The organism is Centipeda artemidis DSM 19719, from assembly GCF_000426665.1.
Taxonomy (GTDB): domain Bacteria; phylum Bacillota; class Negativicutes; order Selenomonadales; family Selenomonadaceae; genus Centipeda; species Centipeda artemidis.
In genome coordinates this window covers 1-57,671 of sequence record NZ_AUFU01000002.1, presented here as the reverse complement: position 1 = coordinate 57,671, position 57,671 = coordinate 1, and the positions used below count along the sequence as shown (strand labels likewise).

Below are 57,671 nucleotides of genomic sequence, written 5' to 3'. Positions count from 1 at the left end.
CTTGCGAAAATCATGATCGCCGGAGACGATGACATGTTCTGCGGGAATCCAGTGTGCAAGATTCAACGATTTGATTTTTTCACGCTGATGTACGGAGTTGCCATTCGTGATAACACCCATTTTTACATTCTTTTCCCGTAATGTATCAAGAATATGCTTCATCGTATCGGTGAGACGAATCCGGTATTGAAATTCCACATAACGGCGCTGAAACTCCAACACCTCCTCATCAGTGACGGAGACCCCGTATTCCTGCATAGTCATGCGAAGACGATAGGCATAAAGTGCCTCCATCGACATCTTCCCGGTTTGCGTATCGTCAAAGCGTTCGTCACTGTAGCGACGAAATAAGAGGAACAGATCGTTCGTTGGAAACCGATACCGCGTGCCATAGAGGGATTGGTAGGCACCCAAAAAGGGAATAGACATATCGTATAACGTATCGTCAACATCAAAAACTACGCCATAGTTTTTCATCATATCCTCGCTTTGTATTGAAGAGTCTATCGCTATTATAAATAAAATTATGCCCCCGCGCAATGCGTTAGTGCAGGATTTTGTGCGCCGTATAGGTTTCCACCTTAAGACGGCTGCCGTCGGTGCGAAATACGATTGCCCCGTCATAATCCGTTCGCAGCGTTTTTATGCCTTGTTTTTCGTATCGATCCGCCACCTCCTGTTTCGGATGCCCAAATGTATTATCTCTCCCCACCGAGTATACGGCGTATACGGGATGTACGGCGGCGATAAATTCCTCTGAACTCGATGTATTTGAACCGTGATGCGGAACTTCTAGGACTGTGCTCTGTATGTCCTTATGAAGTGCAAGCAGCTTCGCCTCGTGTTCTTTGACCAAATCGCCGGTAAACAAAAAGCTCGCGCTGCCATAGTGCACACGATAGACATTCGACACCTCGTTGCCGGTTGCGCTGTCCGACGGATCATAGGGCGGCGCGTAGACGGTATCGATAGTGACGCCGTCCACTGTGATTCGCCTTCCCTCTTCCGACTTGCTAAATTTTAACAGCAGTGGATCGCTGTCTCCCATATGCATACTTCTCGCATATTCTGTAACCCCCTCATCCGCAATGAACACGTGCTTGACCGGCATTTTTGCAAGAATCGCATGTGCGCCCGCGGCATGATCCGCATGTGCGTGTGAGAGAAATATATAGTCGAGCTCGCGCACGCCATAGTGCAGCAGATACGGAACATCTACCCGTGCGCCAATGTCAAACGCATCGTCTCTCGTTCCGCCGGTATCAAACATCATCGCATGACCATGCGGCGTAATTAGAAGAACCGAGTCCCCCTGCCCTACATCAATAAAGTGAACCGATAGTTCGGCAGGCTGTGCAATATAGCGAAAGATGAAAAAAATAAGCAGTACGCCGAGGGAGACACCAATAGCCTTTTGCTTTCCCTTGATAAATTCTATCAAGTGGTCACGCAGTTCTTGCGGTGCAAATATGAGCAGCAGCAAGGTGTAATAGGCACATCCGACACCAATCTCCGGCGTCGGAACAAAAATTTTAGAAGCCGGCAGCGCCGCCATAAAGCGTGTCAATTCAAACGATATGCCAAGCAATATGCTGTCAAACGCAAATACAACTTTCCCCGCTAGAGGGATGATCCACGCCGTAATCCCGCCCAAAAGCCCGACGATAATGATGATGTCCACAATCGGAACGACAATAAAATTCGATAATAAAGACGACAGCGACACCTGATTGAAATACCATGCGAGCATGGGGAGCGTCGCGAGTTGCGCTGACATTGTTATGGATAAACTGCCTGCGGCAAATACGGATATCCCTTTCATACGTTGAAACAGTATGGGCGCAATAAAAAGTAGCCCCGCCGTTGCAAGAAAGGACAATTGAAAGCTGATATGGAAAAACAGCAGCGGAGAGACGAGGAGCATCAAGATCCCCGTCACAATCAAGATACGCTGCGCGTCCCGTTCCTGCCCTAGAACAAGTCCGACAAAAGCAATTCCGCCCATAATGCCAGAACGTACGGCAGGCGGCACGAATCCTGCCAATACGACATAGGCTGAAATGACAAAAATCACAGAGATTGCCCGCGCCCATTTGGGAAATTTCAGAATTATAGAGAACCATGCCGTCACGGCGGCAATCAAGCTGATATGGGAGCCGGAAACAGATAAAATATGTATAATTCCCGTTGTGGTAAAGGCTTCTAATAGTTCCGGTCGTATGCCTTCGTATCCTCCAAACAGCATTGCAAAAATCGCCGCTGCATCGCTGTGCGGCATCACCTCCGACATGCGATTGATATAGTGTGTACGCACATCTGCCGCAAATTGGATGATATTCTGAAATAACGAATATTTTTCTGCACGCTGAAAAGAAAGAGAATCTTGGCTTGTGTGAAGCCGCGCTGTAATTCCTTGGCTGCGCAAAAGGAACGCCGTATCTATCTGCCCTGGGTTTTGATAACTGTGCGGTCGGCGCACTGTTCCTTCGGCAGAAATATGATCCCCGATATGCACTTCAGGCAGGTCGTCTCCGGCACGCGCGCGGGAATAAATAAGTATATTCCCTTCTCCGACATGTTCTTCTCCTTTGGAAAATATAGATGTTACCTGTGCCGTATAACGCAGATGAACACCCCCATCCGGATCTGCGGTAATACGAGGCGGTTCTGTAACGACACCTTCGACCTTGGCATCTTGTCCCGCGTAATTCGAAATATCGGAAGCCGGAAGATCATAGACCGCCGCGAATCGAAGCATCCCCAATACGAAAAAAAGCCCGACGAAGACAATCCATGTCTTTGGGCTTTGCCGATATATCAGGAATATCGCCGCGCCGCTTCCAATCAGCAGTACGGATAAAAAATACGGCAGCGCGGCAGAAAAAGAAATATCAAAATATGCGCTGCAGAAAATACCGAGACAAAGGGAAAATAACAGGGCGATAAGAAACGTGAGCTGATACTGCCCTGTTTTCATATGGTCACCTTGTCCTTTAGTTTTTCAAATTTTGCGTTGCCGATTCCGCGTATCTTTTTTATATCTTCAATCTTCTTGAAGTTCCCGTTTGCTTCACGATACTCCACAATACGTGCCGACATCGCGGGACCGATGCCGGGAAGCTCCTGCAGTTCCTTCTCGTTTGCTGTGTTGATGTTGATCCGCCCGTCTGTATCGTTCCCCGCGGGCACGGCGGTCTTACTGCCGAATTTTTGATTTTCCGGTACGCGTATATGCATTCCGTCTTCAAGCAGCGCCGCCATATTCACGCGGTCAATGTCTGCCGTTTCTATCACGCCGCCGACTTCGTTCACGGCATCGCCGACACGTTTTCCTTCGGGGAGTATAACGAGTCCCGGTTTTTTCACCTCTCCCGAAACATATACGGTCACGGAACGCGGCGGTTCCGGCGGCATGTTCGTCCCCGCGTCAAGCGCCAATGTTTCCTGTTCCGAATAGTAGCCGTACATTGTGCCGCCTATAGCGGCGGCAACGAGAATGAGCAATACGGCAAGGGACTTTTTGAACATGGGCATACGAACATCTCCTAATAGACGTTGCGTCCGCTGAAGATCTCTATCATCTCGCGCCGAAGACTGGTACTGATCAGCAGTCGTGTCTTTGGCGGGATTTCATCGACATCCGTATTAAAGAGATAATTTTGTAATTGCGGCTCCTTGATGAGCATACGCGTATGAAAAAGGCTGGCCTGATAGAGATTGATGTCCACCGCATCGTATTCGTCCAGGGTTTCTTGCTTGATAAACTCTTGGATCGAGGTCATTTTCGAATCCATGAACAGCTTGCGCCCCTGCAGATCTCTCGTAAATCCGCGCACACGATAGTCCATCGTAATGATATCCGAATCAAACTGGCTAATGAGGTAATCGAGTGTTTGCAGCGGCGTGATCTCTCCGCAAGTCGCAACATCGATATCGACGCGGAACGTCGCGATGCTCGTATCCGGATGGAACTCCGGATATGTGTGAACGGTCACATGGCTCTTGTCAAGATGCGCCAGTATCGTTTCGGGCGCTGAGGCGGCTCTGTTGACGGGTTTCTTACTACCGGATATGACGGCGGCTTCTTCCGCAACCAGCATCGTCACGCTCGCCCCCTGCGGCTCATAGTCCTGCTTTGCAATATTGAGAATACGCGCCCCAATCATATCCGTCACTTGAGAAAGTATCTTGGTAAGTCGGTCGGAATTATACTGTTCGTCAATATATTTGATATAGTCCCGCTGTTCTCGCGCAGATTTTGCATAGCAAATATCATAAATATTGAAACTCAGCGCTTTCGTGAGATTGTTAAATCCATATAGTTTCAGCTTTCCATCCAACGCCGGGATTCCTGCCTTTCCTGTTCAAAAAATAATACACATCGACTGTAACAATATATTTTGATATAGTGGCATACGTCTGCATCATCTAGTTTTTACGATGCGGCGCATGGTCTGCTCTCCATTTCTTAATCGCGTCCAGACGCTCGCGGAATCGTCCTTCGACGCCTTGATCCGTCGGGTGGTAATATGTTCGATCCGCAAGTGCATCGGGCATACACTGCATATTTGTGATATGTTCCGCCGCCTCATGCGCATATTGATAGCCTTTGCCGTAGTCTAGCTCCTTCATGAGTTTGGTCGGGGCATTTCGAATGACAAGCGGTACCGGTTCGGCAAGCATCGTGCGTGCATCCGCTGCAGCAGATAAGTAGGCAACTTCCATCGCATTCGATTTCGGGGCAAGCGAGAGGTAGATCACTGCCTCGGTGAGATGTACGTTGCACTCGGGAACACCGATATACCGGCATGCCTGATATGCCGCGACGGCGATCTCAAGCGCACGCGGGTCGGCAAGACCGACATCCTCCGCCGCAAAACGCGTAACCCGCCGCGCAACATAAAGGGGATCTTCCCCTGCTTCGAGCATGCGCGCGAGCCAGTACACGGCGGCATCGGGATCGGAATTGCGCATCGACTTATGGAGCGCCGAGATCAGATTATAATGTTCCTCCCCCGTCTTATCATAGAGGAGTGACTTGCGGGAAATGCATTGTGCGAGATTTTCTTCCGTCACCGTAACAATGCCGTCTTTTTCCTCCGCATTGAGGATCAGCATCTCAAATGTGGAGAGTGCGCTGCGTGCATCTCCGTTGGCAAAGCGTGCAACCGCGAGTACGGCGTCCTCCGATATGTCTATCTTTTGACCGCCGAGCCCGCTCGGAAGTGCCGCCGCGCGCAATAGGAGCTTTCGAATGTCCTCCGTTTTCAATCCTTGCAGTACGAATACGCGGCAGCGAGACAAAAGCGCGCCGTTGATTTCAAACGACGGATTTTCCGTCGTCGCGCCGATGAGGACGATACTCCCTTTTTCCACAAAGGGCAAAAAGGCATCCTGCTGTGCTTTGTTAAAACGATGAATCTCATCGACGAAAATGATGACACGCTGACCGTAGGCACGCTTTCGTTCGGCTTCCTGCATGACGGTTCGAATGTCCTTGATGCCGCCGGATACTGCGGAAAACGTAATAAACTCCGCCTTTGTCCGCGCCGCAATGATCTGCGCCAGCGTGGTTTTTCCAACGCCCGGAGGTCCCCAAAAGATCATTGAAGTAATTTGATCGCTTTCGATGAGGCGACGCAGAATTTTTCCTTTCCCCAGAAGGTGCTCCTGTCCGACAAAATCCTCCAGCGTATGTGGACGAACACGTTCCGCAAGCGGTCGGTGCAGAGCTTGTTCAAAAAGCCCCTGCTGTTCATCCATTTGCCTCATCCTCCAAGCACAGTATATCTCATGTTGAATTATCGCATAAAATTAAGTCTTAGGCAATAGAAAAAACGATTCGGAAAAAATTCTCCGAATCGTTTTTATCGTTTCGCAGGCGTTACAGAATAAACCGCGACATGTCATGATCTCGCGCGATGTCGGCAAGGTAACGATCCACATACGCCGTATCGATGACGATGTCTTTTTCGGTCAGATCGGGTGCATCGAACGACAGATCCTCAAGGAGTTTTTCAAGGAGCGTATAGAGACGGCGTGCGCCAATATCCTCCGTCTGTTCGTTAACCGTCTCGGCAAGCTCTGCCAAACGCCCGATCGCATCGTCTCCAAAGGTCAGCGTAACGCCCTCTGCCCCGAGGAGCGCAGCATACTGCTTGATGAGCGCGTTCTTTGGCTCTGTGAGAATGCGCTCAAAATCCTCTTTGACAAGTGATTTCAGCTCGACGCGAATCGGAAAACGCCCCTGCAGCTCAGGAATGAGATCGGACGGCTTTGCAATATGGAACGCTCCCGCGGCGATAAAGAGGATATGATCCGTCTTGACAGGACCGTACTTCGTAACAACGGTCGATCCCTCCACGATCGGAAGAATATCCCGCTGCACACCCTCGCGCGATACGTCCGCACCCGAACTGTGTCCGTTGCCGACGGCGATCTTATCGATCTCATCAAGAAACACGATACCGCTGTATTCCGCGGCATATACCGCCTCGTCTGCAACGACATCCATATCGACAAGTTTATCCGCCTCTTCGGCGGTAAATAATTTACGCGCCTGACGGATGGAAACCTTTCTCCTGCGGCGGCGCTTTGGAACAAGAGAACCGATCATCGACTGTAAATTATCGCCGACTCCCTCGAGCGATGATCCGGCGAACATTCCTGCCATGGGACGGGAGGATTCCTCCACATCGATCTCAATCATCTCGTCTTCGAGTTCTCCCGCGTGCAGACGCTTGCGCACCCAGTCGCGTCCGGCTTGATACTTCGGCGGTTCCTGCTTCTCTTCGGCGGGTTCTTCCTCTGCGCCAAAGAGTTTGCCGAGCGGGTTCACCGATTTCTTTGGCGTGGGAACAAAGACGTCGATCAGGCGTTCCTCTGCGTTTTCCGCCGCCTTTTCCTTGACCTCTTCCAGTTTCTCCCGGCGCACCATACGCACGGCTGTCTCTACGAGATCCCGCACGATGGATTCAACGTCGCGTCCGACATATCCGACCTCTGTGAACTTCGTCGCCTCGACCTTGAGAAAGGGCGCACGGACGAGACGGGCAAGGCGGCGGGCGATCTCCGTTTTGCCGACACCCGTAGAGCCGATCATGAGGATGTTCTTCGGAATGATGTCCTCGCGCATATCGGTATCGAGCTGCCGGCTGCGCCAGCGGTTGCGCAGGGCGATGGCGACGGCGCGCTTCGCTTCCTGCTGGCCGACAATATATTTATCCAGTTCTGTAACAATCTCGCGCGGTGTCTGTTCGTTCACGCCGATAGAACTCATGATTCCAGCACCTCCACCGTAATGTTATGATTCGTATAGACACATATGTCCGCCGCGATGGAGAGTGATTCCTTCGCGACGGCAGGAGCGTCCATGTCGCTGTGCAGTGTGAGGGCACGCGCTGCGGCAAGAGCGAAGAAGCCGCCCGATCCGATGGCAGTGCAGTCGCCGTCCGGCTCGATCACTTCGCCGTTGCCCGAGATCATGAGGATGCCGTCCTTGTCCGCGACGAGCAGGAGCGCCTCAAGTTTGCGCAGCACCTTGTCCGTACGCCAATCCTTTGCCAATTCTACAGCCGCCCGCTGGAGGTTTCCGCTGTAGGATTCGAGCTTTGCCTCAAATTTTTCAAACAGGGTAAATGCGTCCGCCACCGATCCCGCGAATCCCGCAAGGATCTTTCCGTGATAGAGCCGACGTACTTTGCGTGCGGTCGCCTTCATAATGGCGCGCTCTCCAAAGGTCACCTGTCCGTCTCCGGCAATCGCGACCTTATTCCCCTTCTTTACGGCGACGATTGTGGTCGCATGAAATGTCATGGCGATTCCTTTCCGTTTTCTTGCAGGAAATCATCTAATGCGGCAAGCGCGCGGCGCGCGGTCAGCAGCTTTTTTTCCGGTTTCCGCGTACGGCGCGGCAGATCTTCGAGCGGTGGCAAGAGTCCGAAATTGATATTCATCGGTTGGAAATGTGCCGGGTCACAGGTCGTAATATAATGCGCGAGCGCGCCGTGACACGTTGTCTGCGGAAATACGACAGGTGTCCGATCCGCCGCGATGCGTGCGGCGTTGATCCCCGCCGTAAGGCCGGAAGCCGCCGACTCGACATACCCCTCGACGCCCGTCATCTGTCCGGCGAAGAATAGTGTATTCTCCGAGCGCAGCTGAAAAGTCGGGCGCAGATGCCGCGGTGCGTTGATAAAGGTGTTTCGATGCATTACGCCGTAACGCAGGAATTCCGCATGAGAGAGTCCCGATATCATCCGGAATACGCGGCGCTGTTCCGCCCATTTAAGGCGCGTTTGGAATCCGACGATATTGTAAATCGTCCCCTCCGCATTGTCTTGTCGGAGCTGAACGACGGCATACGGACGCTCTCCCGTCTCCGGATGCTCCAGCCCCATCGGTTTGAGAGGTCCAAAGAGGAGCGTGTCTTTGCCGCGCGATGCCATAACTTCAACGGGCATACATCCCTCAAAGAAAATCTCTTTTTCAAAATCATGCACATCCGCTTTTTCAGCTGCTGTGAGTGCCTGCCAAAACGCTTCGTATTCCCTATCGTTCATGGGACAGTTCAGATAGGAGGGTTCGCCTTTCCCGTAGCGGGATGCTCGATATGCCTGTGTCATATCGATGCTCGCAGCATCCACAAGCGGCGCCGCCGCGTCGTAAAAGTACAGTGCGTCGTCGCCGAGCAAGGCATGAATTTCATCGGCAAGCGCACCGGACGTGAGCGGTCCCGAGGCGATAATAACAACGGCGTCTTCGTCACGCGGAACGGTCTTGATCTCTTCTCGCCGGATGCTGATGTTGGGATGCGCGGTGATTTGCTCCGTAATATATCGGCTGAACCCCCTGCGGTCTACGGCAAGAGCGCCGCCGGCAGGAACTGCGGTTGCGTCCGCCGCTCGGATGATCAGTGAATCCATCCGGCGCATTTCTTCTTTCAGTACGCCGACGGCATTTTCAAGTCCCGCGCCGCGCAGAGAGTTGCTGCATACCAGTTCCGCAAAATCATCCGTCTTGTGTGCGGGAGAGGTACGTCCGGGGCGCATCTCGAAGAGCGTCACCTCTGCGCCCCGACGTGCTGCCTGCCACGCGGCTTCACTGCCTGCAAGCCCTGCGCCGACAACGATGACCTTCTTCATGTATTTGATCCTTTTTTACGGGAGGCGGTACGCTTTGCACGCGTCTTTGTATTCGTGTCCGCACTTACATCGGCATCTTTGTTTGTCTTGGCGTTGGCACGCTCTTTCTGGCGCGCGAGTTCTTTTTCAATCGGGCTGCCGATGCGGGATTCACATTGTTCGTTGCTACAATAGAGAATGGTACGCCCCGTGCGGTAGCGATGCTTTTGCATGAACGAACCGCAGACCTTGCAGGTCTCCTGCTGCGGCTCGTCCCATGTCGTATAGTCGCAGTCAGGATAGCGGCCGCAGCCGTAGAATGCACGTCCGCGGCGACTCTTGCGTTCGACGATTTTACCGCCGCATTTGGGGCACTGTACGCCCGTATCGCGCAGCAGGGGCTTCGCATTGCGGCATTCGGGGAAGCCGGGGCATGCCAAAAATTTACCGAACCGTCCCTGTTTAACAACCATCATTCTCCCGCATTTATCGCAGGGAATGTCGGTGATTTCCTCGGGCAGATCGACGGTGCCGATGATCTCTTCCGCCTTTTTGAGAGTTTCGTCAAAGGGTGTATAAAATTTTTGTAGCAGTTCGTTCTTGTTAAGCGAACCGTCGGCAACCTCGTCCAGTTCGCCCTCGAGGTTCGCGGTGAACTTCGCATCGACAATATCCTTAAAATATTCGCCCAGCATATCCGTAACGATGAAGCCGAGCTCTGTCGGGCGAAACTGCTTTTCACGGCGTTCCACATATCCTCGTTTTTGTATTGTCTCGATGATGGGCGCATAGGTGCTCGGACGTCCGATCTCCATATCCTCGAGCGCTTTTACCAAGGACGCGTCGTTATAGCGCGGCGGCGGTTCCGTAAAATGCTGCTCCGGGTCGAGCGCGGTGAGGGAGAGCATATCCCCTGCGGACAGCTCCGGAAGGATCGTATCCTTTTCCTTTTTAGAGCTCTCTGCACCCGCATAGACAACGGTATATCCTTTGAATTTAATCTTCGATCCATGTGCGCGCAGCTGGTAGTCGCCCGCCTCGATTTGAGCGGATACGGTATCGTAGACTGCCGCCGTCATTTGACATGCGGCAAAACGCTGCCAGATAAGCGTATAGAGTCGCTGCTGATCCCGGTTGAGATACGGCTCCACCTCGGACGGCAGGCGCAGGATGCTCGTCGGTCGGATCGCCTCATGGGCGTCCTGTGCTTTTTTCCCGCCGGCGTAGATGTTGGGCTTTGCCGGCACATAGTCCTGCCCGTACTCCTCGCCAATATAGCCGCGCGCCTCCTCGATCGCAAGATTTGAGAGACGCGTCGAATCGGTACGCATATAGGTGATGAGACCGGTCGCACCTTGACGTCCCAGCACAACGCCCTCATAGAGCTGCTGTGCAATCATCATTGTGCGCCCGGACGTAAAGCCGAGCTTTCGTGCGGCATCCTGTTGGAGGGAACTCGTCGTAAACGGCGCCGCCGGTTTCTTGCGGCGTTCGCTCTGCTTGACTTCCTTGATCTTAAATTCCTGCGCGGCGAGATCGTCCGTGACCTTTGTGGTCTCCTCTTCGCTGTGCAGAGACGCCTTTTCTCCACGGATGTGCGTTAGTTCGGCAATGAATGAGCTCTTATCTTTTTTGACCTTTGCCTTGACCGTCCAATATTCTTCGGAGTGAAAGGCTTCAATCTCTTTCTCTCGGTCGCATATGAGGCGTACCGTCACGGACTGCACGCGCCCTGCCGACAACCCCTTGCGGACTTTGCGCCAGAGCAGAGGAGAGAGTTTATATCCGACGATGCGGTCGAGCATACGGCGTGCCTGCTGTGCGTCCACCTGCTCCATGTTGATGGGGCGCGGATGATGGATCGCTTCGGCAATGGCGGGCTTTGTGATCTCATGGAAAACGATGCGGCAGTTCTCCTTTGGATCGACGCCTAGGATAAATGAAAGATGCCAAGCGATCGCTTCGCCTTCGCGGTCGGGATCGCTTGCCAGATAGATCTTATCCGCTTCTTTTGCCTCTTTTTTGAGCGCACGAATGAGATCTCCTTTTCCGCGCACATTGATGTACTTCGGCGTGAACGCATCCTCCACGTCGATGCCGAATTGACTCTTCGGGAGATCGCGCAAATGCCCCATCGAAGCCCTGACGATATAGTTCTTTCCTAAATATCGCTCAATGGTCTTTGCCTTCGCGGGCGACTCCACAATAACAAGCGTTTTTCCCGCCGACTTTTTTTTGTTCGTCTTTTCATTGACTGCTTTTGTCTTGCGTACAGATGATGTCGTAGCCAATCTGTCAGTTCCTTTCGAGGCGCCGATAGGCGTGCATTTCATTTTCTGTAATAATTCCCTTGAGCTGCATCTGAAGGAGGAGCAGCGGAATATTTGCCGTTACGGCATCGGGCAGGCTCTCCAGTATCTCGTCCATTGTCAGCGGATGATCGCAGGAGAGCACCTTATAAATACGAGCTTCTTCCGGAGTCAGGCGGTCTTTCACAGGGCGTTTGGGCAAAGGGACGATATTCATATCTTCGAGGATCTCATGAGGAGATTCTACGAGACGCGCTCCGGCGCGGATGAGATTGTGACAGCCGCCGCTCTGCGGAGAGTATATGCTGCCGGGAATCGCATATACGTCGCGCCCTTCGCTGAGCGCCATTTCCGCCGTGATGAGGGAACCGCTGCGCCGCGCGGCTTCAACGACCAAAACGCCCTCAGAGAGTCCGCTGATAATGCGGTTTCGCGCGGGGAAAAATGCGGGGAGCGGCTGCGTTCCCGGTGCATACTCCGAAAGGACGGCGCCGCCTGCGTCGATGATTTGTGCAATCAACCGCCGATTTTCCGGCGGATATGCAATATCCACGCCGCAGCCGAGTACCGCCGCCGTCCTGCCCGCACGCAGCGCCCCGCGGTGCGCACAACTGTCGATCCCGCGCGCGGCGCCGCTGACTACCGTCACCCCCGCCGCAGCGAGCTTATCTCCAAACTCCATTGCGGCGGCTTCTCCATACGGCGTAAACTTCCGTGCGCCGACGATGCCGACGCGTCGCGCATCGGCAAGCAGCATACCGCGATAATACAGCACGATCGGCGGATCGAAGATTTCCTTGAGGATGATCGGATAAAGTTCCTCGTCTATCGTCACCAGACAAATGCCGCGCTTTTCGCACTGCTCCTCGAGCTGCTGCGGAAGATCGGGGTGCTCGTGTGTGTGATGCGCAAGTTTTTCAGCTAATAGAGAGGAAAGTCCTCCGATGTTTTGCAGGGCCGCCGCATTCATCGACCAAATCTCCTCCGATGAGGAGACTCTCGTACGCAGGCGGCACATGCGCACGCTCCCGATATTATGACACTGCATCAGCGCCGCTAGGTACCACCGTTCTTCCATGCGATTTACACGCTCCTCATATTACCGAAAAACATACGGGAATGCAACCGAAAGCATTGATTTTATAGGAATAATATTTTATCGCGGGAACAGTTCGTCTCCAAAAACGTAATAGACCATTAGGAAAATCAGCAGGATGAGAAAGAGATCTGCCATCGTATTTCTCCTATGAAAAAAGAGGGGCTATGCCCCTCCCAAGATTTTGCATCATCACATAATGCGGCGTGCGCCGATATAACATGCGCCCCAGTAGCCGCCGCGCAGATTGTCAATCGCAACCCCGCGACTCGACGAAGCGTTGATGAAGTTGCCGTCGCCGAGATAGATGCCCACATGTGAAGGTCCGTATTCATAAGTCGAGAAGAACACGAGATCACCGGGAACCATCTCCGCGGAGGAAACCGGATAGCCGACGTCATACTGTGCATCCGCCGTACGCGGCAGGTAGATGCCCGCGTTTGCAAAGACGTAGCGGACAAAACCGGAGCAGTCAAATCCGGAGGGCGTTGTTCCACCGAAGGAATATGGAACGCCCAAATACTGCATCGAATCCGAAATTACGCGGCGAACGATATAGTTTGATCCGCGGCTGACCTGCGGCATCGTTTTTCCAAGAAGAGCCTCATAGGTCGAAGGACCGACCATGCCGTCTACGGTAAGACCGTGTGCTGCTTGGAACTCCTTGACCGCCTCTGCCGTCGCGGGGCCAAAATCACCGTCGGCGACAACATCATATCCTACGCTCGAAAGCTGCCCCTGAATCTCGGCAACGTCCGTTCCTTGATCTCCAATTTGGAATGACTCTGCACTCGCAATGGATGCGGAGCAGAGAAGCATTGCGGATAATGCAAGAATCTTAATTTTCTTTTGCAAGCAAACACTTCCTTCCACTAGATGCATTATGATATTGGCTACGAGAAACCAATAAGCCGAGTTCTGTTCCGCCTTGCGGCGGCGACAATCATTTATCTAGGCCGACGGTTGCCCGCAGGCTCAAGCGACTCTACCCGGAAGGTCGACGGGCCGCCTTTATCCTTCCCTATTTGGTCTTGCTCCATGTGGGGTTTACCAAGGCCGACCGGTTACCCGATCGCCGGTGCGCTCTTACCGCACCTTTCCACCCTTACCGGCAAAGCCGGCGGTTTAAATTTCTATGGCACTGTCCCTAAGGTCACCCTCGCCGGATGTTATCCGGCACACTGCCCTGTGGAGCTCGGACTTTCCTCATGCATCGCAAAAACGATACAGGCGATTGTCTCGGTTTCTCATACCAACGCAGAGATTATACCACATATGGCTGTCAGGTGTCAAAAGTTCCCCTAGCCCTTGTATAATATAGAGAATTCAGAAATCACCGAACATGTTGTCCATATTTCTAAAAAATATTTTAGAAAATTATTTTCCCATATGACATGAGACCTTCATCTGAGCAGCTTACTCCATATGTGCCACGCCGACAATCTCGTTGATGTGAGAAATGTCATGCTCTTCCATATAATGGAGAAGTCCGTCGCAGATCTTCATCATGATTGCAGGATCGGTGAAATTCGCGGTTCCAACGGCAACGGCGGAAGCCCCCGCGAGGAAAAACTCCACGGCATCCTCCCATGAAGCGATGCCGCCCATTCCGATGATCGGCACGCGTACGGCACGCGCCACGTCATAGACCATCCGCACGGCAACGGGTTTCACGGCGGGACCCGAGAGCCCCCCTGTGCGGTTGCCGAGCACCGGCTTTCCTGTTTCTATGTCGATGCGCATACCGATGAGCGTGTTGATGAGAGAAATCATATCGGCACCCGCCGCCTCGACCGCGCGCGCCATCTCCGTAATGCTCGTGACATTCGGGGACAGTTTCGCAATGACGGGCTTTCGCGTAGCGCGCCGCACTGCCCGGACGACAGACGCCGCGGCATGGGGATCCGTGCCGAACACAATCCCCCCCTCCTTCACATTGGGACAGGAGATATTGATCTCGAGCGCGGCGACATCCGGCACATTCAGCCGTTCTGCAACCGCCGCATAATCCTCGACGGAACCGCCTGATATATTGACGATCACGTTCATGCCGTAGTGGCGAATGCGCGGCAGGATTTCCTGCAGGAACACATCGACGCCCGGATTTTCAAGACCGATGCAGTTCAGCATTCCCTGCGGCGTCTCCGCGATACGGACGCCGTCGTTCCCACGCCGCGGGTGCAGTGTCGTCCCCTTGACCATCACGCCGCCGAGACGCGAAAGGTCAACAAAATCCGCGAACTCCTCGCCGAACCCGAAGGTGCCGGATGCCGCGAGCACCGGTGTGCACATATCAATGCCCGCAAGCGTCGTATGCAGGCGTTTATCCCGTTCATGATGCGTCATAGTATACCTCGTCGGCGGAAAATACGGGGCCGTCCTTGCAGACCTTGCGCCGTCCGTATTTCGTATCAACGGCACAGGACAGGCATGCACCGAGTCCGCACGCCATATGCCGCTCCAGTGAGACCTCGCAGGGGACATCGTACGATGCCGCAAGCGCGGCGACGCGCTGCATCATGACGGGCGGCCCGCAGACGGCGATGCCGTCATAACTCTCCTTTGCGAGCAGCTCCGGCAGGAGTGTTGTCACGAATCCTTTCGTGCCATAGGAGCCGTCGTCCGTCGTTATAAACACCTCATGAACATAGGGGGCGTAAATATGCTCCCAAAAGAGTTCGTCTTTCGTACGCCCGCCCATCAGCACACTTGCCGTTCCCCGGCTCTCCGCTGCAAAAAAGAGGAGTGGTGACAATCCCATACCGCCGCCGACGAGCAGGGGGCGGCGCAGCTGCGTTCGAAAACCCTTCCCGAGAGGTCCCAGCACGGAGACCCGTGCGCCGGGACGCGCTGCGGCAAGCGCCTGGGTTCCCTGCCCCACTACGCGGTAAATGAGCCGAATCCATCCCTCCGCGCGCGACACCTCGGCAATACCGAGCGGACGGCGCAGAATGCTCGTGCCAAGAGGAACGGATACATCGACGAACTGCCCCGGAAGCGCCTCTGCCGCAACGGCGGGCGACGTCAGCGTCATGATATATACCCCCGCACCGGGACTCTCATGCGCCGCAATGCGGGCTTCCTCGACGAACTTAGGCAAGGTCATCCCCTCCGCCTACATAGTCTTGAAGCGCAAGCGCATAGACGAGACGCCGCTTGCGCATAAATTCCAGCACCCGCAGAACCTCCCACGCCGTATCGAGCGAAGTCAGACAGGCGATGCCGTGTTCGACCGTCGCACGGCGGATCTTAAACCCGTCGCGCGCAGAATGCTTGCCCTGCGTGAGTGTATTGATGACCATGTTGATCCGTCCGCTCTTGATCATCTCGATGATGTCCGAACTGCGCTCATGTACTTTGCCGACCACATCGACGTCGATGCCGAGCGCGGCGATCGCCTTTGCCGTCCCCTCGGTCGCAACGATTTCAAAATCAAATTCGGAGAACGCCTTCGCGAGCTGTTTCATCTCCTCCTTGTCCTTATCCGCGACGGTAAAGAGCAGTCGCCCCTTCGTCGGGATATTGAGTCCCGAGCCGACGATCGCCTTGTACAGCGCGCGGGCATAGTGATAATCGATGCCCATGACTTCGCCCGTGGACTTCATCTCGGGTCCGAGAGAAATATCGACGTCCGTCATCTTTGCAAACGAGAATACGGGAGCCTTTACCGCAACGTAGGGACGCGGCGGAATCAGCCCGGAATGGAAACCGAGTTCTTTCAGTGAAGCGCCCATCGCAACCTGCGTCGCCACACTGACCATATTGACGTTTGTAATTTTCGAAAGGAACGGCACGGTGCGGCTCGATCGCGGATTCACCTCGATGATGAACACCTCGTCGTGCGCGACGACGAATTGGATGTTCAGCAGCCCCTTGACATGGAGCGCGACGGCAAGCCGCTTTGTATAGTCGATGATGGTATAGATGACACGGGCGGGAAGCGTCTGCGGCGGATAGACGGCGATGCTGTCGCCCGAGTGAACCCCCGCGCGCTCGATGTGTTCCATGATGCCGGGAATAACGACGTCGACGCCGTCGGAGATCGCATCGACCTCCACCTCCGTCCCCTGCATATAGCGATCCACGAGGACGGGGTGATCCGGCGTGACCTTTACAGCGCGCTGCATGTAGTCGCGCAGCTCGTCCTCATTGTAGACAATCTCCATCGCACGGCCGCCGAGCACATAGGAGGGGCGCACCATCACCGGATAGCCGATGCGCTTTGCCCCTGCAACGGCATCCTCGAGGTTTGTGACGCTGATTCCCTCGGGGCGGGAAATCCCAGTCTGCGTCAGCACCTCGTCGAACCGCTCGCGATCCTCGGAGCGGTCGATGTCGTCGACCGACGTTCCATAGACACGAAGCCCCGCGCGCTCCAAAGCGGCGGCGAGGTTGATCGCCGTCTGCCCGCCGAACTGTACGATAACGCCGTCCGGCTTTTCCTTATCGACGATGTTCAGCACATCCTCGACCGTCAGCGGCTCAAAGTAGAGCCGGTCGGAGATGTCAAAGTCCGTACTGACTGTCTCCGGATTGTTGTTGATGATGATGGCTTCGATGCCCATACTGCGGAGCGCCCAAACGGAATGTACCGAGCAGTAATCGAACTCCACGCCCTGCCCGATGCGGATCGGCCCCGAGCCGAGCACAATGACCTTCTTTTGATGCGATACGGCGACCTCGTCCTCGGTACCGCGAAAGGTAGAATAGTAGTACGGGGTCGCGGCTTCAAACTCGGCGGCACATGTGTCGACCATTTTGTAGCACGGCACAATGTTGTTCGAACGGCGCATACTGCGAATCTCATCGACCGTCTTGTGCGTGAGTTCCGCAATCGAAACGTCGGCAAGTCCGGTCCATTTTGCCGCGGCAAGCAGCTTCGGCGTTAGCGGAGACGAGGCAAGCTCATTCTCCATATCGGCGATATGCTTCAGCTTATGGACGAACCATTGATCGATCTTCGTGATCGACGAAATGTCCTCAACCGATAATTTGCCGCGGCGCAGTGCTTCGGCAATGAGAAAAATCCGCTCGTCATTGACGAACGAGAGGTGTTTTTTTATGAGCTCGTCGTCCCATGCGTCAAACCGCTCCATGTGCAGCCGATGGACGCCGATCTCGAGCGATCGTACCGCCTTCAGGATTGCCCCCTCAAAGCTGCGGTCAATCGACATGACCTCGCCGGTCGCCTTCATCTGCGTCCCAAGCGTATGATCGGCGTAGATGAATTTATCGAACGGCCAGCGCGGGAACTTGACCACGCAATAGTCGATCGTCGGCTCAAAGCAAGCCTTTGTCTTTTGTGTGACGGAGTTCACGATCTCGTCGAGCGTATAGCCGATGGCAATCTTCGAGGATACTTTCGCGATGGGATATCCGGTCGCCTTCGAAGCGAGCGCGGACGATCTGCTGACGCGCGGATTGACCTCGATGACATAGTAGCGATCGCTCTGCGTATCGAGCGCATACTGTGCGTTGCAGCCTCCCTCGATGCCGAGCTCCCTGATGATGCGCAGACTGGAGCTCCGCAGCATCTGATACTCGTGATCCGTCAGCGTCTGTGCGGGAGCTACGACAATGCTGTCTCCTGTATGGACACCGACGGGATCAAAATTCTCCATACTGCATACGGTGATGCAGTTGTCACGCCCGTCGCGGATCACCTCGAACTCGATTTCCTTCCATCCCGCAACGCTGCGCTCGATGAGCACCTGCCCGATCATGGAGTAGTTAAGTCCCTTGATAACGATAGCAATGAGCTCTTCTTCGTTTTCCGCGATACCACCGCCGGTGCCGCCCATCGTGTAGGCGGGGCGGACGATAACGGGATAGCCGATCTTATTGGCAAACTCGACGGCGGAATGCACATCCTCCACGATGGTGCTTTCCGGGATCGGCTCACCGAGCTTTTCCATCGTCTCCTTGAACCGCTCCCGATCCTCCGCCTTTTCGATGGCGTCGAGCGAGGTGCCGAGGAGTTCCACACCGTGTTGCTCCAATATCCCCCTCTCGGCAAGCTGAACGGCGAGGTTCAGCCCCGCCTGCCCGCCGAGGGTCGCAAGGAGACCCTCGGGCTTTTCCTTTGCGATAATCTCCGCCAAAAAATCGACGGTGAGCGGTTCGATATAGACGCGATCCGCAATATTCGTATCCGTCATGATGGTCGCGGGATTGCTGTTGACGAGCACGACCTCAAGACCGTCCTCCTTGAGAGAACGGCAGGCTTGGGAGCCGGCGTAGTCGAACTCTGCCGCCTGTCCGATGATGATCGGCCCCGAGCCGATGACCATAACCTTCTTCAAATTTTCCTTGCGCGGCATCGTTTACACTCCCTTCATCAAATCCCAAAACGTATCAAAGAGGTACATATTGTCGTCGGGACCCGGCGCCGCCTCCGGATGGTACTGTACGGAAAATATCGGGAGCGACGTATGCCGCAGTCCCTCAATCGTCTCGTCGTTGACGTTGATATGGGTTACCTCGAGAGGCGTTCCGGCAAGAGAGGCGGGGTCGACCGCATAGCCGTGGTTCTGCGCGGAGATATGTACCTGTCCCGTTGTTAGCGTCTTTACGGGTTGATTGCCGCCGCGATGACCGAATTTCATCTTGTATGTCTTTGCACCGAACGTCAGCGCGAGCAGTTGATGCCCAAGGCAAATACCGAAGATGGGCTTCTTGCCGACAAGTTTTTGAATCTCCGCCACGATCTCCGGAACATCCTGCGGATCTCCCGGGCCGTTGGAGAGAAACACGCCGTCCGGATCTAGCGCGAGGACTTCCTCGGCAGTGGTATGAGCGGGAACGACAGTCACCTTTGCGCCGATACGATTGATATTTTGCAAAATACTGCGCTTAACGCCAAAATCCATAGCGACAATATGCGGAGCATTTGAAACGTCGGTCTCAAGCACATAGACTTCGCGCGTCGTTACCGTATCCACATGATCGTCCGGCAGCTCGATGGCTAGGAGCCGACGAACCTCTTCATCGGAAGTATCGGACGGAACAAGAACGCCCTTCATCGCGCCTGCAGAACGAATATGCCGTGCAACAGCTCTTGTATCTACATCATATAGACATGGAATGTGGTATTTGTGTAAAAAATCTACAAGTGTCCCCTCGGACTGCCAATTATTCGGAAGATCGCAGAGTTCGCCAATGACAAAACCGCGCACAAAGGGCTGCGGAGCCTGCATGAATTTCTCCGCGACACCGTAATTCCCGATGAGCGGATAGGTCATCGTCAGGATTTGCCCGCAAAAAGACGGGTCGGTAAGGCACTCCTGATAGCCCGTCATACAAGTGGTAAAGACGACTTCTCCCACCGATGCCGCACTGCCTTGGAGCAATGTCCCGGGAAAAATTGCGCCGTCTTCTAGGATCAGGTTTCCTTTCATTTAACGACCACACCGTCCTTCATAACGATCTCACCGTCGACAACAGTGAGCACAGCTTTCCCCTTGAGCTTCCTTCCGACAAAGGGGGAATGGCTTCCTCGCGTATAAAACTTTTCCGCCTCCACCGTCCAAAGGCGCTGCGGATCGATGACGACGACATCGGCGGGAGCGCCCTCGTTCAACGTGCCGGCATTCAGCCGGAAGACGCGTGCCGGTGCATAGCTCATGCGCTCGATCACTGTCTCCATATCCATTTTTCCCGTATGAACGAGATCGGTCAGGACGACGCCGAGTGCGGTCTCAAGCCCCGGAAAGCCGCTCGGCGCATAGACATACTCGCGATCCTTATCCTCGCGCTCGTGGGGCGAGTGATCCGTGACAATCATATCGATCGTTCCGTCCGCAAGCCCTGCCACCATCGCATCGACATCCTTCTGCGTACGCAGCGGCGGATTGACCTTCGTAGAGCTGTCGACGGGATTGACGCATTCGTCCGTCATGGTCAGATGATGCGGCGTGACCTCGGTCGTCACGCGCACACCGCGCGCCTTTGCCTCACGCACGATCTGAACGGCACGCGCGGAGCTGATATGCGCCACATGGACGTGCGCACCCGCGTACTCCGCAAGCATGACGTCGCGCGCGACGGCAATATCCTCGGCGACCGTCGGACGCCCCTTAATCCCGAGCATCGCGCTCCGATGTCCCTCATTCATCGCACCGTCCTCCACGAGGGAATTGTCCTCCTCATGGTTGATGATCGCCTTATCAAACGGGACGAGATAATCATAGGCGCTGAGGAGCACCTTTGCCGACGGGTCAAAATGTCCGTCGTCGGAGAACGCGACAGCGCCCGCTTCCACCATATCGCCCAGTTCCGCAAGCTCCCTGCCCTCTTGATTCTTCGTCACGGCGCCGATGATGTGGATATGGATCACCGACACATCCTCGGCGCGCTTTTGCAGACTTCGCACGAGCGCGGCAGTATCAACCACGGGACTCGTATTCGGCATCGTGGCAACCGTGGTATAGCCGCCCGCCGCGCCTGCGCGCGATCCGGAGGCAAAATCCTCCTTTGCCTCCTGTCCCGGCTCGCGGAAATGGACATGCATATCGATGAGCCCCGGGGTGACGATTTTCCCCGTGGCGTCGTAGACCTCGGCATCAGGAGATTTCAGGTTTTTACCGACTTTTTGAATGATGCCGTTTTCGATGAGAACATCGGATACTTCGTTTCGTTTTGAGCCGGGATCAATCACTGTTCCGCCTTTTAAGAGCAGCGTACTCATTCGTGTTTTCCTCCCATCAACGTCAGCGTAAAGAGCGCCATACGGACGGCGACTCCGTTCCTCACTTCTTCTTGAATCCGAGACTGGACATGATAGGCAACGGACTCCGAGATTTCCCAGCCCTTGTTCATCGGTCCCGGGTGGAGCACGATGGCGTCCTTGTTCGCAAGCCCCAGTCGAGCTTCATTCAGCCCGTAGATGCGCGCATATTCGCGTGTCGACGGGAAGAGTCCGCCCTTCATGCGCTCCAACTGGATGCGGAGCACCTCGACGACATCCGCACCTTCCAGTGCGTCCTCTACCCGGTCGTGCACGGTAATCCCCTCTTCTTCGTGCAGGAATCGCGGCAGGAGAGGCCTTGGTCCCGCGATGTGGACGTCCATCCCCATCTTGCGCATCCCCTGTATATCGGAACGCGCCACGCGGCTGTGCAGGACATCGCCAAGGATTGCGACCTTGAGCCCCGCGAGTTTTCCTGCATATTCTTCGATCGTATAGAGATTGAGGAGCCCTTGCGAAGGGTGTGCATGTGCTCCGTCTCCCGCATTGACGATAACCGGTGAAACAACGGATGCCGCATAGGCGGCGGCGCCTTCCGCCTTGTGCCGCATGACGATGGCATCCACGCCCATCGCCTCGATCGTATAGAGTGTGTCGCGCAGACTCTCTCCCTTGACGATGCTGGAGGTTCCCGACGTAATATTCACGACGTCGGCGCCGAGATATTTCCCCGCAAGCTCGAAGGACGTGCGCGTCCGTGTGCTCGGCTCGTAGAACAGCGTGACGATGGATTTCCCGCGCAGTGCGGGCACTTTTTTAATATCGCGCCCGACGATGTTCTTCATCTCCCGCGCCGTGCTTAGAATCAAACGGATCTCGTCTGCGGAAAAATCCTCCAGCGCAAGAATATCGCGCCCTTTCAGCGATAGCTCCCGACTCATATTCGCCCTCCTTCAGCAATAAAAAAGCTCTTCCACGCAAATGCATAGAAAAGCCTGTATTCTAAAAATGGATAAACGGATTGTGTCTTGCATGTCATTGAAAACTCCTTTAAGGCCTCACGGGACCTCTTAAAAGGTAATATCGTTCTTCATATTATACGTTTTTGCAGATGAAAAATCAACTCTATGCGCGATGTCAATTCAAATTTTTCTGTAAGCCGTTCCGCCAGCAACGTATAGCGGCGCCGCGTCCGGTCGTTACTGACGGCGGTATAGAGTGCGGCACGGTCGCCGACGATGATCACTCTTTCCTTGGCACGGGTTACTGCGGTATAGAGCAGATTGCGCTGGAGCATCACATGATGGGCGCGCACGAGCGGCAGAATGACGACCGCGTACTCGCTCCCCTGACTCTTGTGAACGCTCATCGCGTAGGCGAGAGTGAGAGACGAAAGTTCGTCACGCGTATAGGAGACATCCATGTCCTCTGCGAACCGGACGACAACATGCTCACTGTCTATCCATGAGACCGTTCCAATGTCTCCGTTGAACACGCCTTTCGTATAGTCGTTGCGCGTCTGCATCACTTTATCGCCCATGCGCAGCCATCCGATTTCCGCCTTGTCCGGCGCGGGCGGATTCAGTGCGGCTTGGAGACGCCCGTTAAGCATATCCACGCCGCACGCCTCTCGGCGCATGGGGGAAAGAACTTGTATATCCATGATAGAGGAGCCGCCGCGCTTGCGCAGCAACTGTTCCGAAAGTCGAACGATTTGCGCCGCCGCATCTTCGCTTGAGACCGAGGGAAGAAAGGAGAAGTCCGCCGCGGAAAATGTTGGGATGCGCCCGGCGTTGATGGCATGTGCGTTGAGCACGATCGTTCCCGCACTGTTCTGCCGGAAAATTTCGGTTAGGCGTACGCTCGGAATGACACCCGCACGCAGAATATCCTTGAGAACGGATCCGGGGCCCACCGCCGGCAACTGATCCACATCGCCTACAAAGATGATATGTGTCCCGGGGAGAACGGCAGAGAGAAAATGGAACATCAGCACAATATCCATCATCGACACCTCGTCGATAATGATGACATCTGCCTCGAGCCGCGTCTCGGCATCACGCCCAAAGTGCGTAGCGCCCTCCTCGCCGCCCTGTGCCTCGAGCATTCTATGAATGGTCGCCGCTGGTTTTCCCGTCGCCTCCGAGAGCCGCTTTGCCGCGCGCCCGGTCGGCGCACCGAGCAGAATCTCCAGTCCCTGCTCTTCCAAAATATCTATGATGCTCCGGATGACCGTTGTCTTCCCCGTCCCGGGGCCTCCTGTCAGCACAAGGATTCCGTTCGAGAGGGAGGCGATCACTGCCTCTCTCTGCGCCGCGGCGAGATGTACCTCATGCACTTCTTCCCACGCAGCAACACGTGCCTTGGCGTCATCCATGTGGATATACTCCGCTTCCCGCTGAAGTGTCAGCAGCATCCGTGCGGTGCGTTCCTCGGCTTGGTAGAGGGGCGTCGGGTAAATTAGACGCTCGCCCATCTCATCCACCGCATGAAGACGTCCCGCCTTTACCTCGCACGCGAGGACATCCATCACTTCTGAGCGCGATACACCAAGACGCTGCGCGGCTTTATCGGTCAAAATACGCTCAGGAATACAACAGTGTCCGCCGGATGAAATCATGGACAGCTCATAGGTAATACCGGCAGCAATCCGCTCCGCCGCATTTTTTTCCCATCCGGCGGCGACGGCGATAGCGTCCGCCGTCATGAAGCCGATGCCGTCAATATCCTGCGCAAGCCGATAGGGAGATTTTTCCAGCACCTGCACGGCGAGAGAGCCGTACGCCTTGAAGATGCGCGCCGCATAGCCGCCCGTAATACCGTGATCCCCAAGCCACAGCATAATATCGCGCAGTTCAGATTGGCGCATATAGGACGACACGATTTTTTCCAGCGTCTTGGCGCCGATGCCGGGGACTTCCTTGAGCCGATGCGGCGCCGTCTCGATGATGGCAAAAGATTTCGCGCCAAATCTGTCCACGATGCGCCGTGCCATGGCGGGGCCCACGCCGTCGATGACGCCGGACGCCAAAAAACGCTCCATCCCCGCCGCATTGGTCGGCGCGGCGACGCGCATCCGCAGTGCCTGAAACTGGCGTCCAAAACGCGGATGCGTTACCCAAAATCCTATGAGCCGCACCTCCTGCCCAACCAGCGGCGCGGCGCCCTTGGTCGTGGCGGTGCATTTTCCCTTATTGTCCAAACGCAGACGAAACACAGAGAACGCGCCGTCATTCGATGAAAAAACAATATGGTCGACGGTTCCCGTCAGCTCGTCTTCTTCGGAACGAAATCCAAGGTTTTGCCCGGTGTCCATGTTATTCCTCCATCAATCGTTCCCATCGCGCATAACGCTCGGCAATCTCTCGTTCCTTCGCCGCATATTCCTCGGCAATCGCACCGCTCCGCACAGGATCTGCCTGCGTTTCAGGTCTATTCATCTCGTATTCCAGTCCTTTGAGCTCTGCCTCTGCCATGGCGATCTCCGCTTCCGCACGATCCGTTAGTTCCCTGCGTTTGGCGTCGCTCATACGCGTCGGATACGATGCGTTTGATTTCGTAGCGGTACTCGCTTTTTCGGATTTTGCAGCGGTCGGCGGCTGAACCGCCTTTTTTTCGTCCTTTTCCTCATCGGCGGATGCGGCTTCCGCCTCCGCTTCTTTCTTCATCAGATAGTAGCTATAGTTGCCTAGATACTCGGTAATTTTTCCGTTCGCGAGCTCTAGTGTGCAGTTGGCGACCTTATCGAGGAAGTAGCGGTCGTGCGAAACGGCGATGAACGTCCCCGGAAACGCCATCAGCGCTTCTTCCACCGCCTCGCGCGCGGGGATGTCGAGATGGTTGGTCGGCTCGTCCAGCACGAGGAAATTTGCTCCCGTCAGCATGAGCTTCAAAAATGCCACACGCGCCTGTTCTCCGCCGGAAAGCGCGCCGACGAGCCGCAGTACATCGTCGCCGCGGAACAAAAACGCGCCGAGATACCCGCGTGCATGTTCCTCGTCGATACCGAACGTGTAGCAGATTTCGTCCAACACCGTTTTCGCTGGATCAAGCCCCTCGTGCTGCTGAGAGAAATATCCGATTTTAACGCGGCTGCCAATTTTGATTCTGCCGCTTGCTTCCAGCTCTCCAATGAGGATTTGCAGGAGCGTCGTCTTCCCCGCGCCGTTTTCGCCGATGAGCGCAACGCCGTCTCCTTTGCGGATGAGGAGGGAGATGCGGTTCAACACGGGATGATTTTGATAGGAGAACGAAATATCCTCCATCTCCGCCACACGCTGCGCACATTCCGGCGGCGGACTGAACGCGAAGTAGTTGAACGCCGCGGCTGCAGGCGGCAGGACGATGCGTTCCAGACGGTTTAGTTGGCTTTGCCGTCCGCGCGCCTGTTTCGCCTTGATTCCAGCCTTATAGCGTCTAATGTATTCCTCCGTTTTTTTGATATGTGCCTGCTGCTTTTCATAAGCGCTTTGCAGCGCCGCGCGCCGCTCCGTCTTGACGCGCATAAAATGCGTATAATTACCCGTATATGCCGTCACTTCCCTGTGATCAAGTTCGAGGATGCGCGTCGTCACGCGGTCGAGAAAATAACGATCATGCGATATGAGAAGCACGCCGCCGCGATAGTTCTGCAAAAACTTTTCCAGCCATTCGATCATGCCGATGTCGAGATGATTCGTCGGCTCGTCCAAAAACAGGAAATCCGGCTCCCGAAGGAGTGCCTTGGCAAGACAGATGCGCGTCGTCTGCCCGCCGGAAAAATAGCGGACGTTCTTTGTAAGATCCTCCTCGGAAAATCCCAGTCCAAACGCTACACGCCGGATGCGGCTCTCGAATTCATAACCGTCCAGCGCCTCAAACCGTGCGACGAGGTTTCCGTAGGCGCTCAGCTCTTCTTCCGTCGCTCCCGCTGCGATGTGCCGTTCCATCTCCTCTTTTTGTGCGCCGAGCGCGATAATGTCCGAAAACGCGCGCCGAAATTCCTCATACAGCGTGCCGTCCGCGAACTCTGCCTGCTGCTCCACATAGCCGACCGTATCCGCACGGTCGATGAGCACCTGCCCCGCATCGGACTCTTCACGCCCGAGCAGGATGCGCATCAGCGTTGTTTTTCCTGATCCGTTCGCGCCGACCAGACCGACCTTGTCGCCGGGCATCACTTCGAAATTCACCTGTGAGAACAGCGTACGGATGCCGTATGATTTTTCAAGACCGATAACCTTTAGCCGTCCCATATTATTCTTCCATACGCCCCTTTTTCTTGGATGGATCTCCGCCGTAATCTTTCCCTATGATGACAATCGCCTGCCGGTCACCCGCGCCGTCCACCGGCATAATAACGCACGGAAACGGCATGCCGTAAAACAGATCAACATGCGCCTGCGCCGTCATAATCGCAGTCTTTGGACGATCCGAGGATCGTCCCGTCTCTACGCTTGAAATCTGAAATCCTTTCGCGCGCAGTACATCGGCAACCGCCGCCCCCGCACCGTCGATACCGCTAGAATTGATGACCATAACGGAAATATCGTTCTGCTGATCTTCCGTAGCAGATACTTTCGTTTCCTGCGTCTCTTTTGCCTCATTCTTCTGTGCTGATTTTTCCCGGTTTGATTTCTGCTCTGCCGCGCGGCGAGCTTCGATTTCACGATCACCTTCGGCAAGGAGTTCGTCGGAGGACGGAAGTACGTCCTTGCCCGATGGTTCCGTCATTATGCGTAAACGCTCCGGCATATCCGAACGGTACGCCGCAGCGTCAAGCGCTGCCTGCGCCCTCATATCCTCCGGAAAATCGAGTCCATTTTCTTCAAACAACGTTTTGCGCGTTTCCTCAATATCCGGAATCCAGTAGCTGACATCTCCTAGGTAAGCGGGCGTCCCCTCCACCGTCTGCATCTTCAGCCCTTCCGTGCCAACGTCTTGAAACCGCCTGACAGCCGTTATGAGCTGACGCGGCGACAAATCCGTCTCGACCGCATGTGTCAGCTCGTCCATCAGCGCGGCGAGCCGCGGGAACACCTGCGGCGAGATGAGCTGCGCGAAAAACGCACGCATAAATGCCTGCTGACGCGCGATGCGCCCAATGTCCCCCGTACCGTCCCGATAACGCACATATTGAATCGCATGAGCACCGTCCATATGCTGTAGTCCCGGATAGAGATCAATGACGAGCCCTCCGTTATCATCCCACGGATCTTCATAATGCATCCGCTTTTCAACGTCGATATCGACGCCGCCAACGGCATCTACAATACGTTCAAACGCAGAAGTATCCACGAGAATATAATGTGTCACAGGTACGCCGAGCAGTGCACTGACCGACGAGAGTGTCAGCTCATGCCCACCATATGCGTAGGCATGATTGATCTTATCGTAACCGTAATTCCCCACCTTTATGCGTGTATCGCGCGGGATCGAGAGCAGAGACGCGTGTCCATGCGCTTCATCGATGGCAGCGAGCATCAGCGTATCACTGCGCCCTGCATCACCCTCCCTGCGGTCGACGCCCATCAATAAGACATATGACAATTGATCTTTTTCACCATATCGGAATACCGTCGTATCGCCCAGCGACTCCGAAAGATAATCCCCCCCCATATAATAAAGTGAACATACAACAACAAAGGAAAATGCGAATACAACACCCGCATATTTTATAAAAAGTATATGGTTTCCTTTTTCTTCTTGGTCGGTTGTATCAGATTTTTTCATAACGGCGTACGGCGTCCCTTCATCGTAAAGAAATTATGCTTCAGTATAGCAAAAACGGGCGTTCTATGCAAATTGTCCTCTTACATGAAAGGCACTTTACAAATGAGAGCAATTCATGTAAACTTATTATAAATATTAGTTTGATATACTTATTAAGTTATATGTGCGAATATAGATGCTCTAGGGAATGTCCGGTAAGAGCATTGTATCGATGGCACAAGGGTGAGGGAGAGGACTATGCTGCGACTTCCCATATCGAAACTTGAGGACGGCATGATTCTTGGGCAAAGTCTCTTTAATACTGCCGGCGGAAGCTATCTTGTCAAGGGACGACCCGTGACTATTGAATATATTCGTAAACTTCGACAGCTTGGTATACAGACCGTGACTGTCACGTCGATGGATCCGCGCCACCGTGTCGCACCGCCGCCGGACGTCATTGAGGAAAAGACACGTGTCAAGGCGATCAGTGCCGTTTATGATACCTTTCAATCGGTCACAGAAAACGGGACACTCGATGCCGCACCACTCGAAAAAGTTGCTGATGCCATTGTCTTTGATCTTTTCAATAATCGTGAAAACCTCGTGCAGTTGACTGATATTCGTATGCACGATGCATATACGTTTGCGCACAGCGTCAATGTCGCTGTTCTCTCGGCAATGATGGGAATGCTCTGTCATCTGCCGAAAGAGGAGCTTTCTCTTATTACATTGGGGGGGCTGCTGCATGATCTTGGGAAAATCGATGTGGAGTACGAAATACTCAATAAGGATCGTAGTCTTACACAGACAGAATTCGAGATGATTCGGCAGCATCCAAGTGCAGGTGCACGCCGCATCGTTAAGATGCATAATCTTCCAAAGACGAGTATTTTAGCGGCAATCGCAGGACAGCATCACGAGCATATCGACGGGACGGGTTATCCGCGCGGTATCAAGGGGGATGAGATTCACCGCTTTGCAAAGATAACGGCAATCGCTGATGTCTATGACGCATTAACAAGTGAACGCCCTTACAAAAAAGCATATATGCCAAATATCGCCTATAACATTATGCATAACATCAATAAAGGACAGTTTGACCAGAAACTGATTGATAAGTTCTTTAACAATGTAGCTCTCTATCCGGAAGGGGTCGTTCTAAAAACGACTTTTGGATTTGCCGTCGTGAAGGAGAGTCGGTTTGGACGAACCAAGACGCCGATCATCATCCGATTCGCCGATACGAATGGAAAATTATTGAATGAACGCACGGAAATCGATCTTTCAGAAGTAGATCATGGAGCAGAATCCATTCAAGTCGTTCCAACGGGCAACGAACTCTATCATTTCATCCATGAGCTCGGCGTCGATCCCTCCTATTATTTGGAAGAGGCGCGTGCAAAGGATAAAGAGGCAGGAATCGTCTCCTCGGGCATAAAGGCTCCACCGCGCATCAATTAATCAACTGCATAAAAATAAAATGTGCATACAAAAAGCCGGACAGCGATGATCCGGCTTTTTCATTTATTTTTTTTCCGCGCGAGGATGCGAGCTGCCATCTCCTCCACGGACGTGCATCCGGCGGTATCGTATCCCGCTGACGCAAGTTTTTTCCCGAGCGTCAGGATATGTGGCGCACGCAGCGACGTACGTTCCAGAAGTGCATCGTTGAGAAAGAGCTCTTGCGGCGCACCTGTACCAATCACTTGTCCCGCTGCCAGCAACACAAGATGATCCGCCACGCGCAATATATCCTCCATACTATGAGAAACGAGGATGACGGTCATGCCCCGTTCACGATGCAGCATAGTGAGCAGGGACAGCAGCGATTCTCTGCCGCAGGGATCAAGCCCCGCCGCAGGCTCGTCCAGGATGAGATACCGGGGCGCGAGCGCCAGCACACCCGCGATGGCGGCACGCCGTTGTTCCCCGCCCGAGAGTGCAAATGGAGAACGCGCTCCGTAACTTTCGTCAAGTCCCACGAGCCGCATCGCATCCTTAACGCGCGCATCAATCTCTTCCTCTGCGAGTCCTTGATTTTTAGATCCAAACCTGATGTCTTCGTACACCGTCTCTTCAAAGAGCTGATGCTCCGGATATTGGAACACCATGCCGACGCGCAGACGCGCTGCTAACGCCGGCTTGCGCTCCTTGCCGGACGCACCGAACAGAGCCGTATCGTCAACAAACACGTTGCCCTTCGTCGGCGTGACGAGCCCCCCCATGATCTGCATCAGTGTGGACTTGCCCGCGCCCGTCTCCCCCGCAATCGCCGTAAAGGAGCCGTCGGGGATGGTCAGCGAGAGCTCATGGAGCGCTGTATGCGAGAGCGGCGTATCCTCCATATAGGTATAGGAAACGGATTCTACTCGGATAGACAACGGATCAGCTCCTCATCTCGTAATATCCCATGCGGGAGGTTAATCCCGCCGCAGCGCAGGCGCCCCGCGAGCTCAGCCGCGAGTGGAACGTCCAGACCGAGCGATCGTACGCGCTGCGGATCGTCAAACACTTCCTGCGGGGTTCCGTCCATCACGATCTGCCCCGCGTTCATCAGTACAATACGGTCGGCAGCAACAGATTCCTCCATGAAATGTGTGATGTAGACGATAGTCATTCCGTATCGTTCGTGCAGCATCCGTACCGCGTCCAGGACTTCCGCACGCCCCCTCGGATCAAGCATCGCCGTCGGCTCATCAAGCACCAATACGCGTGTCTGCATCGCGAGCGCCCCCGCAATCGCAACGCGCTGCTTTTGCCCGCCCGAGAGCAGGTGCGGCGCATCCTGCCGCCGCGCCTCCATCCCGACGAGCGAGAGAGCTTCGCTTACACGCCTGCGGATTTCCTCGGGCGGAACACCGAGATTCTCAGGGCCAAAGGCAACGTCGTCCTCGACAGTTGCCGCAACGAGCTGATTGTCCGGATTTTGAAATACCATACTGACATCCCGGCGAATATCGATGCACAAATTTGGATCGCGCGTATCTCGTCCCCCAATATAACACGCCCCCTCCGTCGGGAGAAGCAGCGCGTTCAGATGACGCGCAAGCGTTGATTTTCCGGATCCGTTCGCCCCCAGTACCGCGACAAATTCTCCTGACTTTATGGACAGCGAGACGTCGCTGAGTGCGTGGTGCGCCTCGTTCTCTCCTCTCATATAGGTATGCGTCACATGTTCGAGGCGGATCAATGTCTCATCCTTCATCGTATCAATTCCCAGCACAACTTTTTACCCTGTATATATGGTATATGTTTTATCTAGCTTTTGGTTTTTTCTTTCAGGCGCACATGGAACGTCGTGCCTTCGTTCACAGCACTTTCGAGAGAAATTTCGCCGTGATGCGCCTCCACAATACCGCGTGCGATCGCAAGTCCCAGTCCATTCCCGCCCATGCGGCGCGAGCGTGCCTTGTCCACGCGGTAAAATCGGTCAAAGATGCGCTCCCGATGCTCCGGCTCGATGCCGATACCGTTGTCAGCAACGGTGAGGTGTATCTCCCCTTTCTCCGCCATGAGCGATACCTTGATCTTTCCATGTTCCTGCGTATACTTTACCGCGTTGTCCACAAGAATGAGGATGAGCTGGCGTATCTTTTGCTCGTCTGCATAGATCTCCAATTTCTTCGGCAGAACTTCCTCGATGACAATGTCCTTCTTCTCCGCAAAGGGGCGCATGATGCGCACTGTCTGACGGGCAGCGGATACGATGTCCATATGCGAGATTTTGAGCTGATTCGCCTTTCCGTCCGTTCGCGCGACCGTGAGGAGATCGCCGACGAGCTTCGTCATTTTCTTCACCTCGTCGCGCACGTCCTCGATGACTTGCTTGAGGAACGGCGAGGTAATGGACGTATCACTGCGCAGGAGATCGGCAGACGCGAGCACGACCGCGAGCGGCGTGCGCAGCTCATGGGAGGCATCGGCGGCAAATTGACGCTGGCGTTCATACGCCTCTCGGACAGGTTTCATCGCACCGCCCGAGAGCACATAGCCAATGCCCGCGGCAAAGGTGAGCGCGATGACACCGAGCACAGCGAGCGCCGAAGTTGCCTTCTCCATTCCGTTATACATCGCCGTCACGTCCTTGCCGACGAACACGGTTTGCGGTGGGAGCGGCGGGGCAAGCACTGCCTTTGCCGTCATCATCACCTTCGTCCGGTTGCCTCGCTCGTCCGTCTTCGTAAATACGCGTACCTCTCCCTCGGGCGCGTTCCACGCCCCGACAATATCGAGAATGAAGGACTCAATGCGATAGGAAGCGCGTGAGAATTTAATCAGATGCCCCTGATCGTTAAAGACGTAGTAAAACAGGCGATCGTTCGTACTGCGGTACAGATGCGCCTCATCAGCGTCGCCCTCTGCGTGGAGCTCCGCATAGATCTGCGATTCCGCGATGCCGTTGCTCGTCTCGAGCAGTTCACGCGCCTGCTCCGAAGTAATCGCCCACTCCATCGTTTTATGCATAGCAAAGAGGAGGACAATGACCAATCCTCCCATCACAAGCGCGTAGCGAAGCATGAGCCGCAGGCGGCTGCGGCCAAAGACATTCTGCTCGCTCAATGCGACGCCTCTAGTTTATAACCGACGCCGCGTATCGTCTTGATTGCCTCGCCCTCGCTCGCCGCATCGAGTTTTTTGCGCAGCATTTTCATATAGGAGTCGATATTATTGGAGCTGACATCGGACTCCAGCCCCCAAATACGATCCAATATGATGTCGCGCGGAACGACGATGCCGATATTCTGCGCCAACAGGTCAAAGAGCTGGAACTCGCGCGGAGAGAGCTGAATCATCTTTCCGTTTTTTTCAAGGATATTGGCAGTGCGGTTGAGACGGAATCCGCCGATCTCGTCCACCTCGTGCTGGATCTTCTGCGTCGACCGTCGCCCAAGTGCGCGCAGACGTGCAAGAAGCTCTGAGAACTCGAACGGCTTCACGAGATAGTCGTCCGCACCCGCATCCAGTCCCGTTACGCGATCCTCTACGGAGTCGCGCGCCGTCAGCATGAGAATGGCACGGTCATAGCCGTTCTTGCGCAGACGCGTACACGCGTCCACACCACTCTCGCCGGGCATCATCCAATCAAGGATGAGAATATCGTACTCCGTATACGTCGCGTACTCATAAATATCGTCCCCGTTTGTGACCCATTCTACCGTAATGTCGTTTTGTTCCAACATATATTGGATCAACTTTCCGAGACGCAGATCGTCTTCGGCAAGCAACACCCGCATAATATCATCCTCCGGCATATATCAAACATTATGTATACCGCAACTAAAGTATACGGAAACGATGTGAAAGATAGCTGAAAATCTTATACCGCACGGTGCTCCGGGGCGATCATGGAGAAAAACACGAGAGCCCCGAGCGCATACAACGTGACCATGATGATTGCCATCGGCAGTGCCGTATGATCTCCTGCGATGCCGACCACGGGCATCATACAGGCGCCGAGGAGCATTGAGGAACAGCCGATGAGCGCGGATGCGCTCCCCGCGTTCTTCCCCTGCCGTGTGAGCGCGAGGGAAAAGCTCGCGGCGCCCATCACCGAAAGCGGAACGACTGTCAGGAAGAGCAGCAACACGATCACGAGCAGCGGCGCGGTAAAATAAAATCCCGTCAAAAGCAGAATACTGCCAAGGAGTGGGACAAGCACCGCATATTTCAGCAGACGCACGTCCGGCACGCGTCCCGCAAGACGCGCGGGCAGGACTCCCGTGACGAGAAGCCCCAGTCCAATAGCCCCAAAGATCAAGCTGTACGCCTGTGGCGATACCGCGTAGATATTTTGAAAGATAAAGGATGAGCCTGCAAGATAGCAGAAGAACGCGCCGAATACGAAACACTGCACGAGACAATGCCCTAAGAAGTAGCGGTTTTTGAGAAGTATCGGAAATTTCTTCAGCGAGTCCGTCACATTGCTGCTGCGCGCCTTTTTCGCCAGCGTCTCACTGTAAGCGAGCGTCGCGGCGGCAAGCCCCACGCCGATGAGTGTCAGCAAGACGAACGTCGCGCGCCACGATGCAAAGAGCAGGATCTGCCCGCCGATAACAGGCGCCAAGATTGGGGCGAGACCGTTGACCATCATGAGTACGGCGAAGAACCGTGTGAGCTCCGCGCCCTCGCACACGTCCCGAGCAATCGCACGCGCGATCACGATGCCGCTTGCCCCCGCAAAACCCGCGAAAAAACGAAAGAACAGAAAATAATCGATGTCCTCGGCAAGGACGCAGCCGAGCGTTGCCCCGATAAAGACAAGCATCCCGATGAACAGCGGTTTTTTGCGTCCCCACAAATCACTGAGCGGTCCCGCGAGGATCTGCCCGAGCGCCATCCCGAGTGTCGTCATTGTGAGCGTCATCTGGATGAGAGACGTCGACACACCAAAGTCCGCCTGCACCTCCGGCAGTGCCGGCAGGTACATATCCGTCGAGAGCGGCGCGATCGCCGTCATGATTCCTAAAAACACTGTAAGCCAAAGGCGGCTGCGCCCGCGTAAAGCCATCGTATCCCCGCTTCCCCGTACGTTATCGCGCGCACGCATCCCCCGATATGTGCGAGCCCTTCTTTTTATATGACAACAAGCGGTCTTTGACTGTCTCCCATATCGCCGTTGCGATGACGATGCCCGCAGCGATGGAGACGGCATAGAGGAACGTCTTGATGCCCTGCATCCCGAATTTTCCCCAATCACCGGATACTGCATAGAACATCGTTCGGTAGAGCGCGCCGCCCGGCACCATTGCAATCACGCCGATGATGAGGAACACCGTCGCGGGACATTTATAGACCCGAGCCAATATCTCCGCCGCGATCGTCGCAAAGACCGCACCCGCGAAGTACCCGGCAAATTCGTTCCAATCGAGCGCAACGAACAGCATGGTAAAGCCCCACGCACCCATGCATACGACTGCGCCCATCCCCGCGTCTTTGATATGCCCGTGAAAGAGCATATGGAAACAGAAGCCGCCGACGAGCGAGGTGAGCAGATAGACCCACCACAGCGTTTCGAACGCAATGATTGTGCCCGTCGCGCTGAATGCAAACCCCGCCGCTATGAGCAAGCTCAAAATAATCGCCTCCGCACTCTTGAGCAGCCCCGAGATCGTCTCCTGACTGAACATATCGCGAATTGAGTTCATCAGCGCGAGCCCTGGAATCACGGGCATGATATTGCCCATATTGATGGCGGCAGGATGGATATCGAACCCGAACCATAGGAACGAATTGGCAAGCATCCCTCCGAGGAAGCTCAAGAGGACGAGCGAGCAGTATGCGTTCAGCTTCGTACGGCTCAGAGCGTATTGTATCAGGCGCAGGAGCGCCCCCACAAGCCCGGCGCAGACCGCATCCTCAAACCGCCCGCCGAAAAAAGCGGAAAAACTCGCCGCAATCATCGCCCAATAGAATACGGACGCCCATAGCGATGTCTGCTCCATCGTATCGATCGCACGGATGCGTTCCTTGATCTCATCCGACGTGCGCGGCTGCGCGCAGATCTCCCGCGAAAGCTGATTGAGCGCCTTGAGCCGCTGAAAATCAAAGTTCTGCGGCGGAACGCGCCGCATCTGCGTCAGGATGCCGATGTCCGCGCCGCGGATCGTCACGATGATGCTCGAGGTAATCACCATCACGTCGACATGGCGCACCCCGTAGGCACGGCAGATGAAGTTAATCGTGCGCTCGACGCGGCTCACCTCAGCCCCCGTGACCAGCATTCGCTGCCCGATGTCGATGGCGCGCTCGAGGATGTTGTTGATATTGATGCGCTGTTTCTCATTTATCATAATGAGATAGTTATAACATGATTGCGCGCGCTTGTCACCCCTTTCATAGAAAAACAGCAGAGCAAACGCTCTGCTGTATCTATCCAAGAGATAATATTATTCGACGGTAACCGATTTGGCGAGGTTGCGCGGCTTATCCACATCGCACCCGCGCGTGATAGCGGCATAGTAGGAAAGGAGCTGGAGAGGAATCACCGAGAGAATCGGCATGATGAATTCGTCCGTTGCCGGCACATAGATCACATGATCCACATACTTTTTCAGCTCCGTATCGCCCTCGGCAGCGATGCCGATGACTATAGCGTCACGTGCCTTGACTTCTTTGATGTTGGAGAGCGTCTTTTCGTAGACGTTGCGCTGCGTCGCCAACGCGATCACGGGAACGCCCTCTACGATTAGCGCGAGTGTGCCGTGCTTGAGTTCCCCTGCCGCATATGCCTCCGCATGGATGTAGGAAATCTCCTTGAGCTTCAGCGCGCCCTCGAGCGAGACCGAGTAGTCCAGTCCGCGCCCGATATAGAACACATCCTCGTTAAACCCGTACTGCTTCGCAAACGTCTTAATCGGTTCCACATCGGAAAGAATCTCCGAGACCTGCGTCGGAATCTCGAGCAGTTGCGTAACGAGCTGCGCCGTGCGCGCTGGTGCGATAGCCCCCTTGATTTCAGCCATATAGAGCGCAAGCATAAAGAAGAGTACGAGCTGCGTCGTATACGCCTTCGTCGATGCGACTGCGATCTCGGGTCCCGCCCATGTATAGACCACCTGATCCGCCTCGCGCGCGATGGACGAACCGACGACATTCGTGATCGCAAGCGTCTTTGCCCCGCGCCGCTTCGACTCCTTCAGTGCAGCGAGCGTGTCGCTCGTCTCACCCGACTGCGAGACGACGACGAGCAGCGTCTTATCGTCCACGATCGGATCACGGTAGCGGAACTCCGAGGCGACATCGACCTCTACGAGGACACGCGCCAGCTTTTCAATATAGTATTTGCCGACAAGTCCCGCATGATACGCCGTTCCGCACGCAACAATGTAAATCTTATTGAACGAATTGAGGTAGGCCGCGTCCCACGCAAGTTCCTCGAACGAAATCGCCTTCTTATCGCTTGTAATGCGCTGACTCATCGTATCGCGCACAGCTTTGGGCTGCTCGTGGATCTCCTTGAGCATGAAATGCTCATAGCCGCCCTTCTCCGCCGCTTCCGCATTCCACGTCACTTCAAAGACTTTCTTTTGCACAGGTTCGCCCGCGCGATTCGTGACCTCGATGCTGTCCTTGCGGACAATCGCAAGCTCACCGTCACCGAGAATATAGGTGCGGCGCGTGCGCGAAATGATGGCGGGAATATCCGAGGCGATGAAGTTTTCCCCCTCACCGAGACCGATGATGAGAGGATTGTCCTGTTTCGTGCAAATGAGCATATCGGGGTGCGCCTTGCTCATGAACGCGAGCGCATACGAGCCCTCGATGCGGCGCAGTACCTCACGCACTGCCGCAACGAAATCACCCGCATACACCTCTTCAAGCAGGTGGACAACGACCTCCGTATCCGTCTCGGACTTGAACTCGTGTCCCTTCGCGATGAGTTCTTCCTTGAGGGACAGATAGTTCTCAATGATGCCGTTGTGGACAATCGCAAAATTTTTATGACAATCCGCATGGGGATGCGCGTTCACATCGGACGGCCGCCCGTGCGTCGCCCACCGCGTATGACCGATGCCGAGCGTGCCGACCGGGACGCGCCCCTTGATCTGCTCGCGCAGCGCCGCGAGACGCCCCACGCTCTTCTCAATGTGGATCTCACCGTCCTCATAGACCGCAATCCCCGCCGAATCATAGCCGCGATATTCCAGTTTGGACAGCCCGTCCAAAAGAAACTCCGCCGCCTGACGATTTCCGACATACCCGACAATTCCACACATAAAAATACCTCCCGATTGATAGAACATATAGAACATCTCTCAGGGATTCCGCTCCGTCTGCGGCTTTGTCCACGGAGTCGCCCCCATGATTTGACCGCAGACTCTCGACAGAGCGTGCCGGAAGGCATCCGCCGACGGGTCGACAACCTTCTCCTCGTTTTCTGAAATATATTCCGTACCATTTCAGAACCGGCGCTAAGAACTTCGTTCTTTTCAATAAAAGAAATCCCTATGTATCCATGATACACAGGGACATTCTATCCGAAATAGCCACAGAAGTCAATTGCAGGTTCCGGTATCTCCTAAACGTCGCGCGTAGTCTTTTTCTTTCGCGGATTGAACCGATTCATCGCCATATCCACCCCGTCTGTTACGAGGTATTCGACTGCGGGTAGGAGATACCCAATTGCTTCACCTACGAGAGAGGCATCATCGGTCGAGAAAGGCGTGAGGACATGATTGATGACCGTCCAACCTACGGGCGGGCGCCCGATGCCGATGCGTACGCGTGGGAATTCCTCTGTACCGACATGAGAAATGATTGATTTAATTCCGTTATGACCGCCCGATCCGCCCTTGGTTCGTATTCGCACTGCCCCCGCAGGAATATCCATATCGTCGTGAACAACGATGAGATCTTTCGTATCAATTTTATAATACGACAGCATCGGTCCGAGCGCTGAACCGCTGTCATTCATATAGGTCTGCGGCTTGACCAAGAAAACTTTCTCGCTGCCGATGCGCACCGCGGCGACGAGTGAGGAAAAGGCTTCTTTCCATGCGGATACGCCTAACCGCTGCGCCAGTGCGTCCACGAGCATAAAGCCGACGTTGTGTTTCGTCTGCGTGTATTCCGCGCCGGGATTACCGAGCCCCGCAATGATTTTCATCGGACGCCCCCCTTAGGTCGGATCGCCGACCGCGAACAGATACGCGAGTACGACGACGCCGAGCGCAATCCGATACCAACCGAACGCCGTGAAATCATTCCGCTTGATGTAGCGCAGGAGGAAGCGAATGGAGAGAATGGACACGATAAACGCCGTCACCATTCCGACGGCAAGAATGACAAGTTCCGCCCCCGTATAATGAAAGCCAAATTTCACCAGCTTTAGAAAGCTCGCGCCGAACATCACAGGAATTGCGAGGAAGAACGTGAACTCCGTCGCCACATAGCGGCTCGCGCCGAACAGGATACCGCCGAGGATCGTCGCCCCCGACCGGCTTGTCCCCGGCACGAGAGAAAGCACCTGAAATACTCCGATGATAAATGCCGTGCGATAATCGAGCTGTGAAAGATCCTCGATGCGCGGCGTACGCACGCGATTCCAACGCTCGACAATGATAAAGAGAACGCCGTATAAAATCAGCATAGACGCAACAACGGGAGCATTCATAAAATGCTCTTCCATATACTTATTCAGCGCAAGCCCGATCGCCCCTGCGGGAATGCAGGCAAAAATGACCTTTCCCCAAAGATCAAACGTCTCGCGCCGCTCCGCATTTGATTTTCGGCGCAGAAACGGGTTGAGCTTCCCTGCATTCAGCACGACGACGGCAAGAATGGCACCGAGCTGGATCACTACAAGGAACATATCCATGAAAGCCTTTGTCACATTTAGTTGGATGAACTCGTCCACGAGAATCATATGCCCCGTACTGGAGATGGGGAGCCACTCGGTCAGCCCTTCTACAATGCCAAGAATCACTGTCTTCAATAACTCCATCAGTGTTATTTCCAAAATGCTAAGCTCCCCTCAAATTTCAAATGGTAAAATCCCGCCCATTATATCACATTTCACGGTTTTCTGCATAATGAACCGCCGGAATTATAAATAATGTAAAAAAGACTGCCGAAGCAGTCTTTCATCAATTCTAATTTATGGTTTTAGACAAGCCCCTGTGCGAGCATCACGTCTGCGACCTGTGCGAACGCCGTAATGTTTGCACCGGCGACAAGATCGTCCGGATCGGCATAGAGTTCCGCATTCTTTTTCGAATTCTTATAGATATTCTCCATGATACCCTTCAGACGACCATCCACCTCCTCGAACGTCCATTGCAGGCGCTCAGAGTTTTGCGACATCTCGAGTGCCGAAACCGCAACACCGCCCGCATTTGCCGCCTTTGCTGGCGCAAAGAGTACATGATGCGTCTTAAAGTATGCAATCGCCTCGAGTGTCGAGGGCATATTTGCGCCTTCGCCGACCGCCTTCACGCCATTTTCCACAAGCAGCTTCGCAGAATCAAGATCGATCTCATCCTGCGTTGCGCACGGCAGAGCAACATCGCACGGAATCGACCAGACGCCGCGGCACCCCTCATGATATTCTGCATTTGGATGCGTCGTGATGTATTCCTTAATGCGGGCACGGCGCACTTCCTTGATGTCCTTGAGCGCTGCGAGGTCAATGCCGTTCGGGTCGTAAATATAGCCGCTCGAATCCGAGCAAGTGACTACTTTCGCGCCGTATTCCTGTGCCTTTTCAATCGCATAGGTCGCAACATTTCCGGCGCCGGAGACAACGACCGTCTTGCCCTTCAGATCAATGCCCTTTGCATCGAGCATATTCTTCACGAAGTAGAGAAGACCGTACCCGGTCGCCTCTGTACGCGTCAGGCTCCCCCAGAAATCAACACGTTTTCCGGTCAAAACGCCCGCATCATAGGAATCCCGAATACGCTTGTACTGACCAAAGAGGTAGCCGATCTCACGACCGCCGACGCCAATATCACCTGCGGGGACATCGACATTCAGTCCGATGTGGCGGTAGAGTTCCGTCATAAAGCTCTGGCAGAACTTCATCACCTCGTTGTCCGATTTGCCGTGCGGATCAAAGTCCGAGCCGCCTTTGCCGCCGCCGATGGGAAGTCCCGTCAGCGCATTTTTGAACACCTGCTCAAACGCGAGGAATTTCAGAATATCAAGCGATACGCTTGGATGAAAGCGCAGTCCGCCCTTATAGGGTCCCATCGCGCTCGACATCTGCACACGATAGCCGCGGTTGACCTGAATCTCGCCCTTATCGTCCACCCAAGGCACGCGGAACGATATGACGCGCTCCGGCTCGATCATACGCTCGAGGATCTTATGCGCCTTGTACTCCGGATGCTTTTCGAGGAGCGGCACAACCGAGGTCAGAACCTCTTCCACCGTGTTCTTGAAATGCGCCTGATCCGGGTCACGTTTGGATACGAGATTGAGAATATCGTTGACATACTGCTTCATGTTGGACATGATAAATCCCCCTTTTCATGTGGTTCGATTGACTCTGCAACGAACGTGACTGAGTATAGCACAGGGCGAAAAGCTTGTATAGAGATTCATTGCATGAATACAATATGCAAATAAAATACAAAAAGAGAGGCTCTGCCGGATGCAGATACCTCTCCCGGGGCTATAGGTGATATGGTTCCCTGCGATTGATCTTAAAGACGCGATAGATCTGCTCCATCAGCATAAGCCGAATGAGCTGATGCGGCAGTGTAAATCGGGAAAATGAAAGCCGTAAATCGGCTGCGCGGCGTACTTCGTCAGAGAGTCCAAACGGGCCTCCGATGAGAAAGACGATATGACTCTTCCCCGCGACACAGATCTGCTCAACATGTGCTGCTAGTTCTTCAGAGGAAAGTTCCGTGCCTCCGACGTCCAGCACGATAAGATATGCCCCTTGTGGGATCTGTGCACAGAGACGCATGCCTTCTCGGCGAAGCGTTTCCTGTTTCTCCGCCGCAGATGGAGTCTCCTTCATTCGTTCCTCAGTAATCTCAATCGTGCGGAGATCAACGTATGGACGCAGCCGCTTGGCATATTCGGCGATGCCGTCGTGCAGGTACTTCTCTTTGAGTTTCCCTGCGCATAGGACGGTGACCCGCATTTTATTTATCGTCCTGCGGCATCTCTTCGAGAACGACGTCGGCCTTATGTTTCGTATCGTTACGGTCATAGGTAATCGTTATCGTGTCACCGACCTGATACGAGGCAATTTTGTTGCGCAGATCGGCAACGCTGTTGATCTCCTCACCGTTAATCTCAAGGATGATATCACCGCGTTGGAATCCTGCTTTGCCGCAGGGACCGTCGAGTGTGAGTCGGAAAATGTAGACGCCCTTGTCGATGTTGAGCTGATAGCCGTAACGCTCTGCCGTCATAGGATCAAAGACGGACACGCCGAGATACGGACGCGCAACATAGCCTTTTTCGATCAGTTCATTGATGACTGTCTGCACCGTGTTGATGGGAATGGAGAAACCCATCCCTTCGACTCCGCTTGCCGCTACCTTTGCACTGTTGATGCCAATGACTTCGCCGTCTGCGTTGACAAGTGCGCCGCCGGAGTTTCCGGGGCTGATGGCGGCATCGGTTTGGAGCAGCTTCACGCGTTTGTCGCTGATGTCAAGAGTACGGTTCAGTGCGCTGATCACACCGGCGGTGACACTTCCTTGGAACTCAAGCCCCATCGGGTTGCCAATGGCAATGGCAGGTTCTCCCACAACAATATTGTCGGAGTTCCCAAAGACGGCGGTCGGCAAATCGTTCGCATCTACCTTGACGACGGCAAGATCTGTAAACTCATCCTTACCGATGAGCTTGCCTTTGAGACTGCGTCCGTCCGAGAGAGAAACGATAATCTCCTTTGCACCACTGACAACATGGTTATTGGTGACAATATAGCCGTCTTTACGGAAAATGACGCCCGAGCCGACACCTTCGGTCTCTACGGGATTATTGAACCAATCTCGTGCAACCGCTTTGTTCGTGATCCCGACCACGGCGGGGCCAACTGCCTTTGCTGCACGCACGACAGGCGTATTCCGGGCCTCAGAGAGTCCAGAGGTATCTGCCGCCTGTATCGACTTCATTCCCCCGACACTGTTGTCGGCTGCCGTTCCCATGGAGCACCCGCCAAAGACAATGACGGACGCCGCGGCAAGCGCAGCTATGACTGCCACGCTCTTTCGGCGCCGCAAGACAGAACGGATATTCATAATAGCATCTCCTTTGTTATATAATCGTCGATACCCCGCCCTCCGGGAGACAGGCTTCGACATCAATCAGAACGCCATGGGCGGAGAGAACTTCCTGCACAGTATCATGCGCGAGTGCGGGGTGGTTGTTCTCCTCGGAGAGGTGCGCCAGATAGACTTTGCGAGGGCGCTTCTTCATGCGCATGAGCGCCCACGCTGCTTCGTTATTGGCAAGATGACCTCTGTCTGAGAGAATTCTTCGCTTGATCGTCCACGGATAGCCGCCGCGCCTGAGCATCTCCGGATCGTGGTTCGCCTCAAGGACGAGCACATCCGCCCCCTCGATCGCCGCCTGTACGCCGTCGGTCACGACGCCAAGATCCGTGGCAAGGGTAAAGCAGGAAGAGCCTTCAATGCGAAATCCGCAGGGTTCCGCGGCATCGTGAGAGGTCGCAAACGACTGAACGCGTACCCCGCCGATGGAAAAATCGCCCGTCACGACATGCATCTCATCGGCAAATGCCTCTCCTCCGTCGATATTCTCCAGCGTTCCCTGCGTAGCGAGAATAGGCAGGCGGTATTGCTTGGACAGTGTCTTGAGGCCGCGCACATGATCGATGTGTTCATGGGTGACAAGCACCGCATCGATCGACTGTAAATCGACGCCATGCCGGGCAAGCCCTTTCTTGATCCGCGCCGCCGAGATGCCGGCATCGACGAGCAGACGCGTCCCGTCGAGCTCGACGTACACGGAGTTTCCCTTGCTCCCGCTTGCCAGTATGGATACCTGCAATCTACCGCCCCTCTCTCCCGCTCATGATATTCCGTTTGCCTGTAAAATGTCTGCAAAATTCATATGAGTAAATTTAGGACATGCTCTTGAGGTCGTCCCGCATCGCGGCGATGCGCGCCATAATTTCGTTCGAAAACGCATCCAGAGATTCTTTGCTCTTGCGGTCGCCTTGAAAGGAAATCGGCGCTCCGTACATGATGCGAAGCGCGGGGATTTTTCCGCCGTTCGCGAAAATTCGATGCGTGTTGAGGATCGCGACGGGGACGATGGGCGCGCCTGTCATTGCGGCAATCAGAGCGACGCCTGCCTCCGGCTTTTTGAGTTCGCCCGTCTTGCTGCGCGTGCCCTCGGGGAATAGTCCTAGGATGCGCTTTTCCTTGAGCACCTGAACGGCAGTTTTGATCGCGCCGCGATCCGACTCACCGCGTTTGACCGGAAACGCATGACAGCGGCGGATGATGCCGCCAAAAATGGGGTTCTCAAACAGTTCGATCTTTGCCATGTAGCTGACGGGGCGCTCGATTAGGCTTGCCATGAGCGGCGGATCGGCGTTGCTCGCATGGTTAGCCGCCAAGATGACCGCGCCTTCTGCGGGGATGTTCTCACGCCCATAGACCCGTGTTCGAAAAATGACATAAAAGATAAATCGAAAAAGATATTGGAAAAATCCGTATACCATATGCCCTCCTCGTCTATGCGCAGAGCGCAAGAATCCGAGCGGTCACTTCCTCGATCGACAGCCCGGTCGAATCTATGAGGATCGCGTCGTCGGCTTGACGCAGCGGGGAGATTTCGCGTTCGCTGTCCTGTTTGTCACGGGCGGCGATTTCTTTTTGCAGTTCGGCGAGGTCGACGTCGTATCCTTTTTCCTGCATCTCTTTATGGCGGCGGCGCGCCCGCTCCTCGACCGATGCGCTGAGGAACACCTTAACGTCCGCGTTGGGGAGGACGTTCGTCGCGATGTCGCGTCCGTCCATGACGACCTTTCCGGCGCCTGCCATCGCGCGCTGGAGGTCAACCATCTTGGCACGCACGGGGGCGAGCGCCGCAACGCGCGAAACAATCCCCGTCACCTCGGGCGTGCGAATCTCCCCCGTCACGTCGGCGCCGTCAACAGTGACGCGCGTCCCGCCGTCCGTACAGGAAAGGCGCACGTCAATATCCGCAGCCGCCCGGAGGATCGCCGGGTCCGTAACCTCCTCGCCGCTGCGGAGCGTTTTCCATGCGACGGCGCGGTACATCGCGCCCGTGTCGATATAGATATAGCCGAGCTGCTCCGCCACGCGCTTGGCGATGGTGCTCTTTCCTGCCCCCGCAGGTCCGTCGATGGCAATAATACTTTTCATAGAACTTCCCTCCTATGCTCCGGCGAGCCGGTCTAACTGCTCAAAAAATGCCGGATACGAAATCTGAACGCTGTCCGGTTCCTCGATCTCCGCACCGTCCGCCGCCGTGCCAAGGACGGCAAGCGACATTGCCATGCGATGATCGCTGCGGCTGTGCACGCGTGCTTTGCAAATCGGACGTTTCCCCCGGATGATCAGTCCGTCCTCCAGCTCCTCGATGCTGCCGGGCGCCATTTTCCCAAACTCGTCCGCGATCGCACGCAGACGATCCGTCTCCTTGACGCGCAGTTCTCCCGCGCCGGTGATCACGGTATCGCCCTCGGCAAATAATGCCGCGGCGGCGAGAATGGGGATCTCGTCGACGAGACGCGGCATGATTTCCGCGCCGACTCGTACGCCGTGCAGCTCCGCCGTCTCCACAGAAATGTCGGCAAGGGCTTCGCCGCCGCTCGTACGCTCATTTTTCACCGCAATATGTGCGCCCATCTGCGCAAGCACGTCCAAAATACCGGTGCGCGTCAGGTTGATGCCCACATTTTTGAGGAGAAGCCGACTGCCCTTGATGATGCTCCCGCCGACAAGGAAATACGCCGCCGAACTGATGTCCCCCGGCACCGTGATTTCCTCGGGCGCTATGTAATCCTCCTCCCGCGTGACCGGATATACGCGTGCCGTGCATCCTTCGCGCTCTACGCGAACGCCGAATCCCGCGAGCATCCGCTCGGTATGATCCCGTGAGACGAACGACTCCGTCACGGACGTGGGCGCATCCGCATAGAGCCCCGCGAGGAGGATCGCGGATTTCACCTGCGCGCTGGCAACGGGACTGTCGTACGAAATGCCGCACAGTTTCTTTCCTGCGGGGACAATGCTGAGCGGCAGATTATTGTTGTCGTTCCTGCCGTAGATCCGCGCGCCCATTTGTCCGAGCGGCAAGAGGACGCGCCCCATCGGACGGCGCGAGAGCGACGCGTCTCCCGTAAACGTCAAGAAAAAGGGCTGCGGAGCGAGCAACCCCATCATCAGCCGCAGCGTCGTTCCCGAGTTCCCGGCATCAAGTACGGACGCAGGTTCGGAGAGTCCATGGAGGCCGCGCCCCGTCACAACGAGTTCGCCGTCCGCGGGAAACTCGACGCGGACGCCAAGCGCGCGCATGACGCCGACCGTCGACAGACAGTCCGCCGCATGGAGAAAATTCTTGATATGAACCGGCGTGCTTCCAAGACCCGCGAGCATCACACTGCGGTGCGACATCGATTTATCGCCCGGAATCACAGGTTCTCCCCTCCATCCGTGGACGGCGGGGGCAATGATCTTCATCTCCGACATAGATTTCACTCGCTTTCCGTATCGTCGGCACTGTATTTCCCCGCGGCATAGCCCATGGAAAACGCCGCCTGCAAATTATAGCCGCCCGTGAAGCCGTCCACATCGACGACTTCCCCTGCAAAATAGAGCCCGCGCACGATTTTTGACGCCATCGTACGCGGATCGATCTCGCGCGTCTCTACACCGCCCGCCGTCACGATCGCCTCGGCGAGCGGGCGCGTCCCCGTGATCGTGAGTAGCAGTGCCTGCAATGTTTGCGCGAGCCGATTGCGTTCTTTTGCCGAAACCTGCCCCGTCGTACGTTCCGGGGAAATTTGCGCGGCACCGAGAACAATGTCGATGAGCCGCTTTGGCAGGAGATCGATCATGCCGTTGCGCACCTGCTTGCGCTCGTATTTGGAAAAATCGCGTTCGATGCGCGCATGCAGTACCTCATAGCTCAGGGCGGGCTTGAGATTCAAGTTCAGCGTCAGCGTATCCGCGCCCCCGTTCATCAGCTCTGCGGCACGTCTGCTGAGACGCAGGATGATCGGCCCCGTCACGCCAAAATGGGTGAACATCATCTCGCCGAACTCTTCCGCCTGTTTTTTCCCCGCACTGTAAAGAGCGGCACGGACGTTGCGCAGAGACAGCCCCTGCACGTCCCTCACCCATCCTTCCGCCGTACAAAGCGGCACGAGCGCAGGGAATATGGGGACGATATGATGCCCTGCATCCCGTGCCATCGCATAGCCGTCGCCCGTCGATCCCGTCAGCGGGTACGACGCGCCGCCGACCGCGAGGACGACGGCATCCGCCGCGACCGTATCGCCGCTCTCTAAACGAACGCCGCGAATCGCACCGTCTGTAACAACAAGCGCCCGCACGTGCGTATTCGTACGAAGCTCCACATGCAGATCGCGCAGACGGCGCATCATGGCATCCACCACGTCCACAGCACGATCGCTCTGAGGGAATACCCGATTGCCGCGCTCTGTCTTGAGCGGTACACCGACATTTTCGAAGAACGCCATGACCGCGGCGTTGTCAAACGCACGGATGACACTATTCAGAAAGCGACCATTGCCCGCAATGTTCTTGATGATGTCCGCCGGGTCATCCGCGCTTGTGACATTGCAGCGTCCTTTTCCCGTGATCATCATCTTGCGCCCGGCGCGCGGCATCTTCTCGAGGAGCAGCACGCTGCCCTCGTGCTCCGCTGCAGTGATCGCCGCCATCATGCCCGCGGGTCCCGCCCCTACGACGACAACCCGTTTCACCGCACATCACCTCCGGACAGTACCTTCAGCTCCCGGATCTCCTCTGTACTCAGCGGACGTGACGCACCACACGGGAGATCCTTCAGCGTGAGCATTGCAAACCGTACACGGCGCAGACGCAGGACGCGGCATCCGACGGCTGCAAACATGCGTCGCACCTGTCTGTTGCGTCCCTCATGGATAACGATTTCAACGGTCGTAACCGTGTCGTCTGCGGAAAGAATACGCATGCGTGCGGGCGCGGTGATACCGTCCTCCAAGAGAATACCGCCGCGCAGGTGCCTCAGTTTTTCAGGCGTCAACGCCCCCTCGATCTCCGCGCGGTATACCTTGTCAATCTCATACCGCGGATGCAGGAGCCCCTGCGTCATAGCACCGTCGTTCGTGATGAGCAGCAGTCCCTCCGTATCGGCATCAAGGCGCCCTACGGGGTAAAGGCGTGCAGAAGTGTGAGGCAGGAGGTCGAGCACGGTCTTGCGTCCGCGGTCATCGCGTGCCGTGGAGAGATAGCCGACCGGCTTATTGAGCAGGAGATAGACGCGTTCCGTTTCTTTCTGCACAGGGATCCCGTCCACGGCAATTTCATGCAGCGCGGCGTCATATTTACGCCCGAGCTCCGTCACGCACACGCCGTCTACAGTCACGCGCCCTGCGCGAATCATCTCCTCGGCGCTGCGTCGCGAAGCGATCCCCGCATTGGCGAGTATTTTTTGCAAACGCTCTTCCATCATTCTCCTCTATCGAATCCGCACTGAAGTCTCGCCCAAAAGCGTACTGAGCTCCGCCCGTACCTCGGGCGTGCCATCAATCCAATACGTCTCGTCCAGTCTGCGCCATCGCCCGTCACTCTGCACATAGACGGGATGATCTCCGGTGTGTGCGGCAAACACGTCCTTCATTTTCTCCCATAGTGCGGCGCGATCCGCATCTTGGGGCGGCGTCAGATAATACGACGTCCGATAATCGTCAATGCGCCAAATCTCGTCGGCAAGCAGTTTCGGCGTCTCACCTGCCGTATCGACGCGTCCCTGAATAACCACGACTTGATCCGGCTCCAAGTCGGATACATGGGCATAAAAGACACGCGGAAATACCGTGACCTCAAGCGTTCCTGTGAAATCCTCCAAATCCGCAAAGAGCATCGTGTCGCCCTTCTTCGTCGTAAAACGCTTCGTGCTCGTGAGGATACCGCCGACGCGCATGAGCTGGCGATCCCGCCGCACTGCCGCAGCGATTTGCCCGATTGGCTGCAAATGCGAAAGCGTCTCTTGATTGTCCTCCAGCGGATGCCCCGTAATGTAAAATCCGGTTGCCTCCTTCTCCCAGATCAAACGCTCGCGCGGCGTACAGAGCGGAACATCGTCAAAATCACCGATCTGCTGGATCTCTGCCATGGCCTCGTCGCCAAAGAGACCAATCTGGCCACTCAGTAAATCACGCTGCCTGCGTGCCGCATCCGTGACGGCGGCATTAAGTGACGCCAGGAGATGATTGCGATCAATTCCAAGGCTGTCAAATGCACCGCATTTGATGAGACTCTCGATCGCCCGTTTATTCAGTATTCGTAGATCGACACGCGTGCAGAAATCCACCAGAGAGCGAAAAGGCCCGCCCTCTTCGCGGACATGCTCCAGCACGGCAATCGCATTCTCGCCAACATTGCGGACCGCTGCAAGACCAAATCGTATTGCGCCGCTTTCGATACTGAATGTTGCCGCACTAGAATTGATGTCCGGCGGCAGTATCCTGATTTTCATCTGATGACAAAGCCGGATATAGACGGGAATTTTATCCGTCTTATCCATAATGCTCGTGAGGACGCCCGCCATGAACTCTACGGGGTAATGTGCTTTGAGATATGCTGTCTGCCATGCAAGGAGTCCGTAAGATGCACTGTGCGATTTATTAAACCCATAATCCGCAAAATGTGTCAGCAAATCAAAGATATGGTTCGCGAGGGGGGCGTCGATGCCGTTATTCGCACAACCAGCAAGAAAAGATTCCTTCTGAGCCATGAGGAGCTCATGCTTTTTCTTGCCCATAGCACGCCGCAGGAGATCCGCCTGACCGAGCGTAAATCCCGCGAGCACCTGTACGATCTGCATGACCTGCTCTTGATAGAGCACGACCCCGAATGTCTCCTTTAGGATCGGTTCGAGAAGTGGATGCATGTAGACAACTTCTTTTTTTCCATGCAGTCCGTCGATGAAGTCCGTCACCATGCCGCTGCCGAGCGGTCCCGGGCGATAGAGCGCGACCGTCGGGATCAGATCGACGAATCCCTTCGGCTGCAGATCCTTGACAAGATTCGTCATACCCGCAGATTCCATCTGAAACACTGCACCCGTATCGCCATCGCACAGCATTTGTGCAGTCAGATCATCTTCGAGTGGAATATTGTCGATATCAATGTCGATCCCGTGGGACGTGCGGATATTTTTAAGTGCATCTTCAATGATGCTCAACGTCCGCAGCCCTAAAAAATCCATCTTGAGCAGACCAAGTGCCTCGACATCGTCCTTATCAAATTCGGTGACAAGAGTTCCTTCCGATATCCATACGGGAACGTGATTGGTCAGCGGCTCCTTCGCGATCACAACGCCCGCCGCATGGATGGACGTATTGCGAGGCAGTCCCTCAATCTTGCGCGCAAGATCAATGACACGACGTACCGATTCATCCTCGTCATAGAGACGGCGAAAATCCGCGGATTCCTTTAGTGCGCGGTCAATAGTAATGTTAAGTTCGCTCGGCACAAGCTTTGTAATATTGGACACTTCTGAAAACGACATTTCCAGAACACGCCCAACATCGCGAATCGCCCCTTTTGCTCCCATCGTACCAAATGTAGCAATCTGTGCGACATGATCTTCCCCATAGCGCTCTTTGACATACGAAATCACTCTGCCTCGATTGATGTCGTCAAAATCGATATCGATATCCGGCATGGACACGCGTTCAGGATTCAGGAACCGCTCAAAAAGGAGCGCATATCGGAGCGGATCAATATTCGTAATCTCCAGCAAATACGCGACGATGCTTCCTGCCGCTGAGCCGCGCCCCGGACCTACGGCAACACCGTGTCCTCGTGCATAATTGATAAAATCCCAGACGATTAAGAAGTAACTGGCATATCCCATCCCGTGAATGACACCGAGCTCGTAGTCCAGACGCGAACGAATCTCATTAGTAATCTCCGAATAACGCTCCGGCAGCCGTTCTTCACAGAGTGTTCGTAAATACGCATCATCATCAGCAAATTTTTCTGGAATTGGGTAAAACGGCAGCTGCAATTCTCCAAAGGTAAAGTCTACACGGCACCGCGCGGCAATCTTTGCAGTGTTTTCAACAGCGCCCGGATAATCGTGAAAGAGCGCTGTCATCTCGGCTTCCGATTTCAGGTAGTAATCGGGTCCCGAGAACCGCATCCGATTGGGATCGTTGATCGTTCGCCCCGTCTGTACACAGAGGAGTATATCGTGAAACTCGCTGTCCTCTGCTCTCACATAGTGGATATCATTGGTCGCAACAAGTCCGATGTCGTGTTTTTTTGAAAGATCACGTAAGGCATGATTGACAGTCTTTTCCTCAGGGAGCCCATGATCCTGTAGCTCTAGAAAAAAATTGTCTCGACCGAATATATCCACATATTCGGCAAGAATCTCGTCAGTACGCTCCGGATCCCCGAGCAGGATGGATCGCGGAATCTCCCCTGCCACACAGGCAGACAACGCAATGATTCCTTCATGGTATTGACGAAGCAAATCTTTATCGACACGTGGCTTATAATAATATCCCTCGATATTTGCGAGGGATACAAGGCGAACGAGATTACGGTAGCCGATTTCATTCTCCGCAAGCAGGATGAGGTGATAATAGCGAACACCGTCCACCTCTGTACGTTCATGTCGTGACTGTGGCGCAACGTAGACTTCGCAACCAATGATTGGATGAATCCCTTGTGCCATGGCTTCCTTATAGAAAGCAATGGCTCCATACATGACGCCGTGATCCGTGATGGCAACAGAGTCCATCCCCAGTTCTTTCGTCCGCTGCACCAACTCCTTGATGCGGCTTGCACCGTCAAGCAAGCTGTATTCCGTATGTACATGCAGATGGACAAACGACATGTATGTTTCCTCCTCTCATCTTTTGGATCCATTCCTATATGGACTGTTTTGCCCCTATGTCACAGAATTTCTTCCAAATCTCCACATATGCATCTTCCAAAGCGTGCATATAAGACTGTATATCCATCAGTGGGGATCGCTTCATATTCGTCCGAAGCCCCGCGTGATATGCCTCAATTAGTTTTGGCGACTCCGCCAGTTGAACGGCGCGTCGTACATAATTGATATCGTTTTCTACGACGAGTTCACGCACACCGGCATTGGTTAAAATAGACGCGCCAAAACGTGCGCCGTGTGTACGACCGCGTATTGAGATCACGGGTACTCCCATGTAGAGTGCCTCACATGTGGTTAATCCGCCGTTGTATGGCGCCGTATCAAGTGCAATATCAATATCGCGATATTGTTCGAGATAATCGGGACTGTAGGGGCGCAGCTCGACACGCGTCATATCATAGCTGAGCAGTGACAGCCGTTTCTTTAGAAAATCCTTACCGGCATCAATGCTGCAAATTTTTCCTTTTATGACAAGCCGCGAATCATGAACAGATTCTAAAATACCACGCCATAGTAGTAAGGTTTCATCCGTTACTTTGGCAAAATTGTTAAAGCTGCCAAAGGTCACATAGCCGTTTCTGCGCACAGGAGCTTCAAAGCCTGTCTCCGGCATCGGGCGAATTTCCTCCGGCGCATAACAAAGATGCGAATGTGGCATTCTTAGGATTTGTTCTGTAAAACCTGATTCCGCTGTGGTGTCTCCATAGGGAATACAAATTTCATCCGACAAGAAATAGTCTATAGTATCTACCCCTGTCGTATTTGTATAACCGATGCCGGAGATCTGGATGGGTGCAGGACGATAGGCCATAATGGGCAGCGCGTTATCCTGAGAATGCCCGGAGAGATCAACAAGGATATCTATTCTATCTTCATTGATAAGACGTGCGGCTGTCCGTGGGGATCTGCTGCGTAAATCACGCCAGGTCACGCGCCGTGAACGCAAACGATCCGTAACTGCATCGTTCCGCCCCGTCGCATAGCAAAAAACCATGAACTGCTCTCCGTCAAAATGGCGCAGCAGCGGCGTTAAAAAATATGCGACCGCATGCTCACGAAAATCCGGTGAGATGTAGCCTATCCGGAGCTTTCGATGCTCTGTACGCAATGCATTTTCATGTGTGTAAGATGTCACAGCAACCATATCGTTATAGAGCTCTGCTTTTTGCCGACCTTCGCGCGCTCCGAGATAACGATAGTTCCGCATAAACAAGTATTTACTGTAGAGTTCCGCCTCTTCACTCGGCTCCTTAGCAAGGCGGCTGGACATCAGCAACTCATGAGCTGCACCTTTTGCCTCTCCGCCAAGATAGAACGCATCCGCAAGCCAGCCGCGCGCACGCCGAAGCATTTGATAATATATGCTGTAGGCAGGATCGTCTTCACCAAGAATTTTTGCTTTGTAGGAAAGCTCTTCAATTAGATCAGCCAGCAGAGAGATCTCATCCCCAAGGCGAAATTCGAGTGCGGCAAGCCCTGCCCATACCATGCGGGCACGCGGATGGCGAGGTGACACGCGGAGTACTTGCTCTGCAAGTTGCTGTGCCTCTTCAATACTGCCACTGTAGAGTGCTGCCTCTGCATTGACCGCCACAGCATCGACATCCCCTTCCGCAAGTTTGTCGACTTCCTGAGCGCAGGCACGCATCCCCCTCAAATCGCCGTCTGCGGAAAATTTTGCAGCCAGTTTGAGCCAATTCATCTTCTCTTCGGCTTTGTGTTCATTCTGCGGAGGCTGCTCTTGCATGTAGGAAGCCCTCCTTTCTTTAGATTTTATACTTCGGGATTCAATTCAGAGCCGTATTCTCGGAGGAATATCTTTTGATAGCGTTTGTAATCAGGTGAAAGCGGCTTTTCCTGCGGACAGTGGATACACCAAAAATTTTGTTCTTGATTTGGCACCACAGACTTAAAATCATGCCGACGAACTTCCATGCACATAGACGTATCATAAAAATGCCATCCTGTAAATAAATCGTCCCGCCAACGTATATCATACTGCATAGCAATGAGAAGCCCATCCACTGCTTCCACCTCAATATGGTCTCCGTCTGGTTCCATACAATGAGAATCCACAACACTTTCGGATTCACAATGATGCAAAACCCTGCCATAGGTACGCAGACCATCCCACCAAACACCGGAATGCGGCAAACTACGGCACCCGATCATGCCGATAAGCGCAGTCTCCTCGTCCCGGAAGAGGGAAAAAAGATCCTGAATGAGATTCTTATTGACTACGAGCACATCCTGATGCAGGTACACCTTATATCGCGCATTTGTTTTGCGTGCGCCCTCGTTATAGCCTGAACACATTGATGATGCCCCGCGTACGGGAATATATTCGACCGATATGCCGTGCGGAACATGCAATGATTTTAAGTACAGCAGGCATTCACCATACATATCCTCATCGTTGACGCAGGAAATAAAGGCAACCTTATTGCGATCAAGTTCGGGCATATAAAATCCCTTCGTTTCCATGTTCAGCTTCCTTTTGGAGTGCCGCAAAAACTCTGCGCATCGAAGGATCAAACGCTTCTCTCGCACTATATGCAAGCATTCGAATGATAAAATCCTGCCGCCCGAAAGAATGTACAAGCAGCCGTCGGTAGAACGCCTCCTGATGCATAACGGTTTCTTGAATAAATGAAGCGAGATAATCCGAAAAAATATTCAAAGTCTCTACCTTGAACCACAGTGTTCGGATAGATTCCGGGCAGTCTACTTCATACTCGATGCGATGAATCAGCCGTGATAACTCCTGACGGTCCGCCCCTGTATACATGGATTTAAGCAAGGAGAGTTCCGGCATAGAACGATCAGCACGAACAAGGTAAAATTCCGTCTCAAGATCCTTGTGTTCATTTTCAAAGCCCGCCGCAACAAGATGATCGATCAATTCGCCGGAAGCCTCACGAAGCTGTCTTCGAACGCAAACATTCTTATAAAAGGACGCGTAAAGCAGATTTTCAAACTCGGGTCGTGCAAAAAGACGTGAGACAACACCGTAATAATGTCCCTCCATGAGTTTCTGCAATACAGACCAATGTCGAATGTTGCGAAAACTTGTGAGTAAGGCTCCCGTTTCTTTCAAAAATGTAGAAAACCCCGCCGCTATGTCCTGAGGATTAGCAGCACACTCCAATGTGAGATCTGAGATGATGTAGTCAAAATAATTTCGTGTATATGGTAATGGAACAGAAAGATAGTCAAGAAATTCCCAATGAATTCCTTCAGGAAAAACGGATATTTCTTGATCCAATTCGGCGGTCACAGCATATAGTTCCGCTTGGGGAAACATCTCTTTTAGTTTAATTAAGTAAGAGAGACTCTCCACGACAAGAATTTTCAGAGGCATCATGCCAGGGGGTAAGAACGAGAGAAGTTCAGGACGGATCTTCTCTGCCACAAACACATCTCCTTCCTAAACTGACAAATAAAAAAACATGTCATATTGACATACTTTCCCATTATACCATAATCTCCAAGGAAGTTGTATATCTGGTGGAATTTACACTCAAATTCCACCGATGAGCGGCAGTGCATAGATCGCGGGCATCTCATAGGGATGTACGGCACGGATGACGGCAACCGTCTCCTCCATGCGTTGCGCCGCAACACATAGTTCCACCTTCAACTCGGGCGCTTCGCATATCTCTCCGACCGTCCCCGCATACGGGTGCGCCCCCTCGAGCGGGCGCCACGTTCCTGTCACGCGGCTATACGCAAAACAGGAATCGTAATCGCCCATATGCCCGGCATCTACGGACTGCAGAGCCGTACGAAGCGCAGGAAGATGCGTCTCGGGAATGAAAATTTCCAGTTTGACATATTCCGAATGATTACACACGCTATTCACTCCGATATTTTTAGTCGATATTGAGACCGATATCGCTGCGCAACTGAATCGCCTCGGCAATATGTTTCGCCGCGATCTCCTGTGCGCCGTCTAGATCTGCGATCGTACGGGCAACCTTGATGATACGGTCGTGCGAGCGTGCCGAAAGATTGATCCGGTGAAACGCCGCTTCTAAAATGCCCTCGGCATCCGATTGCAGCCGGCAGTATTTTTTGATCATGCTGTGATTCATCTGCGCGTTGCAAAACAGATCGTATGACTTCAGCCGCACACGCTGCGCTTCCCGCGCGGCAACGACGCGGGCTCTTATCGCCGCCGAGGACTCCGCGCGCTGCGTCGTATGCAGGTCGTTGTAATCCACACGCGACACGCGGATGTGAATGTCGATGCGGTCAAGCAACGGCCCCGAGATTTTGCGCGTGTACCGCTTGATCTCCCCCGCACTGCATTCACAAACATGGTTCTTATCTCCATAATATCCGCATGGACACGGATTCATTGCCGCTACCAAAATGATACTAGAGGGAAAGGTCAGTGTTGCGTTCGCACGCGACACCGTAATCTGACGATCCTCGATTGGCTCACGCAGCACCTCAAGCGTCTTCTTGCTGAACTCCGGCAGCTCGTCGAGAAAGAGCACGCCGTGATGGGCAAGCGTCACCTCGCCCGGACGCGGAATGCTCCCGCCGCCGATCATCGCCACCGTCGAGGACGTATGATGCGGACTGCGGAAGGGGCGCGTGGTCACAAGCCCTGTATCCTTTCCGAGCAGCCCCGAGATGCTGTAAATCTTCGTGATCTCGATGGCTTCTTCCTTCGTCAGCTCCGGCAGAATCGAAGGCATCCGACGTGCCAGCATCGTCTTGCCCGAGCCGGGAACGCCAACCATGAGGACATTGTGCCCTCCTGCTGCCGCAATCTCAAGCGCACGTTTCGCCTGATACTGCCCCTGTACGTCCGCAAAGTCATCGGTAAACGCAGCGTCCTTTTTCTGTTCTGTTGCTTGTGGCTCAGCGGGAGTCAGTGTTTCTGCCCCTGTCAAATGACGCACAAGCTGCGCCAGATTCTCGACCGCATAGACCTTCAGTCCGTCAATCAGGAGTGCCTCGTCTGCATTGGACGGTGCAACGTAAAACTCCGTAAGTCCCCGCTCACGCGCCGTAATCGCCATCGGAAGAATCCCGCTGATCGGACGGCAGTTCCCATCGAGAGAAAGCTCCGCCGAGAAGAGAGCACTCTGCACCGCCATCTCCGGAACCATACCGTAGGATGCAAGGAGACCAACCGCAATTGGCAGATCAAGCCCCGAGCTGTCCTTTCGCACATCGGCAGGTGCAAGATTCACCGTCACTCGCTCCTGCCGCAGTTGAATGCCCGAGTTGCGAATCGCAGTCCGTACCCGCTCCTTCGACTCCTTTACCGACGTATCGGGAAGACCGACCAGCTCAAAGCCCGGCAGCCCGGGCGACACATCCACCTCAACGTCGATAATCCGTCCATCTATCCCGAGGGTCGTCGCACCATAGGTCTTTGCAAACAACGGCCTTCCCTCCCACGTTTCAAATATAAGAAAATTATAACACAGGATAGGGGAAGATGGCTAATGATTCTTTGCAACAAAAAAGAGAGATTCCAGACGTCCAGGTAGAGCGAATGGAATCTCTGTGGTGAGAAATCTTAGTAAAATACTGATAATAAAGTTCAACCTTGCTATTTGAACGCTCTACTACTCCCACTGGAGAATTTTCCACAGAAAATTAAGCGATTAAAATAATAGCTATTTTTCGATAGGAAAGTAGTCTGCCGGAACGGGGGCAAGGATGCCAACGAAAATGAAGTCCTCTGTGCCCGTGTTCTTCATGCCGTGGCACATCCCCTTTGCAGAGACGATGACATCCCCCTTTTCGATAGGGCGTTCCTCGCCGATTGCTGGATAGAAAACGCCCTCACCTTGAATGCAGATCCAGATATCGTCCGCTTTGGCGTGTCCGTGCGGCTTGATTGTTTGCCCCGGCTTTAGCACCCAAACAACCCCGCTCGTCGACTCCGTCGCGTAGATCGGTGTGCGCGTCGCGACATCGCCCGATTTCGCCACTTCGGCGAGACGATAACGGCGTGTCTCGAAATCGTTTGTAATCGCCTTGCTCATCACGTTTTCTCCTCTCGTACAATCATTGGTTGAAATATTCCATGTTATTATAATTCGGTTCGTTGTAAAATGAAGTTGAACAGCTAAACAAAAACAAAATCCATAGTGACATCCCGTGCTATAATGGTTCTGCTACAAAACATCAGCAAAGGAGCA

Annotated in this window: 46 protein-coding genes and 1 other RNA gene (1 of these 47 running past the window's edge); 1 reads left to right on the top strand and 46 read right to left on the bottom strand. The window is 54.4% G+C overall.

Annotated elements, in window-relative coordinates:
* The 21 genes from K341_RS0102960 to K341_RS0102860 form a co-directional block, all read right to left on the bottom strand.
* Positions 1 to 480 carry the 5' portion of an HAD family hydrolase gene (locus K341_RS0102960; protein ID WP_037349346.1) on the bottom strand. The gene continues 246 nt to the left of window position 1, outside the view, so the window shows 480 of its 726 coding nt (coding positions 1-480); it begins with the start codon at positions 478 to 480; its stop codon lies beyond the left edge, outside the window.
* 64 nt (positions 481 to 544) lie between these two features.
* Positions 545 to 2,977 carry a DNA internalization-related competence protein ComEC/Rec2 gene (locus K341_RS0102955; RefSeq protein ID WP_026761797.1) on the bottom strand — a complete coding sequence of 811 codons (2,433 nt, stop codon included), beginning with the start codon at positions 2,975 to 2,977 and terminating at the stop codon, positions 545 to 547.
* Complete coding sequence (locus K341_RS0102950; protein WP_026761796.1) at positions 2,974 to 3,534, bottom strand: helix-hairpin-helix domain-containing protein; 561 nt, start codon at positions 3,532 to 3,534, stop codon at positions 2,974 to 2,976. Before K341_RS0102950 ends, K341_RS0102955 begins: the two co-directional genes overlap by 4 nt.
* 11 nt (positions 3,535 to 3,545) lie before the next feature.
* Complete coding sequence (gene speD / locus K341_RS0102945) at positions 3,546 to 4,340, bottom strand: adenosylmethionine decarboxylase (protein ID WP_026761795.1); 795 nt, start codon at positions 4,338 to 4,340, stop codon at positions 3,546 to 3,548.
* Between the two features lie 88 nt (positions 4,341 to 4,428).
* The gene (locus K341_RS0102940; RefSeq protein WP_026761794.1) at positions 4,429 to 5,763 is read right to left on the bottom strand and encodes a replication-associated recombination protein A; all 1,335 of its coding nucleotides are present in this window, start codon (positions 5,761 to 5,763) and stop codon (positions 4,429 to 4,431) included.
* 121 nt (positions 5,764 to 5,884) lie between these two features.
* Positions 5,885 to 7,279 (bottom strand): ATP-dependent protease ATPase subunit HslU, encoded by a 1,395-nt coding sequence (hslU, locus tag K341_RS0102935; protein ID WP_026761793.1) that lies wholly within the window; start codon positions 7,277 to 7,279, stop codon positions 5,885 to 5,887.
* Positions 7,276 to 7,815 carry an ATP-dependent protease subunit HslV gene (gene hslV / locus K341_RS0102930; RefSeq protein ID WP_026761792.1) on the bottom strand — a complete coding sequence of 180 codons (540 nt, stop codon included), beginning with the start codon at positions 7,813 to 7,815 and terminating at the stop codon, positions 7,276 to 7,278. Before hslV ends, hslU begins: the two co-directional genes overlap by 4 nt.
* A complete protein-coding gene (trmFO, locus tag K341_RS0102925; protein ID WP_026761791.1) occupies positions 7,812 to 9,143 on the bottom strand; it encodes a methylenetetrahydrofolate--tRNA-(uracil(54)-C(5))-methyltransferase (FADH(2)-oxidizing) TrmFO in 1,332 nt (443 codons plus the stop codon). The genes hslV and trmFO overlap by 4 nt, the downstream gene beginning before the upstream one ends.
* Positions 9,140 to 11,455, bottom strand: a complete 2,316-nt coding sequence (topA, locus tag K341_RS0102920; protein ID WP_026761790.1) for a type I DNA topoisomerase — start codon at positions 11,453 to 11,455, stop codon at positions 9,140 to 9,142. The genes trmFO and topA overlap by 4 nt, the downstream gene beginning before the upstream one ends.
* Positions 11,418 to 12,509 (bottom strand): DNA-processing protein DprA, encoded by a 1,092-nt coding sequence (gene dprA / locus K341_RS0102915; protein WP_026761789.1) that lies wholly within the window; start codon positions 12,507 to 12,509, stop codon positions 11,418 to 11,420. Before dprA ends, topA begins: the two co-directional genes overlap by 38 nt.
* 210 nt (positions 12,510 to 12,719) lie before the next feature.
* Positions 12,720 to 13,382, bottom strand: a complete 663-nt coding sequence (locus K341_RS0102910) for a C40 family peptidase (protein ID WP_026761788.1) — start codon at positions 13,380 to 13,382, stop codon at positions 12,720 to 12,722.
* A gap of 37 nt (positions 13,383 to 13,419) precedes the next feature.
* Positions 13,420 to 13,777, bottom strand: an RNA gene (gene rnpB / locus K341_RS12065) — RNase P RNA component class A.
* 166 nt (positions 13,778 to 13,943) lie between these two features.
* Positions 13,944 to 14,873 (bottom strand): dihydroorotate dehydrogenase, encoded by a 930-nt coding sequence (locus tag K341_RS0102905; RefSeq protein WP_026761787.1) that lies wholly within the window; start codon positions 14,871 to 14,873, stop codon positions 13,944 to 13,946.
* Complete coding sequence (locus tag K341_RS0102900) at positions 14,860 to 15,633, bottom strand: dihydroorotate dehydrogenase electron transfer subunit (protein WP_211221199.1); 774 nt, start codon at positions 15,631 to 15,633, stop codon at positions 14,860 to 14,862. Before K341_RS0102900 ends, K341_RS0102905 begins: the two co-directional genes overlap by 14 nt.
* The gene (gene carB, locus K341_RS0102895; protein WP_026761785.1) at positions 15,620 to 18,847 is read right to left on the bottom strand and encodes a carbamoyl-phosphate synthase large subunit; all 3,228 of its coding nucleotides are present in this window, start codon (positions 18,845 to 18,847) and stop codon (positions 15,620 to 15,622) included. The genes K341_RS0102900 and carB overlap by 14 nt, the downstream gene beginning before the upstream one ends.
* A gap of 3 nt (positions 18,848 to 18,850) precedes the next feature.
* Positions 18,851 to 19,924 carry a glutamine-hydrolyzing carbamoyl-phosphate synthase small subunit gene (gene carA, locus K341_RS0102890; protein WP_026761784.1) on the bottom strand — a complete coding sequence of 358 codons (1,074 nt, stop codon included), beginning with the start codon at positions 19,922 to 19,924 and terminating at the stop codon, positions 18,851 to 18,853.
* Complete coding sequence (locus K341_RS0102885) at positions 19,921 to 21,213, bottom strand: dihydroorotase (protein WP_026761783.1); 1,293 nt, start codon at positions 21,211 to 21,213, stop codon at positions 19,921 to 19,923. The genes carA and K341_RS0102885 overlap by 4 nt, the downstream gene beginning before the upstream one ends.
* Positions 21,210 to 22,154 (bottom strand): aspartate carbamoyltransferase catalytic subunit, encoded by a 945-nt coding sequence (locus K341_RS0102880; protein WP_009348783.1) that lies wholly within the window; start codon positions 22,152 to 22,154, stop codon positions 21,210 to 21,212. Before K341_RS0102880 ends, K341_RS0102885 begins: the two co-directional genes overlap by 4 nt.
* Before the next feature lie 149 nt (positions 22,155 to 22,303).
* Positions 22,304 to 24,529: an SF1B family DNA helicase RecD2 gene (gene recD2, locus K341_RS11575; RefSeq protein WP_051217772.1), complete on the bottom strand. Its 2,226-nt coding sequence runs from the start codon at positions 24,527 to 24,529 to the stop codon at positions 22,304 to 22,306.
* 1 nt (position 24,530) lies between these two features.
* Entirely contained in the window at positions 24,531 to 26,447 is a 1,917-nt protein-coding gene (locus K341_RS0102865) for an ABC-F family ATP-binding cassette domain-containing protein (protein ID WP_026761782.1), read from the bottom strand.
* Between the two features lies 1 nt (position 26,448).
* Positions 26,449 to 27,924 carry an LCP family protein gene (locus K341_RS0102860; RefSeq protein ID WP_026761781.1) on the bottom strand — a complete coding sequence of 492 codons (1,476 nt, stop codon included), beginning with the start codon at positions 27,922 to 27,924 and terminating at the stop codon, positions 26,449 to 26,451.
* A 237-nt stretch (positions 27,925 to 28,161) separates the two neighbouring features.
* Between K341_RS0102860 and K341_RS0102855 the strand changes: the two genes are divergently transcribed.
* Complete coding sequence (locus K341_RS0102855; RefSeq protein WP_009658144.1) at positions 28,162 to 29,367, top strand: HD-GYP domain-containing protein; 1,206 nt, start codon at positions 28,162 to 28,164, stop codon at positions 29,365 to 29,367.
* Positions 29,368 to 29,426: 59 nt separating this feature from the next.
* On the opposite strand, the gene K341_RS0102850 is transcribed toward K341_RS0102855, so the two are convergent.
* The 25 genes from K341_RS0102850 to K341_RS0102730 form a co-directional block, all read right to left on the bottom strand.
* Positions 29,427 to 30,287: an energy-coupling factor transporter ATPase gene (locus K341_RS0102850; protein ID WP_009658157.1), complete on the bottom strand. Its 861-nt coding sequence runs from the start codon at positions 30,285 to 30,287 to the stop codon at positions 29,427 to 29,429.
* A complete protein-coding gene (locus K341_RS0102845; RefSeq protein WP_009658123.1) occupies positions 30,272 to 31,111 on the bottom strand; it encodes an energy-coupling factor transporter ATPase in 840 nt (279 codons plus the stop codon). The genes K341_RS0102850 and K341_RS0102845 overlap by 16 nt, the downstream gene beginning before the upstream one ends.
* 53 nt (positions 31,112 to 31,164) lie before the next feature.
* On the bottom strand, positions 31,165 to 32,466 hold the full coding sequence (locus K341_RS0102840; RefSeq protein WP_026761780.1) for a sensor histidine kinase: 1,302 nt from the start codon (positions 32,464 to 32,466) through the stop codon (positions 31,165 to 31,167).
* Positions 32,463 to 33,140 carry a response regulator transcription factor gene (locus K341_RS0102835; protein WP_026761779.1) on the bottom strand — a complete coding sequence of 226 codons (678 nt, stop codon included), beginning with the start codon at positions 33,138 to 33,140 and terminating at the stop codon, positions 32,463 to 32,465. The genes K341_RS0102840 and K341_RS0102835 overlap by 4 nt, the downstream gene beginning before the upstream one ends.
* Before the next feature lie 83 nt (positions 33,141 to 33,223).
* Entirely contained in the window at positions 33,224 to 34,414 is a 1,191-nt protein-coding gene (locus K341_RS0102830) for a multidrug effflux MFS transporter (RefSeq protein ID WP_026761778.1), read from the bottom strand.
* A 22-nt stretch (positions 34,415 to 34,436) separates the two neighbouring features.
* A complete protein-coding gene (locus K341_RS0102825) occupies positions 34,437 to 35,696 on the bottom strand; it encodes a threonine/serine exporter family protein (RefSeq protein WP_026761777.1) in 1,260 nt (419 codons plus the stop codon).
* Positions 35,697 to 35,792: 96 nt separating this feature from the next.
* Positions 35,793 to 37,622, bottom strand: coding sequence for a glutamine--fructose-6-phosphate transaminase (isomerizing) (glmS, locus tag K341_RS0102820; protein ID WP_026761776.1), 1,830 nt, complete (start codon positions 37,620 to 37,622; stop codon positions 35,793 to 35,795).
* Between the two features lie 302 nt (positions 37,623 to 37,924).
* Positions 37,925 to 38,512, bottom strand: coding sequence for an aminoacyl-tRNA hydrolase (pth, locus tag K341_RS0102815; protein WP_009658166.1), 588 nt, complete (start codon positions 38,510 to 38,512; stop codon positions 37,925 to 37,927).
* A gap of 12 nt (positions 38,513 to 38,524) precedes the next feature.
* Positions 38,525 to 39,349: an undecaprenyl-diphosphate phosphatase gene (locus tag K341_RS0102810; protein ID WP_037349339.1), complete on the bottom strand. Its 825-nt coding sequence runs from the start codon at positions 39,347 to 39,349 to the stop codon at positions 38,525 to 38,527.
* A gap of 161 nt (positions 39,350 to 39,510) precedes the next feature.
* Complete coding sequence (gene gdhA / locus K341_RS0102805) at positions 39,511 to 40,860, bottom strand: NADP-specific glutamate dehydrogenase (protein WP_026761775.1); 1,350 nt, start codon at positions 40,858 to 40,860, stop codon at positions 39,511 to 39,513.
* A 160-nt stretch (positions 40,861 to 41,020) separates the two neighbouring features.
* Positions 41,021 to 41,500 carry a 23S rRNA (pseudouridine(1915)-N(3))-methyltransferase RlmH gene (rlmH, locus tag K341_RS0102800; RefSeq protein ID WP_026761774.1) on the bottom strand — a complete coding sequence of 160 codons (480 nt, stop codon included), beginning with the start codon at positions 41,498 to 41,500 and terminating at the stop codon, positions 41,021 to 41,023.
* A 1-nt stretch (position 41,501) separates the two neighbouring features.
* A complete protein-coding gene (locus K341_RS0102795) occupies positions 41,502 to 42,611 on the bottom strand; it encodes a S1C family serine protease (protein ID WP_009348810.1) in 1,110 nt (369 codons plus the stop codon).
* A 16-nt stretch (positions 42,612 to 42,627) separates the two neighbouring features.
* Positions 42,628 to 43,383, bottom strand: coding sequence for an MBL fold metallo-hydrolase (locus K341_RS0102790; RefSeq protein ID WP_026761773.1), 756 nt, complete (start codon positions 43,381 to 43,383; stop codon positions 42,628 to 42,630).
* Between the two features lie 73 nt (positions 43,384 to 43,456).
* Positions 43,457 to 44,062, bottom strand: a complete 606-nt coding sequence (locus K341_RS0102785) for a lysophospholipid acyltransferase family protein (protein WP_009348813.1) — start codon at positions 44,060 to 44,062, stop codon at positions 43,457 to 43,459.
* Between the two features lie 13 nt (positions 44,063 to 44,075).
* Positions 44,076 to 44,729 carry a (d)CMP kinase gene (gene cmk, locus K341_RS0102780; RefSeq protein ID WP_026761772.1) on the bottom strand — a complete coding sequence of 218 codons (654 nt, stop codon included), beginning with the start codon at positions 44,727 to 44,729 and terminating at the stop codon, positions 44,076 to 44,078.
* A 12-nt stretch (positions 44,730 to 44,741) separates the two neighbouring features.
* Positions 44,742 to 46,058, bottom strand: a complete 1,317-nt coding sequence (gene aroA, locus K341_RS0102775; RefSeq protein ID WP_026761771.1) for a 3-phosphoshikimate 1-carboxyvinyltransferase — start codon at positions 46,056 to 46,058, stop codon at positions 44,742 to 44,744.
* A 5-nt stretch (positions 46,059 to 46,063) separates the two neighbouring features.
* Positions 46,064 to 47,317: a BaiN/RdsA family NAD(P)/FAD-dependent oxidoreductase gene (locus K341_RS0102770; protein ID WP_026761770.1), complete on the bottom strand. Its 1,254-nt coding sequence runs from the start codon at positions 47,315 to 47,317 to the stop codon at positions 46,064 to 46,066.
* Positions 47,314 to 48,045 (bottom strand): pseudouridine synthase, encoded by a 732-nt coding sequence (locus tag K341_RS0102765; protein ID WP_026761769.1) that lies wholly within the window; start codon positions 48,043 to 48,045, stop codon positions 47,314 to 47,316. Before K341_RS0102765 ends, K341_RS0102770 begins: the two co-directional genes overlap by 4 nt.
* A gap of 9 nt (positions 48,046 to 48,054) precedes the next feature.
* Positions 48,055 to 51,447, bottom strand: a complete 3,393-nt coding sequence (locus K341_RS0102760; protein WP_026761768.1) for a DNA polymerase III subunit alpha — start codon at positions 51,445 to 51,447, stop codon at positions 48,055 to 48,057.
* Between the two features lie 34 nt (positions 51,448 to 51,481).
* On the bottom strand, positions 51,482 to 53,251 hold the full coding sequence (locus K341_RS0102755) for an O-linked N-acetylglucosamine transferase, SPINDLY family protein (RefSeq protein ID WP_026761767.1): 1,770 nt from the start codon (positions 53,249 to 53,251) through the stop codon (positions 51,482 to 51,484).
* A gap of 26 nt (positions 53,252 to 53,277) precedes the next feature.
* Positions 53,278 to 53,988, bottom strand: a complete 711-nt coding sequence (locus K341_RS12230; RefSeq protein ID WP_369791743.1) for a glycosyltransferase family protein — start codon at positions 53,986 to 53,988, stop codon at positions 53,278 to 53,280.
* Entirely contained in the window at positions 53,954 to 54,916 is a 963-nt protein-coding gene (locus K341_RS0102745) for a hypothetical protein (protein WP_026761765.1), read from the bottom strand. The genes K341_RS12230 and K341_RS0102745 overlap by 35 nt, the downstream gene beginning before the upstream one ends.
* A 108-nt stretch (positions 54,917 to 55,024) precedes the next feature.
* The gene (gene cutA, locus K341_RS0102740; RefSeq protein WP_009438545.1) at positions 55,025 to 55,357 is read right to left on the bottom strand and encodes a divalent cation tolerance protein CutA; all 333 of its coding nucleotides are present in this window, start codon (positions 55,355 to 55,357) and stop codon (positions 55,025 to 55,027) included.
* 19 nt (positions 55,358 to 55,376) lie between these two features.
* Entirely contained in the window at positions 55,377 to 56,906 is a 1,530-nt protein-coding gene (locus K341_RS0102735; RefSeq protein WP_026761764.1) for a YifB family Mg chelatase-like AAA ATPase, read from the bottom strand.
* 237 nt (positions 56,907 to 57,143) lie between these two features.
* Positions 57,144 to 57,515 (bottom strand): cupin domain-containing protein, encoded by a 372-nt coding sequence (locus K341_RS0102730; RefSeq protein ID WP_006696188.1) that lies wholly within the window; start codon positions 57,513 to 57,515, stop codon positions 57,144 to 57,146.
* Positions 57,516 to 57,671 lie beyond the last annotated feature (156 nt).

Excerpts from the sequence above, each read along its gene's own strand:
- K341_RS0102810 (WP_037349339.1), bottom strand. The coding sequence starts at position 39,349 with ATGGAGTTATTGAAGACAGTGATTCTTGGCATTGTAGAAGGGCTGACC.
- trmFO (WP_026761791.1), bottom strand. The coding sequence starts at position 9,143 with ATGAAGAAGGTCATCGTTGTCGGCGCAGGGCTTGCAGGCAGTGAAGCC.
- K341_RS0102795 (WP_009348810.1), bottom strand. The coding sequence starts at position 42,611 with ATGAATATCCGTTCTGTCTTGCGGCGCCGAAAGAGCGTGGCAGTCATA.
- K341_RS0102730 (WP_006696188.1), bottom strand. The coding sequence starts at position 57,515 with ATGAGCAAGGCGATTACAAACGATTTCGAGACACGCCGTTATCGTCTC.
- pth (WP_009658166.1), bottom strand. The coding sequence starts at position 38,512 with ATGAAAATCATTGCGGGGCTCGGTAATCCCGGCGCGGAATACACGCAG.
- K341_RS0102765 (WP_026761769.1), bottom strand. The coding sequence starts at position 48,045 with ATGGAAGAGCGTTTGCAAAAAATACTCGCCAATGCGGGGATCGCTTCG.
- hslV (WP_026761792.1), bottom strand. The coding sequence starts at position 7,815 with ATGACATTTCATGCGACCACAATCGTCGCCGTAAAGAAGGGGAATAAG.
- K341_RS0102955 (WP_026761797.1), bottom strand. The coding sequence starts at position 2,977 with ATGAAAACAGGGCAGTATCAGCTCACGTTTCTTATCGCCCTGTTATTT.
- K341_RS0102845 (WP_009658123.1), bottom strand. The coding sequence starts at position 31,111 with ATGAAGGATGAGACATTGATCCGCCTCGAACATGTGACGCATACCTAT.
- topA (WP_026761790.1), bottom strand. The coding sequence starts at position 11,455 with ATGAAATGCACGCCTATCGGCGCCTCGAAAGGAACTGACAGATTGGCT.
- gdhA (WP_026761775.1), bottom strand. The coding sequence starts at position 40,860 with ATGTCCAACATGAAGCAGTATGTCAACGATATTCTCAATCTCGTATCC.
- K341_RS0102860 (WP_026761781.1), bottom strand. The coding sequence starts at position 27,924 with ATGAAAAAATCTGATACAACCGACCAAGAAGAAAAAGGAAACCATATA.
- K341_RS0102900 (WP_211221199.1), bottom strand. The coding sequence starts at position 15,633 with ATGACCTTGCCTAAGTTCGTCGAGGAAGCCCGCATTGCGGCGCATGAG.
- K341_RS0102835 (WP_026761779.1), bottom strand. The coding sequence starts at position 33,140 with ATGCGGGTGTTGCTTGCCGAAGACGATCTGCGTCTCGGAAAGTTGATC.
- K341_RS0102880 (WP_009348783.1), bottom strand. The coding sequence starts at position 22,154 with ATGAGTCGGGAGCTATCGCTGAAAGGGCGCGATATTCTTGCGCTGGAG.
- K341_RS0102940 (WP_026761794.1), bottom strand. The coding sequence starts at position 5,763 with ATGGATGAACAGCAGGGGCTTTTTGAACAAGCTCTGCACCGACCGCTT.
- carB (WP_026761785.1), bottom strand. The coding sequence starts at position 18,847 with ATGCCGCGCAAGGAAAATTTGAAGAAGGTTATGGTCATCGGCTCGGGG.
- K341_RS0102885 (WP_026761783.1), bottom strand. The coding sequence starts at position 21,213 with ATGAGTACGCTGCTCTTAAAAGGCGGAACAGTGATTGATCCCGGCTCA.
- cmk (WP_026761772.1), bottom strand. The coding sequence starts at position 44,729 with ATGAAAAGTATTATTGCCATCGACGGACCTGCGGGGGCAGGAAAGAGC.
- K341_RS0102905 (WP_026761787.1), bottom strand. The coding sequence starts at position 14,873 with ATGACGCATCATGAACGGGATAAACGCCTGCATACGACGCTTGCGGGC.
- K341_RS12230 (WP_369791743.1), bottom strand. The coding sequence starts at position 53,988 with ATGGAAACGAAGGGATTTTATATGCCCGAACTTGATCGCAATAAGGTT.
- glmS (WP_026761776.1), bottom strand. The coding sequence starts at position 37,622 with ATGTGTGGAATTGTCGGGTATGTCGGAAATCGTCAGGCGGCGGAGTTT.
- K341_RS0102825 (WP_026761777.1), bottom strand. The coding sequence starts at position 35,696 with ATGATAAATGAGAAACAGCGCATCAATATCAACAACATCCTCGAGCGC.
- dprA (WP_026761789.1), bottom strand. The coding sequence starts at position 12,509 with ATGGAAGAACGGTGGTACCTAGCGGCGCTGATGCAGTGTCATAATATC.
- K341_RS0102760 (WP_026761768.1), bottom strand. The coding sequence starts at position 51,447 with ATGTCGTTTGTCCATCTGCATGTACATACGGAATACAGCTTGCTTGAC.
- K341_RS0102865 (WP_026761782.1), bottom strand. The coding sequence starts at position 26,447 with ATGGGACGGCTAAAGGTTATCGGTCTTGAAAAATCATACGGCATCCGT.
- K341_RS0102755 (WP_026761767.1), bottom strand. The coding sequence starts at position 53,251 with ATGCAAGAGCAGCCTCCGCAGAATGAACACAAAGCCGAAGAGAAGATG.
- K341_RS0102855 (WP_009658144.1), top strand. The coding sequence starts at position 28,162 with ATGCTGCGACTTCCCATATCGAAACTTGAGGACGGCATGATTCTTGGG.
- K341_RS0102950 (WP_026761796.1), bottom strand. The coding sequence starts at position 3,534 with ATGCCCATGTTCAAAAAGTCCCTTGCCGTATTGCTCATTCTCGTTGCC.
- rlmH (WP_026761774.1), bottom strand. The coding sequence starts at position 41,500 with ATGCGGGTCACCGTCCTATGCGCAGGGAAACTCAAAGAGAAGTACCTG.
- K341_RS0102785 (WP_009348813.1), bottom strand. The coding sequence starts at position 44,062 with ATGGTATACGGATTTTTCCAATATCTTTTTCGATTTATCTTTTATGTC.
- recD2 (WP_051217772.1), bottom strand. The coding sequence starts at position 24,529 with ATGGACACCGGGCAAAACCTTGGATTTCGTTCCGAAGAAGACGAGCTG.
- K341_RS0102830 (WP_026761778.1), bottom strand. The coding sequence starts at position 34,414 with ATGGCTTTACGCGGGCGCAGCCGCCTTTGGCTTACAGTGTTTTTAGGA.
- aroA (WP_026761771.1), bottom strand. The coding sequence starts at position 46,058 with ATGTCGGAGATGAAGATCATTGCCCCCGCCGTCCACGGATGGAGGGGA.
- hslU (WP_026761793.1), bottom strand. The coding sequence starts at position 7,279 with ATGAGTTCTATCGGCGTGAACGAACAGACACCGCGCGAGATTGTTACA.
- carA (WP_026761784.1), bottom strand. The coding sequence starts at position 19,924 with ATGAAAGGAAACCTGATCCTAGAAGACGGCGCAATTTTTCCCGGGACA.